The 50407-nt window shown below is 50.6% G+C and carries 45 protein-coding genes; 24 read left to right on the forward strand and 21 right to left on the reverse strand.

The window, feature by feature from the left end:
• Positions 1-175: 175 nt before the first annotated feature.
• Complete coding sequence (locus tag NGM62_RS15045) at positions 176-799, reverse strand: hypothetical protein (protein ID WP_262249080.1); 624 nt, start codon at positions 797-799, stop codon at positions 176-178.
• Between the two features lie 6 nt (positions 800-805).
• Entirely contained in the window at positions 806-1351 is a 546-nt protein-coding gene (locus NGM62_RS15050; RefSeq protein ID WP_262249081.1) for a hypothetical protein, read from the reverse strand.
• Positions 1352-1612: 261 nt separating this feature from the next.
• On the opposite strand from NGM62_RS15050, the gene NGM62_RS15055 reads away from it, so the two are divergent.
• Genes NGM62_RS15055 through mfd form a run of 4 tightly spaced genes read left to right on the forward strand, consistent with a single transcriptional unit; the run spans position 1613 to position 9399 of the window.
• Complete coding sequence (locus NGM62_RS15055; RefSeq protein WP_262249082.1) at positions 1613-3160, forward strand: histidine kinase; 1548 nt, start codon at positions 1613-1615, stop codon at positions 3158-3160.
• Between the two features lie 11 nt (positions 3161-3171).
• Positions 3172-3927: a LytR/AlgR family response regulator transcription factor gene (locus NGM62_RS15060; protein ID WP_262249083.1), complete on the forward strand. Its 756-nt coding sequence runs from the start codon at positions 3172-3174 to the stop codon at positions 3925-3927.
• 42 nt (positions 3928-3969) lie between these two features.
• The gene (locus NGM62_RS15065) at positions 3970-6024 is read left to right on the forward strand and encodes a tetratricopeptide repeat protein (RefSeq protein ID WP_262249084.1); all 2055 of its coding nucleotides are present in this window, start codon (positions 3970-3972) and stop codon (positions 6022-6024) included.
• Positions 6025-6066: 42 nt separating this feature from the next.
• Positions 6067-9399 (forward strand): transcription-repair coupling factor, encoded by a 3333-nt coding sequence (gene mfd, locus NGM62_RS15070; RefSeq protein WP_262249085.1) that lies wholly within the window; start codon positions 6067-6069, stop codon positions 9397-9399.
• 47 nt (positions 9400-9446) lie between these two features.
• On the opposite strand, the gene NGM62_RS15075 is transcribed toward mfd, so the two are convergent.
• Positions 9447-11594 carry a dipeptidyl peptidase 3 gene (locus tag NGM62_RS15075; protein ID WP_262249086.1) on the reverse strand — a complete coding sequence of 716 codons (2148 nt, stop codon included), beginning with the start codon at positions 11592-11594 and terminating at the stop codon, positions 9447-9449.
• 52 nt (positions 11595-11646) lie between these two features.
• Between NGM62_RS15075 and NGM62_RS15080 the strand changes: the two genes are divergently transcribed.
• Genes NGM62_RS15080 through NGM62_RS15090 form a run of 3 tightly spaced genes read left to right on the forward strand, consistent with a single transcriptional unit; the run spans position 11647 to position 14049 of the window.
• Entirely contained in the window at positions 11647-12540 is an 894-nt protein-coding gene (locus NGM62_RS15080) for a DMT family transporter (protein WP_262249087.1), read from the forward strand.
• Between the two features lie 17 nt (positions 12541-12557).
• Complete coding sequence (locus tag NGM62_RS15085; protein ID WP_262249088.1) at positions 12558-12809, forward strand: hypothetical protein; 252 nt, start codon at positions 12558-12560, stop codon at positions 12807-12809.
• Positions 12810-12864: 55 nt separating this feature from the next.
• On the forward strand, positions 12865-14049 hold the full coding sequence (locus NGM62_RS15090) for a trans-sulfuration enzyme family protein (protein ID WP_262249089.1): 1185 nt from the start codon (positions 12865-12867) through the stop codon (positions 14047-14049).
• 4 nt (positions 14050-14053) lie between these two features.
• Here NGM62_RS15090 and NGM62_RS15095 read toward each other — a convergent pair whose 3' ends face one another.
• The 3 genes from NGM62_RS15095 to NGM62_RS15105 are packed head-to-tail and all read right to left on the reverse strand — an operon-like array spanning position 14054 to position 18238.
• Complete coding sequence (locus tag NGM62_RS15095; protein ID WP_262249090.1) at positions 14054-14941, reverse strand: PorP/SprF family type IX secretion system membrane protein; 888 nt, start codon at positions 14939-14941, stop codon at positions 14054-14056.
• Positions 14942-14957: 16 nt separating this feature from the next.
• The gene (locus tag NGM62_RS15100; protein ID WP_262249091.1) at positions 14958-17039 is read right to left on the reverse strand and encodes an Ig-like domain-containing protein; all 2082 of its coding nucleotides are present in this window, start codon (positions 17037-17039) and stop codon (positions 14958-14960) included.
• A gap of 11 nt (positions 17040-17050) precedes the next feature.
• Entirely contained in the window at positions 17051-18238 is a 1188-nt protein-coding gene (locus NGM62_RS15105) for a hypothetical protein (RefSeq protein WP_262249092.1), read from the reverse strand.
• Positions 18239-18416: 178 nt separating this feature from the next.
• Between NGM62_RS15105 and NGM62_RS15110 the strand changes: the two genes are divergently transcribed.
• The 3 genes from NGM62_RS15110 (at position 18417) to NGM62_RS15120 (ending at position 23632) form a co-directional block, all read left to right on the forward strand.
• Positions 18417-20444: a histidine kinase gene (locus NGM62_RS15110; RefSeq protein WP_262249093.1), complete on the forward strand. Its 2028-nt coding sequence runs from the start codon at positions 18417-18419 to the stop codon at positions 20442-20444.
• The gene (locus NGM62_RS15115) at positions 20441-21205 is read left to right on the forward strand and encodes a LytR/AlgR family response regulator transcription factor (RefSeq protein ID WP_262249094.1); all 765 of its coding nucleotides are present in this window, start codon (positions 20441-20443) and stop codon (positions 21203-21205) included. The genes NGM62_RS15110 and NGM62_RS15115 overlap by 4 nt, the downstream gene beginning before the upstream one ends.
• A 186-nt stretch (positions 21206-21391) precedes the next feature.
• Positions 21392-23632: an inorganic phosphate transporter gene (locus NGM62_RS15120; RefSeq protein WP_262249095.1), complete on the forward strand. Its 2241-nt coding sequence runs from the start codon at positions 21392-21394 to the stop codon at positions 23630-23632.
• Between the two features lie 2 nt (positions 23633-23634).
• Here NGM62_RS15120 and NGM62_RS15125 read toward each other — a convergent pair whose 3' ends face one another.
• Positions 23635-23895: a hypothetical protein gene (locus NGM62_RS15125; protein WP_262249096.1), complete on the reverse strand. Its 261-nt coding sequence runs from the start codon at positions 23893-23895 to the stop codon at positions 23635-23637.
• A gap of 79 nt (positions 23896-23974) precedes the next feature.
• Here NGM62_RS15125 and NGM62_RS15130 point away from each other — a divergent pair, with 79 nt between their 5' ends.
• On the forward strand, positions 23975-26653 hold the full coding sequence (locus tag NGM62_RS15130) for a cation-translocating P-type ATPase (RefSeq protein ID WP_262249097.1): 2679 nt from the start codon (positions 23975-23977) through the stop codon (positions 26651-26653).
• Positions 26654-26690: 37 nt separating this feature from the next.
• On the opposite strand, the gene NGM62_RS15135 is transcribed toward NGM62_RS15130, so the two are convergent.
• Together NGM62_RS15135 and NGM62_RS15140 are read right to left on the reverse strand one after the other, a co-directional pair.
• Positions 26691-27434, reverse strand: a complete 744-nt coding sequence (locus tag NGM62_RS15135; RefSeq protein WP_262249098.1) for a carbonic anhydrase family protein — start codon at positions 27432-27434, stop codon at positions 26691-26693.
• A 648-nt stretch (positions 27435-28082) separates the two neighbouring features.
• The gene (locus NGM62_RS15140) at positions 28083-28289 is read right to left on the reverse strand and encodes a hypothetical protein (protein ID WP_262249099.1); all 207 of its coding nucleotides are present in this window, start codon (positions 28287-28289) and stop codon (positions 28083-28085) included.
• A gap of 179 nt (positions 28290-28468) precedes the next feature.
• Between NGM62_RS15140 and NGM62_RS15145 the strand changes: the two genes are divergently transcribed.
• Positions 28469-29095 carry an AlbA family DNA-binding domain-containing protein gene (locus tag NGM62_RS15145; protein WP_262249100.1) on the forward strand — a complete coding sequence of 209 codons (627 nt, stop codon included), beginning with the start codon at positions 28469-28471 and terminating at the stop codon, positions 29093-29095.
• 46 nt (positions 29096-29141) lie between these two features.
• Complete coding sequence (locus NGM62_RS15150; RefSeq protein ID WP_262249101.1) at positions 29142-29546, forward strand: ATP-binding protein; 405 nt, start codon at positions 29142-29144, stop codon at positions 29544-29546.
• 187 nt (positions 29547-29733) lie between these two features.
• On the opposite strand, the gene NGM62_RS15155 is transcribed toward NGM62_RS15150, so the two are convergent.
• A complete protein-coding gene (locus NGM62_RS15155) occupies positions 29734-30135 on the reverse strand; it encodes a type II toxin-antitoxin system HicB family antitoxin (protein ID WP_262249102.1) in 402 nt (133 codons plus the stop codon).
• Positions 30136-30175: 40 nt separating this feature from the next.
• The gene (locus tag NGM62_RS15160; protein WP_262249103.1) at positions 30176-30355 is read right to left on the reverse strand and encodes a type II toxin-antitoxin system HicA family toxin; all 180 of its coding nucleotides are present in this window, start codon (positions 30353-30355) and stop codon (positions 30176-30178) included.
• 575 nt (positions 30356-30930) lie between these two features.
• Here NGM62_RS15160 and NGM62_RS22265 point away from each other — a divergent pair.
• Both NGM62_RS22265 and NGM62_RS15170 read left to right on the forward strand, forming a co-directional pair.
• On the forward strand, positions 30931-31335 hold the full coding sequence (locus tag NGM62_RS22265; RefSeq protein ID WP_390937589.1) for a PD-(D/E)XK nuclease family transposase: 405 nt from the start codon (positions 30931-30933) through the stop codon (positions 31333-31335).
• 252 nt (positions 31336-31587) lie between these two features.
• Positions 31588-31782: a hypothetical protein gene (locus tag NGM62_RS15170; RefSeq protein ID WP_262249105.1), complete on the forward strand. Its 195-nt coding sequence runs from the start codon at positions 31588-31590 to the stop codon at positions 31780-31782.
• 606 nt (positions 31783-32388) lie between these two features.
• On the opposite strand, the gene NGM62_RS15175 is transcribed toward NGM62_RS15170, so the two are convergent.
• Positions 32389-33276, reverse strand: coding sequence for a nuclear transport factor 2 family protein (locus tag NGM62_RS15175; RefSeq protein ID WP_262249106.1), 888 nt, complete (start codon positions 33274-33276; stop codon positions 32389-32391).
• Between the two features lie 892 nt (positions 33277-34168).
• Between NGM62_RS15175 and NGM62_RS15180 the strand changes: the two genes are divergently transcribed.
• Genes NGM62_RS15180 through NGM62_RS15195 form a run of 4 tightly spaced genes read left to right on the forward strand, consistent with a single transcriptional unit; the run spans position 34169 to position 42602 of the window.
• Positions 34169-36541, forward strand: a complete 2373-nt coding sequence (locus NGM62_RS15180) for a zinc-dependent metalloprotease (RefSeq protein WP_449301317.1) — start codon at positions 34169-34171, stop codon at positions 36539-36541.
• Positions 36542-36545: 4 nt separating this feature from the next.
• On the forward strand, positions 36546-37967 hold the full coding sequence (locus tag NGM62_RS15185) for a TlpA family protein disulfide reductase (RefSeq protein ID WP_262249108.1): 1422 nt from the start codon (positions 36546-36548) through the stop codon (positions 37965-37967).
• A 17-nt stretch (positions 37968-37984) separates the two neighbouring features.
• Positions 37985-41188, forward strand: coding sequence for a SusC/RagA family TonB-linked outer membrane protein (locus NGM62_RS15190; RefSeq protein WP_262249109.1), 3204 nt, complete (start codon positions 37985-37987; stop codon positions 41186-41188).
• A 22-nt stretch (positions 41189-41210) separates the two neighbouring features.
• The gene (locus tag NGM62_RS15195) at positions 41211-42602 is read left to right on the forward strand and encodes a RagB/SusD family nutrient uptake outer membrane protein (protein ID WP_262249110.1); all 1392 of its coding nucleotides are present in this window, start codon (positions 41211-41213) and stop codon (positions 42600-42602) included.
• Positions 42603-42668: 66 nt separating this feature from the next.
• Here NGM62_RS15195 and NGM62_RS15200 read toward each other — a convergent pair whose 3' ends face one another.
• The 7 genes from NGM62_RS15200 to NGM62_RS15230 all read right to left on the reverse strand — a co-directional run bounded on the left by NGM62_RS15200 (position 42669) and on the right by NGM62_RS15230 (position 46298).
• The gene (locus NGM62_RS15200; RefSeq protein ID WP_262249111.1) at positions 42669-43127 is read right to left on the reverse strand and encodes a hypothetical protein; all 459 of its coding nucleotides are present in this window, start codon (positions 43125-43127) and stop codon (positions 42669-42671) included.
• A 64-nt stretch (positions 43128-43191) separates the two neighbouring features.
• Positions 43192-43449 carry a hypothetical protein gene (locus NGM62_RS15205; RefSeq protein WP_262249112.1) on the reverse strand — a complete coding sequence of 86 codons (258 nt, stop codon included), beginning with the start codon at positions 43447-43449 and terminating at the stop codon, positions 43192-43194.
• A gap of 130 nt (positions 43450-43579) precedes the next feature.
• Positions 43580-43912 carry a type II toxin-antitoxin system RelE/ParE family toxin gene (locus NGM62_RS15210; protein ID WP_262249113.1) on the reverse strand — a complete coding sequence of 111 codons (333 nt, stop codon included), beginning with the start codon at positions 43910-43912 and terminating at the stop codon, positions 43580-43582.
• The gene (locus NGM62_RS15215) at positions 43902-44150 is read right to left on the reverse strand and encodes a hypothetical protein (protein ID WP_262249114.1); all 249 of its coding nucleotides are present in this window, start codon (positions 44148-44150) and stop codon (positions 43902-43904) included. Before NGM62_RS15215 ends, NGM62_RS15210 begins: the two co-directional genes overlap by 11 nt.
• Before the next feature lie 118 nt (positions 44151-44268).
• The gene (locus tag NGM62_RS15220) at positions 44269-44865 is read right to left on the reverse strand and encodes a Crp/Fnr family transcriptional regulator (protein WP_262249115.1); all 597 of its coding nucleotides are present in this window, start codon (positions 44863-44865) and stop codon (positions 44269-44271) included.
• A gap of 3 nt (positions 44866-44868) precedes the next feature.
• Positions 44869-45816 carry an AraC family transcriptional regulator gene (locus NGM62_RS15225; protein WP_262249116.1) on the reverse strand — a complete coding sequence of 316 codons (948 nt, stop codon included), beginning with the start codon at positions 45814-45816 and terminating at the stop codon, positions 44869-44871.
• A 326-nt stretch (positions 45817-46142) separates the two neighbouring features.
• On the reverse strand, positions 46143-46298 hold the full coding sequence (locus tag NGM62_RS15230) for a hypothetical protein (protein WP_262249117.1): 156 nt from the start codon (positions 46296-46298) through the stop codon (positions 46143-46145).
• Between NGM62_RS15230 and NGM62_RS15235 the strand changes: the two genes are divergently transcribed.
• Genes NGM62_RS15235 through NGM62_RS15245 form a run of 3 tightly spaced genes read left to right on the forward strand, consistent with a single transcriptional unit; the run spans position 46297 to position 49063 of the window.
• Entirely contained in the window at positions 46297-47160 is an 864-nt protein-coding gene (locus NGM62_RS15235) for a hypothetical protein (protein WP_262249118.1), read from the forward strand. The two genes, NGM62_RS15230 and NGM62_RS15235, sit on opposite strands and share 2 nt — an antisense overlap.
• Before the next feature lie 32 nt (positions 47161-47192).
• On the forward strand, positions 47193-48305 hold the full coding sequence (locus NGM62_RS15240; RefSeq protein WP_262249119.1) for a hypothetical protein: 1113 nt from the start codon (positions 47193-47195) through the stop codon (positions 48303-48305).
• 11 nt (positions 48306-48316) lie between these two features.
• Positions 48317-49063 (forward strand): LytR/AlgR family response regulator transcription factor, encoded by a 747-nt coding sequence (locus NGM62_RS15245; protein WP_262249120.1) that lies wholly within the window; start codon positions 48317-48319, stop codon positions 49061-49063.
• Here the strand turns inward: NGM62_RS15245 and NGM62_RS15250 are convergent.
• Positions 49060-49302, reverse strand: coding sequence for a hypothetical protein (locus NGM62_RS15250; protein ID WP_262249121.1), 243 nt, complete (start codon positions 49300-49302; stop codon positions 49060-49062). The genes NGM62_RS15245 and NGM62_RS15250 overlap by 4 nt on opposite strands.
• Positions 49303-49560: 258 nt before the next feature.
• Here NGM62_RS15250 and NGM62_RS15255 point away from each other — a divergent pair, with 258 nt between their 5' ends.
• Entirely contained in the window at positions 49561-49905 is a 345-nt protein-coding gene (locus NGM62_RS15255) for a helix-turn-helix domain-containing protein (protein WP_262249122.1), read from the forward strand.
• On the opposite strand, the gene NGM62_RS15260 is transcribed toward NGM62_RS15255, so the two are convergent.
• Entirely contained in the window at positions 49902-50099 is a 198-nt protein-coding gene (locus NGM62_RS15260) for a hypothetical protein (RefSeq protein ID WP_262249123.1), read from the reverse strand. The genes NGM62_RS15255 and NGM62_RS15260 overlap by 4 nt on opposite strands.
• A 173-nt stretch (positions 50100-50272) precedes the next feature.
• Here NGM62_RS15260 and NGM62_RS15265 point away from each other — a divergent pair.
• The coding region (locus NGM62_RS15265; protein WP_262249124.1) for a DUF6266 family protein at positions 50273-50407 on the forward strand (135 nt) is incomplete at its 3' end.

Consider the following 50407-nt stretch of genomic DNA (forward strand, 5'->3'; position numbering starts at 1 on the left):
GCCCCTGAAACTAAAACCAATGCTGGTGGTGGTTTCATTCGAATAAATTGTTTTTTTAACGGATAGTAGCCATCTCGCTGGCCTGCCGTTTAGCAACTGAGCACGGCCTACAGGTGATTCGGCCATGCTCAGCACCATTTGAGTGACTTACGTGGTTGCTTGTCACATCATCTTGTTAAAACCCCAAGAAGGTGTTCGTCACATCGAACCTGCCCTCGGTAATGGCGAGTTCCGGACCGAGTCCGGTGCCGTCTGTCCGCACCTCGGTAAGGTCCATGTGAAACGTTCCAGCTAGTTTTGTATAACCCCTGCCGGTGACGCCTGGAATAACGGTTTGGTCACCGATGGTGAAGTCCGTAATGGTCAGCTTACCCACGGTCTTGTCTGCCTCAGCAATGCTATAAAGGTCCATCGTTTCACCGCCTACCCCTTCCTGATAAAGTGCATAGACCAGCGGCCTGCCCCCCGTCTCGCTGTCGATCGCAACCACATCCCATGTGCCTTTCGGGTTGTTGAATTGGGCTTCGGAGAACCTTATATATATGTGAAATGCATCGGTCACATCGTCGTTATTCTTAAGCCCCAACGGAGTGAAGAAAGCGGTAAGTGTGACGACATAATGTTCCTCGTCGTTAATGGTCATCACATAAGCCACGTCCGCCTCACGGAGCGTACCTTCCACTTTCATGCTAAGTTTGCCGGCGGTGAGATCTAATGGCTCAGGCCCCTTTGTTTTGCTGCACGATACCGCCGAGAAGATGAGTACGACAAACGAAATAAATAGATAGATCGGTCTCATGGGGAATTAATTAAGTTGGAAATTGTATGCAATTTTTGCACCTATAAAATCGAGGCTTCCACCTGTTCCGGATACGCCTTGGAAACGGAGGCCAAGGTCCCACGGGCCTATCAGATAGCCGCCGCCGATACCGTAGCCGAGGTGGGTCGCAGATGAACTGCCTGCTAAATTGCCGAGGCCGTAGTCGTTGTCTTCGAACTTGATGGAAGTTCGCAGCACGGTCAGCCCCACTTGCCCTTCGGCATAGAGATTACCAAACCGGTGCCTATAGCCAGGCAGAAAAGGAATGAGCGTCGTAGACCCGGAAACCAAATCACTGTCGTCTTTCATGCCAAAACGTAGAAACCCCAGCGTAAGTGTTACCTGGCCTGCTTCGCTAATCCCATATAATCCTTTGGCCGATGCGCCAAATCCGATACCGTAACCGTCGCCGAAGTTGCCGATGGGTAGTCCGATGTCAACACCGGCTCCGATATGGATGTCGCCTTTTTGTGCCGAAGCCGTAATGTACGTGCATGTTGTGAGTGCAATGATAAATACGAGTTTTTTCATGATGTTTTGATGTATCAGTTAATTAATTACCTTACAAAAAGACATTAAATGGCTTCATAACACAATAAAGAGTGAGTATACCTCAATTATGGAAGAGCAAAGCAAACTTCCGGGTTAGAATTCTTATCGGATAAGGGTAAATGCTCACTGTTTCGGGTGATTTGCTAATCGGTTCTTCCGCGATGGTTATTAAAGGCTATATTTATCGATTTAACTGACTAATCGTGTAGACACATGTTCAACTGGAAGGGTGTATAACAAATGCAGGGACTGACCGAAATGCCGTACCGGACGGATATCGCGCATCAATCTGACGTTACGGGCTTGTTTTATTGTGGTGCCGTTGCCGTGTTGTTCTTTTTTGTTTCCATACTATATTTAAAGAAGCGGGAACGCATTTATCTATTTTATACCCTGTTTTTGTTATGCTCGCTCGTATACGGGTTTATCAACATTAAATCGGCTACATGGATGGGCGACCTGTTCAGTGGTTTTTTCTCGGGGAATAGGCGCATTATTGAGCCCGTCACCTTGCTGGCATTTAGTGCTTATATCTTTTTTGCCGTCGAGCTGGTCGACCTTCGGACGCAGAGCCAGAAAGTGACTCGTATATTTCATATCTGGGGTATCGCTTGCATGCTTTATGCAATCACCTATTTCGTGTGTTATCCTGCTATTGTGGAATACAGCTCGTATATCTTTTTAGCTGTCCGGGTAATCATATTTTCACTAAGTGCGTATTTTCTTACGTGGATGCTTATTCACATCCAATCGCCCGTAAAAGGTCCGTTTGTTTTGGGTAGCCTGGCGTATTTTGTAGGTGCGGTGGTGGCCTCTTTGAGGTTTTCATTTAACGATTTGCCTGTACCGTGGCTATATAACGCTACGGCACCCACTTATTTTGAAGCAGGTATTCTCGTGGAAACACTTTTCTTCGCACTCGCATTGGGGCAGCGATTTGTCCATCTTATAGAAGAAAAGCAACTGGCACAAGAAAGGCATATCGAACAGCTTGATAGGAATAGGCGGTTGATAAATGAGATGAATAAGCAGCTGGAACAGAAAGTGAAAGAAAGGGAGGAGGAAATCATTTGGGCACAAGATGAACTCAATAAGGAGGAACAAAAGCGGCTGAAAGCGGAGTTTGCGATTGAAATGGCAAAATCCGAAATGCTGGCCCGCACCTTGCAGATCAATCCGCACTTCCTGTTCAACTGTCTCAATTCCATCACTTACTTGATTCAGAGCGGACAAAACAAAACGGCCATTGAGTACCTCGTCGTATTTAGCCGCTTCATCCGACTGGTTTTGGAGACATCACAAAAACAGGTAATACCGATTTTTGATGAGCTTACCCTTATCGAGAAATACCTCAAGCTCGAAAAAAACAGGTTTGATGATGGCTTTTCATACCGGATTAATGGCATGGAAAACCCTTCGCTGAAAGGCATCATGGTACCCCCCATGTTGTTCCACCCCGTTGTAGAGAATGCGGTTTGGCACGGACTGATGAATAGCCCCGCAAAAAATAAGGAAATTGCAGTAGATGTAGCGCTAAGCGGCCCCGTACTTACTATTACCATCATCGATAACGGCGTAGGGTGGGAGAGCAACGGACATGGCATGGTAGCAGGCAAGTCTGGCGAACGTTTGGGACTATCACTCACCAAAGAGCGTATCAAACTTTATAATTATAGCTTCAGTGACCGTATCGATTTTGATATCAATAAGCGCAGCCAAGAAGGCAGGGCAGGGACCAAAGCGACGTTCACCATTACTTTATCTCCCCCGGTTACTGAAATTAATTAGGGTTAGAAAACATGTTTAAAATTGCATTAATAGACGATGAGCAACATTGCGTGAAAAGCCTGCTCTTGCATATCAACAATCTTTTTCCGGATTTTGAGGTGGTATTTCACAGCACCAAACCCCGTGAGGCCATTAAGGTATTGCAGGAGGCTGTAATTGACCTTGTATTTTTGGATGTGGAGATGCCCGGCATTAGCGGCTTCGATTTACTGGACCATTTTGAACAGCCGCCGTTTGATGTGATTTTTACGACGGCCTATAGCCAATATGCTATTCAGGCATTTAAAGTGAAGGCGGTTGATTATTTGCTGAAGCCGGTTGATGAGCGGGAGCTTGTAGCGGCGGTAAACAGTTGGCGCGAGCGCCGCGATATGGAACGCGAAAACAAGCAGATCAGCGCATTGCTTGATAACCTCAAGAAAGACGGTCTGCTGGGCAACAAGGTGGCTGTTCCTGTTTTAGATGGTTTCGAGTTTATCGATGTGAAAACCATCTTATACTGCCAAAGTGAGAATAACTATACCAACATCCATTTTGAGTCGGGCAAGACGCTGTTGATCAGCAAAACGCTCAAGGAGTTTGAAAAGGTGATGGAAAAGTTCCTATTTATCCGTACCCACCAATCGTACTTGATAAACCCACAGTACATGCGTAAGTACGTGCGCAACGACGGCGGATATATTGTGTTGGTAAATGGCAAAGAAATTCCGGTTAGTAGCTCCCGTAAGCGATTGATTGTGGGTTTGTTTGAAGCAATAAAAAGATGATAAAAAAAATAAAATTGTATCTTCGTATGATAAACGCCAGTTATGAAAACACGTGGCCTATGGAAGCAGATAATCACGACAGTGGTTGGCTTCTGCATCTCCCTACCATTATCGGTATGGGGCAATCCACTGGATAGCCTGGAGCGGATACTGAAAAGTGCGCCCGTAGACTCGTCATACGTAGAAACGCAGTTAGCCGTTTCCCGGTTGTACCATCGCCAAGCACAGCATGGCGATCGTTGTATGGAACTTGCCACACGAGCAGTACAGCATGCGGTCGACCTGGGAGACACCTATCTGTACGCGAAGGCATTGGATAACCTAGGGCTGCTTTACCGCTATCATCAGTATTATGCACAGGCCATTCCGTTACATAAGAAAGCCTTCGATTTGACGGAGAATCTCGATGTTCCCCCGTTGAGTAAAATGATTTTTGCTAACAATACCGGGGTAGCAGCACGGCATAATGGCAATTTCGATGTTTCGGTGGAGTATTACCTCAAAGCACTCACCATTGCCGAAGTGGAAGCAGATAGCAAGAACCAGGAAATCGCCAATAACGGGCTTGGTATTGCATTGATGAACATTCCGGGCCGTGAACAAGAGGCATTGGCACACCTACACCGCGCGCTTGAAATTGCACAGGCTACTAACAACATGCTGGGGCAGGCGATGAACTACCTGTCTATAGGTAGCTATTACGACGAGATCGGCAATCACCAAACCGCACGCGAGTACTTCTTCGAATTGGAGCGGTTGAATGAGGAAATGGGCGATAAAAAAGGAATTGCGATTACTTTGGAGGCAATTGGCAACAGCTACTTGATGGAGAATGAAGACCTCCAAACGGCGAGGGCTTATTTTGAACGGTCGCTGCGGCTATATGAAGAGTTGGAAAACCCGCTAGGGCGGGCCACTGTACTGAGTAGCATTGGTGACATCTTCCTGCAAAATGGGCAGCTGAGCCAGGCCCTGTCGAGTTATTCAAGGGCGTATGAAGTGGGGAGTGAGCTGCAACACTACGCTATGATACAACAAAGCGCAATGTCAATTTCAGATACCTATGAGCGGCAGGGCAATGCTAAGCAGGCGTTGGCCTATTATAGGATTGCACAGCAATATAAAGATAGCCTAGCCATACATGAACAGCAGATAGCAATTTCGGCCATCAAACAGCAATATGATTTCGAAAGCAAAGAAGCACAGATTGAATTGCTGACCAAAGACAACCAGCTAGCCGAAGCCAAACTGCACCGCCGCAACCTGATTATTATTGTGATGACCGGTTTGCTGGCAACGGTGGCCGCGTTCGCATTGTTGAAAGTCCGTGTCAGGAGACTGAAAAGAAGGTCGGATGAATTGATAAAGCGGCAGAAAGATGCGCGGCTGAAAGCGCTGTATGAAAAGAACCTCATGGAGGCGGAGATCATTGCTACGCGGATGCAGATCAATCCGCATTTCATGTTTAACTGTTTGGGGTCTATCCGCTTTTTGGTACAGAAACAGGAGTACGACCGCGCACTCAATTATCTGACACAGTTCAGCTACTTTATCCGCAGGGTACTCGAAATCTCACACCGTCCTGTCCACCGTGTGTGCGATGAGTTTGCATTGCTGGACCAATACTTGAAACTGGAGAAGAATCGGTTCGACGGTGAGTTTACCTACCGTATTATTAATGAAATGGAACAATGGGATAGCCGTGATGTGATACCGGCGCTACTTTTACAGCCGTTTGTGGAGAATGCAATTTGCCATGGCCTCTCGCCGTCTGACCGGGCAGACAAACAGCTCCGGATCATTGCCAAATCATGCCCGATGGCAATACACCTTACGGTGGAAGATAACGGGGTGGGGCTGGACGAACCGAAGGTTGAGCGCACCGGGCATAAAAGTATGGGACATCGGATAACCAATAAACGGATTGAGCTTTTCAATAAGAGCTATCGCGACCATATCCAATGGAATATTGAAAACCGCATCGGTGCTGATGGTAAAGTGAACGGTACCCGTGCCCAAGTTTCTATCTTGATTGTCGACTCACCTGCTGCCGAGCAGAAAGGAGTTGTTTTTAAATCCGACTTGCAGGGGGCTTGAGCATCCCTTATTTTTTGCTTACCTTTGCCCCGTTTTACGATAGTGGGCATAAGTGACATTTTAGCGAAATTTCGGCAGCGCGGTGAGGTTACCGCACTGGCCGAGGCATTGCAGGGCAAAAACCCGAATATTCACCTCAAAGGATTAATCGGATCAGCTGATGCAATGGTGGCTGTGGCATGCTACCAACTCCAGGAACGCCCCCTTGTTTTCGTACTGCCCACACACGAGGACGCCGCCTATTTTCTGGCCGACCTCGAAGGGCTGCTCGACAAACAGGTGTTGTTTTTCCCGGCTTCATATCGTAAAGCGTTTGACTTTACGCAGACTGATAGTGCGCATGTATTGCAGCGGGCAGAAACATTGAGTACGCTCAACCGTGCTCCAGATCTACCCAAGATGGTGGTAACCTACCCCGAAGCGCTTGCCGAAAAAGTCATCAACCGCAACGATCTCGAGAAAAACACACTCGAGATAACCCAACAGGCCAATCTCGATATCGATTTCATCAACGAGTTTCTGCAGGAATATGAGTTTGAACGGGTAGATTTCGTATACGAGCCGGGCCAATATGCTATTAGGGGGGGCATCGTGGATATCTTTTCATTCTCGAACGACCTACCTTACCGCATCGAGTTCTTTGGCAATGACATCGAAAGCATCCGGACTTTCGACATCGAAAGCCAACTGTCCGTAAGCAATATCCACACGGTTACCATCGTTCCCAACGTGCAGGCCAAGTTCCTAACCGAGGGAAACATCTCGCTGCTGGAATATATCCCCGCAGATGCCGTGATCTGGTTTGAGGACGTACAGTTCACCATGGATATCATCTCCCGCGGCTATAAAAAAGCTGCTGAACTGTGGTGGGCGCTATCATCTGAGGATAAACAGCAAAACCCCGAGTGGGTGGATCCGAGATACAACTTCATAGATGAGAAGAACCTGACAGCTATCTTGCGGGATTTTGCCGTGGTGGAATTCGGGAAGCAATTCCTTTATAAAGCAGACGATACCATCGTATTTTCCCAGCGTCCGCAACCCTCTTTCAATAAAGATTTCAGCCTGCTAATCCACAACTTCAAAGAGAACGAAAAAGCAAACATCCAGAATTGCATTTTCAGCGATTCGCCGCGACAAATCGAGCGGCTGATTACCATTCTCGACGATATGGATAAGTCGGTCACTTTTACTCCCATTCATACCGCACTTCGTGAGGGATTTGCCGATACGACGTTGGGTGTGGCGTGTTATACCGACCACCAAATCTTTGATCGTTACTATAAATATAAACGGAAGAAAGGCTATGAACGCTCGCAAGCAATTACGCTGAAAGACCTACGTGAGCTGAAACCTGGCGACTATATTACCCACATAGACCACGGTATCGGGAAGTACGCCGGATTGGAAAAGGTGGAAGTGAATGGTAAGATCCAGGAATCTATCCGCTTGGTGTATGCCGACAATGACCTATTGTATGTAAACATCAACTCGTTGAACCGTATTTCGAAATATACAGGTAAAGACGGTGTAGCGCCGAAAATGAATAAACTGGGTACCGACGCGTGGGACAAACTCAAAAAAACCACCAAAAAAAAAGTTAAAGACATTGCGCGCGACCTGATTAAGCTTTATGCCAAACGGAAGGCACAGACGGGTAATGCCTTCAGCCCCGATACGTATTTGCAAACCGAGCTGGAGGCATCGTTTATCTATGAAGATACACCCGACCAGGAGAAAGCCACCCAGGATGTGAAACAAGATATGGAATCGCCCCATCCAATGGATCGCTTGGTGTGTGGCGATGTGGGTTTCGGTAAAACCGAGGTGGCCATCCGTGCAGCATTCAAGGCGGTGGCCGACAGCAAACAGGTGGCGGTGCTGGTGCCCACCACCATATTGGCCATGCAGCACCATCGTACCTTTACCGAGCGCCTGAAAGGTTTCCCCTGCAACATCGATTACATCAACAGGTTTAAAACGAATAAGGAAATTAAGGAGACCCTGGCGCGGCTGGCCGAGGGGAAGCTCGATATCATCATCGGTACGCATCGGCTGGTAAGCAAGGATGTGAAATTCAAGGATCTCGGCCTCATGATTGTGGATGAGGAACAAAAGTTTGGCGTGGGGGTGAAGGAAAAACTTAAACAGCTACGGGCCAATGTGGACGTGCTTACGCTCACAGCCACACCGATACCACGCACACTCCACTTTTCGCTGATGGGCGCACGCGACCTCAGTATCATCAACACGCCACCGCCGAACCGGCAGCCCGTACAAACGGAGTTGCACGTGTTTAACGAAACGTTGATCCAGGAGGCGGTGACGTATGAGGTCGACCGCGACGGGCAGGTCTTCTTCATCCACAACCGGGTGGCGGACCTACCGCAGTTGGGCAACCTCATTATGAAATTGGTACCCCACGCACGGGTAGGGGTGGCCCACGGTCAGCTGGAGGGCGATGCCCTCGAAGATGTGATGCTCAAGTTTGTAAACCACGAGTATGATGTGTTGGTGGCAACCACCATTATCGAGGCGGGGCTCGACATCCCCAACGCCAATACCATCATCATTAACCATGCACACATGTTCGGGTTGAGCGACCTCCACCAGATGCGGGGCCGCGTGGGGCGATCAAACAAAAAGGCATTTTGTTATCTGCTGAGTCCGCCCCTTTCCACGCTGACAGCCGAAGCATATAAGCGCCTCAACGCTATCGAGGAGTTTTCCGAGCTGGGTAGCGGATTCAACGTAGCAATGCGCGACCTCGATATCCGCGGGAGTGGTAACCTGCTGGGGGCCGAGCAGAGTGGCTTTATTGCCGAAATCGGCTTTGAGATGTACCATAAAATACTGGACGAGGCCATACAAGAGCTGAAAGACGATGAGTTCGCGTCGCTCTTTACCGATGTGAAGCCACGTGATTTCGTGTCGTTCACACAGATTGATACCGACTTGGAAGTACTCATTCCTGACGAATACGTAACCAATGTGGCCGAGCGCTACAATCTATACAATGATATTGCCAAACTGGAGGATGAGGAACAGCTCGATGGCTTCCGTCAGTCGTTGCGCGACCGTTTCGGCCCAATACCGGACCCTGTGGAAGAGCTATTGAGCACGCTTCGGCTGCAGTGGCTGGGCAAGGAGATCGGCTTCGAGAAGGTCTCTTTCAAGAAAAATGTACTCCGTGGTTATTTTGCTACCAACCCCGCTTATTTCGAGAGCGACCGTTTTGGCAAAATCCTGCAATTTGTGCAGCAAAACCCCACCATCTGCAACCTCAAAGAAGTGAAGGGGTCGCTGCGTATCGCCTTTGAACGCGTACCCGATATCGGACATGCCATTGCCATACTGAGCGATATGGCGGCCTAGGCCGTTCCTGAAGACACGTTAGCATACTGATGACAAGCCTTGTGCGGCTAGTTGACTGCTGGTAGCAGCGAATATTCTTTGCCGTATTCCAACATCTGGCTGTAGAAATCCGTGGCATACTCCAGCTTCACATCGGTAATCTCACCGTTCTCTTCGATGGCGGTAAGTCGTGGCTGCACAAAGCCTTTATAAGGCTTAAGCTCCAGTTTGGAATAACGTGCCAACACTTCATTATGTAGGCTACGGTCCACCTTCACGCCATAGGTCTCCACAAGGTGTTTACCGGCTTCGTAGTCGCCCTCCGATTTTATACGCTGAATTTCTCGGAGCAGCTCCCCGAATAGCGTGCGTAGCTTTTCGTAATCGTTTATCTGCACGTAGGTTTTGCCTTCGATTTTCTCAAACGATACCACATCGTCCGCTTTGCCTTGTTCATATACCCAATACGCGTTGAGCGCACGGTTTCGCATGTGAGCTTCTTCGATTTGGTCGCCAGGTTTGATACGTGTAAGCTGGGTCATCAAGCCGTTCATCATATAGCTGTCGTATTCGGCTTTGCCTACCTCCAGCGAAGGCATAACGCCTATTTCGACGAGCTTGGGGTCGAGGATGTAGTATAGTGCCACGAGGTCTGCTCTCGCCTCCTCCAGGCATGATGCGTAGCTCTTCAGTGTTTTATCTGTAGTGCCTACACCGGGATTGATCTGGCCGGATGCATGGCCGATACACTCGTGCATATCGGTATGGAGGTCGCTCGCCAGGTTGCCGTATTTTTTCATGCGGTTCAGCTTGGCGGTATCGGCCACGAATTCTTCGAGAAAGCCGCTGTTGGCGCTGCTTTCGTTATAGGCATGCACAATGTTGCTGAGCGACACCGACTTGGATCCGTACTCCTTGCGCAGCCAATCTGAATTGGGTAAGTTGATGCCGATTGGCGTGCTGGGAGCAGCATCGCCCGCCTCGGCGATAACGGTAATGGCCTTTGCGCTGATACCTTTCACTTCCTTTTTCTTATGCTCGGGCATGAGGGGCGAGTTGTCTTCAAACCACTGGGCCTCATCGGCGATGGCCTTGATACGCTTAGTGCTTTCGAAATCTTTTAATGACAATACCGCCTCATAACTGCCTTTGATGCCCATGGCATCGTTGTACACTTCGATGAATCCATTTGCGAAATCAATGGTGCCGGAGGTGTCTTGCACCCACACCTTATTATACTCATCCCATAAGTGTAAATCGCCGGTGCGGTAGTATTCGGTCAAGAGGTTGAGAGCCTGCTGCTGGACGGAGTTCTCAGCCAGGGGAATAGCCTTCTCGAGCCAGAAGATAATCTGGTCGACGGCGCTGCCATACATGCCGCCCGACTTCCACACTCGTTCCGCGACTTTGCCGTTTATCTTGACGACCTTGCTGTTGAGGCCCCATTCCGGGTCACGGCCCGTATCCGGGAAAGTACGGTAAAATGCTTCAACCTCCTGTTGGGTAACGCCCTCATAGAAATTGTTGGACGACTGCGCCACGTGGTCGATGCCTTCGGTGAGGTTGACCATCTTGGGGTCTATCGAAGGATCGAAGACAATTGGTTGGATACGGTCGATAAATGCGGCGACACTTTCGTCTTTGAGTAAGGGAAGCACTGCGGCGTCACATGCTTCCACTAGTCCAGCGAAGTATTCGGGGCTACACTCGGGTACAAATTTGTCGTTTGAATAATGATGGTGCGCACCGTTGCTAAACCAGAATCGACCTGCATAGGTTTTGAGTTTTTCCCATTCGTCGCCGTTCTTATCCGTTTTGGGATTGTTGAAGATGGCCTCAAGTGTTTTGCGGATGGTGAGGTTGTTTTTTCCACGCTGGTCGTAGATGATGTCTCGCCCCGATAAAGCTGCCTGATAGAGGTAGTAGGCGAGTTTCTTCTGCTGGATGGTGAGCACGTCGAATCCCGGGACTTCGTAGCGGAGTATTTCGAGGTCGGCAAATGTGTCGACCGTAACGGGCGATGTTTGCCCATTGGCCGCAGAGCCGCTCTTGGGTGATTGGCACGATTGTGATAAGGCAGCCAAAGCTACCGAACTAGCGATGAGCATAGCGAGTTTGTTCCTTACAGTTTTCATGATGGCATTATTCATTTGGTGCATGGTATCATAGCCGGATTGGTGCCCGGTATCCTTGCAAAGGAAATAAAATAAAAACATAAAACCATTCTTTTGTTTAGTTTCGCCATGAAATTTTAATGTTAGGAAACGAGTGAACAGTTCCATCCGGCAGGCAGGTTACGTGATTGCAGGCACCGTGTTTGCTATTTTGTGGGCATCGGCTTCAGCGGCCACAAAGATAGGCCTCCTGTCGGCCCAGCCCTTTGTCATTGCCATAGCGCGCTTCGGCGTGGCTTCTACCGTAATGCTAGTTATTGCACACCTTGTAATTGGGCAGCGGCTACCAACCGGTAAGGCTTTATGGAAGCGGCTAGCCATCTATGGGTTTTTAAACGTGGGGCTTTATTTGGGGCTATATGTGGTGGCCATGCAAGAGGTGTCGGCCGGGCTCGCGGCGTTGTTTGTGGCTACAAACCCGGTGCTTATCGCCGTGATGGGGGCATTGTGGTATAAGCAACCTGTGGGAAGGAGTATGGTGGTTAGCTTTTTGCTCTGTATTGCAGGCATGCTGTTGGCATCGTATCCGCTATTTGCTGACAGCTATGCTACCCCGCGGGGTTTGGTCGTTCTTTTCCTAAGCATGCTTTCTTATTCGGCAGGGTCGATTTACTTCGCTCAGCAAGACTGGGGCAAGTTGCATATCCTTACAATCAACGGTTGGCAAACGCTGATCGGCGGATTGTGCGTATTGCCGTTTGCCTGGTTTTTTTATGATAGCGGGGCCAACACGTTCGATGGTAAGTTTTGGGGTGCCGTGCTGTGGCTGGCCATAGCGGTATCCGTCATTGCGGTACTCCTGTGGCTATATTTGCTGCGTGACAACCCCATCAAGGCGTCGGCTTGGCTGTTTCTATGCCCCATTGCTGGCTTCGTCATTGCGGCGGCACTCATGGGCGAACCCTTATCATGGCATACTTGGGCGGGTGTGCTGCTGGTGATGGGGGGTCTGTATATCGTTCAGCGGCGACGCGCGATGGTCAAATGATTTATTAACTTTGATTTATGGACGCACCGCTGGTAAAATTCCGCATTTCAAAAGGGACAGCCTTTTTATTCGGGTTTATTACTCTGAAATTTTTACTGCAGTCGGTGCTGGTGAATCCTACGTATGCAAGCGAATCACCTAGTGTGGGGATACGTGCCTGTGCCGCAACTCAATTCGCGCGCGAACAAGGGACCGTGGTTTTCGTATTCGTGGGGGCTAAAATTGACATCAACCGGCGGATAGCGGAAGAATTAACCGCAAGGGAATGATTTTTTCCCTAAGTTTGTGTGGTTGTAATACAGCCCCTCTCAAATTTCACACAACATGAGTCATATAGAAACTGATTTAATCCATGCGGGAAAGTCGTTTAACGACACGAAGGCCGTGGTGCCACCCATTTACCAATCTTCAACATACTATGCCAGTGCAGATGCCGAGGCATACATGGCAGCGGCTACCGATGCCCGGTATCCGTATTTTTACCACCGCCACGGCAATCCGGTGAGCAGCCAAGCCGCCGAGGTGGTAGCCGGCTTGGAAGGCACCGAAGCGGCTTTGCTTACCGCAACGGGTATGGCGGCCATCAGTACAGCTATCCTAACGGTGATAGAAGCGGGCGACCATGTGGTTGCCCAACAGTCGCACTATTCCGCGGCCAGTATCCTGCTGAAAGAGCTGCTGCCTCAATTTGGTGTGGCGGTATCGTTCTTCGACCAGGGGGATAATGCCTCGCTTGATGCAGCCCTACGTGATAATACCACGCTGATTTATCTTGAAACCCCCTCCAATCCGAATTTGGCGGTAACGGACCTGGCCCATGTGGGGAATCTGGCTAGGCAGCGTGGCATCACCACCATCTGCGACAATACATTTGCCAGCCCCATCAACCAGCGACCCGGCGATTATGGCATCGACATCATTGTACATAGCGCCACCAAGTACCTGGGCGGCCACAGTGACCTCACCGCAGGGGTAATCTGCGGCACGGAGGATCTGGTGAACAAAGCTTGGAAAAAATTACTGTCGCTGGGTGGTTCGTTGGCACCTTTCGATGCGTGGCTGCTGCTACGCGGCCTGCGCACGCTTTCCCTCCGCGTGAACCAGATCAATGCGAATGCACTGGAGTTGGCCGTGTGGCTGGAAAAACACCCCACCATTGCCCGGGTAGGGTATTGCGGGCTGCCGTCGCACCCACAGCACGAACTGGCGAAAAAGCAGATGAAAGGGTTCACGGGAATGCTTTGCGTAGAGGTGGCCGGGGCCGACGAGCGGCAGCAGTTTACCCGGGCACAGACCGTGCTGAACCGGCTGAACATCTTTGCCAATGCGGCCAGCCTGGGCGGTGTAGAATCGCTGGCGGTACACCCGGCCAGCATGTGGGGAATGCACCACTCGCCCGAGCAGAAGCTGAAAGCCGGCATCAACGACGGGATGCTGCGCATCTCGGTAGGCATTGAACACATCGACGACCTCATCGGCGATTTTGAACAGGCGCTGGCCGGGCTTTAACCGGTCAGAGCAGGAGTGCAAGGCCGATTTCCATATCGCCGGTGGTCATGCGGTTGATGGCCGAGGTGGCCCAACTGTAGCTGACGAAAAACTGGAAGGAATTGCTGTGGGTGAGGCCGAACCCTGCGGTGGCGTGCTGCGAGCTGTGGTATAAACCAAACACATTGAACCGATTGGGCGTGGTGGAGCTGAAATCTACCTTCAGCCCGGCATCTACGAGGTCTCTATACGCTTTTACCCCCCGGTAGACGACCTTGGGCTCGGTGGTGCCCCAGCTGTGGTTAAACCGGTAGCCAGCACTGGCGACCATCCACACGTAGTCGGCCTGCTTCACCTCGGTGGCGAACTGGCTCACCATATTGGCCATCACGAATTGCAAAGAGACCCGGGGCGTGCGGAGCGCCAGTCCGAAGTCGCTGTCAAAGGCGGCCCTGCGGTCGTTGGCGGCCGTGATTTCCGGATCGGTGAGGTCGCCCGAAACCCGGTTGAGCGCCAGCCGATGGCTCACCAGCTTGCCAGCCAGTCCGAAGCCCAGCACAGCGTTTGTGCTGACAGGCAGGTGGAACGCATAGGCTACCGCTCCATTCGACTCGCTGATCAGGCCGGCGCGGTCGTGCTGGTATTGGATACCCACCCCCGATTTTTCGGTGAATCCGTAATCAAACGAAATGGCTTGCCCCTGCGGGAATCCATCGAACCTGGGGAATTGGGTACGGGTGCCGGCGGTGAGCTTTACCGCGCGTTGGGTTCCGGCCATGGCCGGGTTGAGCAGGTACTCGTTGAAATAGTACGTGGCGCCCATGGGGCGCAGCTGTGCCACGGTGGGTGCGCTGATGCACGTGAGCAATACCACGAGGCAGTACCGTAACCGATTATGTAGGCGAGTATTCATGGTGTCTCTTTCAGTTTCAATTGATGATAACGGTGATGTACGACCGGAGTATGGGCTGGCCATCGCCGGGGTCGAGTTGGTAATAATACGTGCCTTCGGCGGCGGGGACGCCGTTGATACGGCCGTTCCACTCATTTTGGTAAGGCGCAGCCGAGAAGATGACGCGACCGGCACGATCGAAGATGTGGATGCGGTTTTGGGGGTAGTATTCGATGTTTTCGAATTTGAGCACATCGTTTTTTCCATCGCCGTTGGGTGTCAGCACGTTGTTGGCGCTCAGGGTGCGGTCGATCGCCACGGTAAACACGAACGGACTGCTGGGCATGCCTTCGTTGCCGGCCCCGTCGGTAGCAGTCGCGGCGACGGTGTGTATCCGTTCATCGAGGTCGGAGGGTGTGGTGATCCGGAAGGCACCAGAACCATCGGCGGTGACCGTGCCGATACCGATGCCGTTGATGAAGATCTCAACGGTGGCGCCAGCCTCGGCATGCCCCCTGATTTCCGGCCTCGTATTGCTGGTGGTAAAGCCGGGGGAAGGCTGTCCGTCCACTTCCACGATTTCGGGCGCACCGGGGCTTTGGGTATCGATGCGGAAGGCAAACGGCTGCCCCATTTCGCTGCGGTTTCCGGCAGCATCCTCGGCCATCGCGGTCGCCTCATACGGCCCGTCGGCAAGCGCACCGTCCGGCGCCCATCGGAACAGCCCATCGGCGTCGGCCGTCAAGGTAGCCACCAGCTCGCCGTTGAGGTAGAGGTCTACCTGGCTATCCGCTTCGGCGGCACCCGTGATTTCGGGACGGCTGTTTGCGGTGGCGAATCCCGGCTCGCTACGGCCGTCGACGGCTGTGATGGCCGGGGGAGCGGGCGCCTCCGTATCGATGGTCACCTCGAAGGTGTTGCTGGCCTCACTTTCTTTACCCTGCGGGTTTGACGCGATGGCGGTAAGCAGGTAGGTGCCGTCGTCCAAGGGGCCGGGGGTGAGCACCCACGAGCCGTCGTTAGCGGACGTGGTTGCACCCAGCAGGTCGTCACCCGCAAACACCTGTACGGTGACGGCGCCTTCAGCGGTGCCCGCAATCGCAGGCGTCGCTTGGCGGGTCAGCACCGGCGACGGTTGCTGGCCATCGACCGATTGGATGGCGGGTGCGTCTGGTATGGGGTCTGCTATCGTAAATTCGCGGGCTTCAAGAAGCCCCCATCCGAATGCATTTTTTGCGCGCACATGGATGGTATGCGTACCCACTTCCAAGCCATCGGTGGCCACCTCGAAGGCCAATGTAATGGAAGAGGCGGTTGACGTGAACGGGAGCGGGGTACCGTCGCCCTGGCCGGGGTCTTCATCGATAAAGTATTCGATGGCGGTGATATCCGGCACATGAAACGGCTCTGAAATCAGAAATACGCGGCTTTCGTAAAGCCCCCAGCGGCCGGCGGCATCCCGGGCGCGGACGTGCAGGTTGTGGATGCCCGGCGAAAGCCCCTCGGTGGGGATGGTGGCGGTGAACGAGCCATTGCCGATGGCCAACGGCATCCCCTTACCCACCCCCGGATCGTTATCGATGAAGTATTCTGCTGCTACCGGTTCCGTGCCCCCGGGACCTATGCCGGTATAAAGGAACACCCTGCTTTCATAAAACCCCCAGCGGCCGGCGGCATCCCGGGCGCGGACATGCAGGTTGTGGATACCCGATGACAACCCATCAGTGGGGATGGCCGCAGAAAACGAACCGCTACCGATGGCCATGGGCGTCCCTTTACCCACACCGGGGTCGTTATCGATGAAATATTCCGCAGCCGCGGGTTCGGAAGCGCCCGGGCCCACGGCGGTATAGAGGAATACGCGGCTTTCGTAAAGCCCCCAACGCCCCTCGTCATCCATCACCCGCACGTGCAGGTTGTGGATGCCGGTTTGGAGGCCATCCAGTGGCACGTTGAACTGCGCGCGATAGCCGCCCCCAGGATCCGATTGGAAGCCGGAAACGGATGTGGCCTTCCCCACGCCGGGGTCGGTGTTGATAAAATATTCTGCTTTCGGGGCGACCTGGGCACCTGCCGGGCCCGTCAGCAAAAGCAGCAATCCAATGAACAGCCTTTTCATTTGCGCGGGGGTTAGTCCTGCTTAGCGGCAGTGATTTCCACGTTCAGCTCATCGCCCATACCCAACGTGGGGTTGAGGATGTTCATGGTGGTGATGATCGGTAATCGGGAGGCCAGCGCGTTTTCCCAGTTCAATGCACCCGGCCCGCCGAATAGCAGGCCTATATCGGCGCCATCGGATGCCGCATCTTTGGCAGGACCTGCGGATACGGCAAAGTTCATTGCCACGTCGTCCTTCCCGTCGTTGACCTCGGCCTGTGCGTAGAGCTGGGGGTCTACATCGAACAGGTTATTGCCGCCGTCGATGTTGCTATTGATGCTCCAGGGCTCCGGCGTAGCCGTTGATGTGGGAAAATAGAGCAGGTTGCTGTTGAACGTGCTTTGTGCGATATGGGCTCCCGGGTCTGTATTGACAAAGATATTGTTGCTGAGCATGAGGTTGGCATGGGCGGGATTTGGATTGGTGCCACCGGGAGCACCGAATACCGGCTTCGCACCGCCGCTGCCCGCCGTGCGATAGAACAGGTTATGGTCAAAAATGAAGTTGGTCTTGTTATTGTCAACCGGCCCCAGGTAAATGGCAAATTCTTTGAATAGGAACACGTTGTTTTGGAAGAGAAAATTGTTGAATACGTAGTTGTAGGCGAATTTGATGCCGTTGCTGTTGGAGGCGGCGTGCTCATAGAAGAAGAAGTTTTCTTGGATGATGTAGTTGCTGCAGTCGCCCCCCACACCGATTTCAAGGTCAGCCCCTGTTCCGCGGAATTCGCACCGTGCAATCCGGATGTTGTTGACACCGCCGCGTCCGCCCGAAATGTTGCGGGAGCCAAATTGCAGGCTTCGCAAAAAGACGAGGCCCTCGTAAGCGCTGCCCGAACAGGTGGCGTCGGCCGTGGCACCGGCGTTATCGATATGGCATTGGCCGTTGATGACTGCGCGCCCGGCGTTGTCCTTTTCGGGAGCCATGCCGGGGCCCACGATATACAAGCGTTTGTTTTCCTGCCTAAAGCCGTCATAATTTTTACCACTGGCCTGGATATAAATGGTATCGCCGTGCTTAGCCGCATTCACGGCTGCCTGTATGGTGGTGTATTGCGCACCGCCATTGGGCATGTTATTTACAGTAAGGACATCGGCGCGCGTAGCGAAGGCGACGAACAGGAAGCCGAACGGAACCAGGAGGAATTGCAGGGTTTTCATAATACGTTGATCATTTATGATGTGAATTGGTGATCCAAAAGTACCTGCAATCGGCCATCCGTGAAACGGCCATCCAGTGAGCGGCCGTGTTGAGGCAGTAAACGACCGCTTTTCGTCAGGATTGGGCGATTGCTCTCCCGCTGAAAAACAGTATCTTGCGAACGTAAATCTATGTGCCATGATGATTCGTTGGGTATTGTTGTGCAGCCTGCTGTGGACGGCCGGGTATGGCCGGGAGTCCGGTGGGGTGCAGCTGCTGTCTGAACTGCCGCAGGAGACCTCCATCCGGCAGCTGGCAGGCGTATACCTGGCGAAGACGGCGAAGACGCCGCATCCAGCAGATTGGGTGCCACCCGCCGCCAGCAGGTACAAGCCAATCCAGACCGAAAGCAGACACCAAGGCATAGACACGGTGTGCTGGGTACGTATGCGGCTGGCCAATGATTTCGACGTGGACACGACCGTTTACTTCCTGGACCGGTATAACCCCGAAACCCATGCCTACCGGCTGTCTGCCGATGGTGAACCCATCCCCATCGCGTCTAGTGGCTACTTGGTGTCGAGCCGGTTGCGCAACGTCAAGCACAGCACGTCGGTCATTGCACTGCGGATGGCGGCCGGTGAGCACGCAACGGTGCTACTGCGTATCGTGCCCTTTGCCGGCTCATCGGTGTATGTAGACCCCCAGTTGCTGCAGGAGACCGGGTTCCTGGCCTATATGCTGGAAAGTTATGTGAGCAACCAGACCAACACCATCATCACCAATGGGTTTATCTGGGCGGTGACCTGCTTGGCACTCTTCATGCTTTTTGCCTACATCCGTAACCGGCAGCACATCTACTTGTTTTATAGCGCCTACCTGCTCTGCAACGTCGTCTATGCGACCATGCATGCCGGACCCCAGACGTTGGTGGGTCTGTGGTGGGAACAGCTCCCGGGGTATTACTACAGCATCAACTACGCCATCCAGTTTGTCGGTTTTGCCCTGTACAACTATTTCGCGCGTGAGCTGCTCGACGTGAAGAAGCACGACCCCTGGATATACCGGGCCCTTAATTTTTTGGCACCTATCTACTTGGTTTTCGCAGCTATACAGGCCTCGCTCATCATGTTGCCCTTCGAGGCCGGTGCGGTAAACCTGCTGTTTCTCCTCATCCGCCTCATCTTTATCCCCTTCAATATTTACATGGTGGTGCGCGGATTGCGGACCGTACGCACCCCGGTAATGACTTATTTTGCCATAGGGGTATCGGTATTCCTCATTGGTGGCGGGATAGCCACCTACATGGTATACCGCCAGGTAACGCTGGACGGCGTCATGGCGGCCAGTATTTTCCAGCTGGGGATCTTGCTCGAAGTGATTTGCTTTGCATTTGCGCTCGGGTACCGCATCAAATTGGCCGACGAGGAGCGCGCAGCCATACGCCAGCAGTACATCGGGCAGCTGAAACGTAACCACGAGCTGGAGCAAGCATATAGCAACGACCTGAAAATCGAGGTGGCAAACCGTACCCGCGAACTGCTGGACTACCGGAAGCAACTGGAAGAGCAGAAGGCCGCCGAGCTGAAGCTGCAGTATGAAAAAAAGCTGTACGAGGTGGAGAATGTGGCGCTCCGGGCGCAGATGAATCCACACTTCCTGTTTAATAGTTTAAATGCGATCAAGTATTTCATCTTGAGTAGGCGCATCGAAGAGGCGGCCAGCTACTTGAACCGCTTTTCAAAGCTGCTCCGCATGATCCTCGAGTATTCGAAGCAGGAGCTCATCACCCTGGAAGAAGAACTGGAAGCCCTGCGGATATACCTTGAGATCGAATCGACGCGTTTCGACAGCTCCTTTTCGTATCGGCTGGAGGTGGAGAGTAACGTGCGGGCGGACCAGCTGACGGTTCCGCCGCTACTGCTCCAACCCTTTGCCGAGAACGCCATTTGGCATGGGCTCTTGCCCAAAACGGAGGGGCCGAAGACACTCGACATCCACATCAGCGAAGTAGATAAAGGCTTCTTGTTTGTGGTGGGCGACAATGGCATCGGGCGCCACCGTGCTGCGGCCATGGAGCGGAAAACATCGCGGTCTTTCGGTCGGCAAATCACACAGGAGCGCGTGGATATTTTCAATCGGACCTCGCACGCCAAGATTTACATAGACACCATAGACCTGCCCAACCATGGTGGCACGCGGGTGGAAATTACTTATGAAGTATGAAGAAGATAAAGGTTATACTGGTTGACGACGAGCGGTACTGCACGGAAACGCTGGCCATGCAAATCAACGGGCTGGGTATGGATGTGGAGATCCTTGCCAAATTCAACGATAGCGTGGACGCACTGGCGTTTATTTCGACTACCGCTTTTGACTTGCTTTTTCTGGATATCGAGATGCCCAAGATGAGCGGGTTTGACCTCCTCTCGCGGCTGGGGGAGTTTCATTTCGACGTGGTATTCACTACGGCTTACGACCGGTATGCCATCAAGGCGTTTCGGTACAGCGCACTGAACTACCTGTTGAAGCCAATTGATGACCTGGAGCTGCGGAAGAGCTTTGAATTGCATGCACGAAACAAGGAGAAGCACCTGAACCGGGAGTTGTTTTCGCATTTCCTCGGCCTGCTGTCGGGCGATGCGAACGTCAGTGGCAGGGTAGCCATCCCCGTTGATGACGGCTACGAGTTTATCAAGGTGGACGATATCATCCGGTGCGAGGCGGATAACTATTATACTCACCTGATTACCACGGATGGGAGCGATAAACTCGTATGCCGCACGTTAAAAGAAGTGACCAACTTGCTTAAAAATTCGGGTTTTGTACGCATCCATCAGTCGCATTTGGTCAACCCGGCACACATCCGGCGCATATCACGCCGTGATGGCGGTACGGTAATCACCATCGACAACCAAGCCTTGCGCGTATCGAAGGTCTACCGGCCGGCATTCCTCCAGCTGGTGGCACGGATAAGCAAGCTCTAGCAAGCGCTTGTACGCAACGTTTGCAATTGCAGCATATCTTCCCGACCTTAGTTGCCTGTCTCTTGACAAACGAAAACGGAGAAGTATGAATACGCATCTGTTGTTAACATTAACTTAACATCATGGAAACTATTAATACACATTAACTTCACACCTTTGTGCCGTTAATGCCGTAATTTGGTTGCTATGGACTATATGTTATTTATCGTTGCCGTATTGCTGGTTTTGGCCATCGCCGATCTGATTGTAGGCGTAAGCAACGACGCGGTCAATTTTTTGAATTCAGCGATCGGGAGCAAGGTGACGACCTACCGCAACATCATCCTTATTGCCTCTGCAGGGATTTTGGCTGGGTGTTTTTTTTCAAGTGGGATGATGGAAATAGCGCGGAAAGGGATTTTCCATCCGCAACATTTCACGTTCGATAAGGTGATGTGGATATTCCTGGCGGTGATGTTGGCCGACATTGTACTGCTCGATATTTACAATACATTGGGGCTACCTACCTCAACCACGGTTTCCATTGTTTTCGAACTGCTCGGAGCTTCGATGATCATGGGTTTCCTTTTCGCAGCCGAGAAAGGGGAGTCGATCGGTGAAGTGATGAAATACATCAATGTGGATAGTACTTTCTCCATTGTTTCGGGGATATTCCTTTCCATACTGATAGCTTTTACAGCGGGGGTTATTGTGCAGTTCGTGATGCGGGCCGCGTTTACGTTTCAATACAAAAGGCGGTTGAAAAGCTTGGGCGTGCCGTTTTCGGGTATCGGTATTGCTGTAATTATCTATTTCCTGCTTATCAAAGGGTTGAAAGGCACCACATTGGCTGAAACAGAATGGGTGGTTGCGATTCATGATAATGTGGTTATGGTGATGCTTGCCGTGCTGGTGGTGTCCGTTGGTCTTTGCTACTGGCTTCAGCGCCAGTTTGGGATGAACCCGTTGAAAATCGTGGTGCTGGCCGGTACATTTTCGCTGGCGATGGCTTTTGCGGGGAATGACTTGGTGAATTTCATCGGTGTGCCGATTACCGGATTGCTGGCCTATCAAAACTGGGTGGGAAGCGGTGTGCCGGCCGATACGCTGTACCAGGATTACCTTGCTAGGAGCGACATCATCGTGCCCACCTACATGCTGGGAATTGCCGGGGTGGTGATGGCGCTCACCCTCTGGCTGAGTGCTAAGGCAAAAAAGGTGACCGAGACCGAAATCAACCTCGGCAAACAGGGCGACGATGGAAGCGACGACCGGTTTAAGCCGAACAATATCTCCCGAAGAGTTGTGAAGACCGCGATGATGCTGGGGAATGTGTTTGATACGATAGTGCCGCGTAATGTGAAACGGCGTTACAACCTGAGTTTCCAACGGGATAAATTGCATAAAGCGACATTAGTTGGTGAACATGCGCCGGCGTTTGACCTGGTAAGGGCGGGGACCAACTTGATTTTATCCAGTATACTGATTGCTTGGGCCACCTCCCAGAAGCTGCCGCTGTCCACTACGTATGTAACCTTTATGGTGGCAATGGGCACTTCGCTGGCCGATAAAGCCTGGGGCCGTGAGTCTGCCGTTTACCGTGTGGCGGGTGTATTGAGTGTGATTGGGGGGTGGTTTATTACGGCATTCATTGCATTTTCGGTGGCTGGCTTGTTTGTCTTTATCATCTACCAAGGTGTAGTAGCTACCGCTGTGCTGATGGGGGTGGTGCTGGTTTACATCATCGTATCGCACGTTACGTTTGCCAAGAACGAGCAGAAATCAAAGACGGAGAAAAGCCGGCTCAGCTCATTGGAAGAGTCCGATCTCGATGTTTACATCCGCAGCAAGAATATGCTCGTAACGATGGTTATCGAAATATCGGGCCACTATGGGACTATTCTGAACGGGATACGCAGCGGTGACGCGTCGGCAGTGCGGAAAACCGACAAGGAGCTGATGGACCTGATTAAATACTCGTACAAACTGAAGCGGAATAGCCTGCGGGCTATCCGGAAGCTTGGCGCTGCCGACCGGCGCTCGGCCGAGGTTATTGTGCATGGAGCCGACCTGATACAGGATATGCTCCAGTCGGCAAAGTTCTTAAGCGCAGAGAGCTTGCAGTACATTGAGAATCTACATGAGTCGTTGGCGAGCGGGTTTATCGACACGTTAGAGGAGCTGGCGAGCAAGATGGATAAATTTTTCAGATTAGCCACCCATGAGCTTAACGAGGAAGATGGGCCCGACGTGCCGTTGCTGCGCTTGAGCCGCAATGAAATCCGTGAGTTTATCAATACCAGGTTTGGCAACGAGCTGGACATCATCCGCCGTAAGGATATTGGCAGCAAGCAGGCACTGCTCCAAACCAGTATATTCTTGCAAAGCCGCGACATACAAGCCGTGCTCTTCCGGATTTGCAAACTCTACGGCCGGTTTGAGAATTAGGGCTACGTATTCAACGATCCATCGTTTTCATCTACACGTATGCTGTACTCCTGCTGTACTTCGAGGGGTTCCCTTTTGCTTGTTTTTACTACTACGATCAAGTAAATAATACCGAATAATACCATCAGTGTGCCGTCCCACGTGCTTACCTGGCCGTCTAACGAGAGGGCGAACAGTAATATGGCTGCAAAAACCATCGTAAAGACGTCTTTTTTTATACTGTTGAGCTGTAAGGGCAGCGGGCGGATAGCGCTGAAAGTCATACTCCAAAATGTAGAAAATGTAGGTTAAAAACAAATACTATTCATAACTTTATAGTATCGAAAAAGTTTTTCAGCCCGTATGAGTGTTCCAAAAACTGGCAATCCGTTATTTCATGCCCAATCTATTGAACAGGTAATCAGTGAACTGAATGTAGATACCGATACAGGGCTTTCGCAAAATGAGGTCCAAAAAAGGTTAGACCAATATGGGCCCAACAAACTACAAACCCAAAAGCGGAAATCCATTTTTGTATTATTCGTTTCACAATTGCAAGATGCACTGATTTATGTGCTGATAGGGGCGGTTGTCGTTACCATGTTGATGGGAGAATATATAGACGGTATTATTATCATCGCTGTGATTCTCATCAATGCCATATTGGGCGTGGTACAGGAGGTAAAGGCCGGAAATGCCATCGATGCATTGTGGGACTTAGCCACGCCAAAAGCCGTGGTAAAGCGAGATGGCCAAACAAAGGAGATCGATTCGGAAGCGATTGTACCTGGTGATGTTGTCGTCTTAGACGCAGGCCGTTATATCCCCGCCGATTTGCGGCTAATCGAGAGTGCCAACCTACAGATAGACGAGTCTGCGTTGACCGGCGAGTCTGTTGCCACGACCAAAGATGCGGATGTCGTATTTTCGGAAGAATATATTCCGCTTGGCGACCGCACCAATTTGGCGTACATGACCACCTTAGTCACCTACGGCAGGGGGGAGGGTGTTGTTGTTGGTACGGGAAACCACACCGAGGTAGGCAATATTGCCCGGATTCTGAGTGAGGATGAAGAAACCAGGACGCCGCTGGAGATCCGTTTGGATAAACTCGGGAAAGCCCTTGGCATCGCCGCAATCGTCGTTTGTGTGGTTATTTTCTGCGTTTCATTCCTCCAAGGGCGAGATTTGGCCGAGATGTTCCTCACTTCGGTATCGTTGGCTGTTGCGGCTATCCCCGAAGGTCTGGCGGCAATCGTGGCGGTGGTACTTTCTATTGGGGTAACAAAAATGGCAAGGCAAAATGCGATTATCAAGAGGCTCCCAGCTGTCGAGACCCTAGGGTCGGTCAACATTGTGTGTTCCGATAAGACTGGCACACTCACCCAAAACAAAATGACGGTGCAAGAGCTGTATAGCTTTACCGACAAAGCCCAGCGCGTTGGCGAGGCGCTGTCTTCTGACGGTATCTTACTCGCGGAAGCCATGGTGCTGGCTTCAGATGCGACCCTTGAAAATGGGGAAGGTACGGGCGACCCAACCGAGATCGCGTTGTTGCAGATGGCGGACGACTTGGATATAAACCGAAAGAAACTACACCGAAATCAGCCCCGTATTGACGAGCTGGCATTTGACTCCGACCGGAAAATGATGTCCACCCTGAACCAAAAAGACGGAAAATACGTTGTGTATGCCAAAGGTGCAATAGACAACCTCATTCTGAAATGCTCGTCTGTTGTTGAAAATGGTAACATCATTCCGATTACCGAGGCCCACAAAGCCGCACTGTTGGCGGCTTCGGACATCATGACTGAAAAGGCACTCCGCACGTTGGCCGCGGCTTTTAAGCCGTTAGACAGCCCGATACCATCCGGTGATTTCGAAGAGGGCCTGGTGATGATCGGAGTGGTAGGCATGGTCGATCCGCCGCGGGCGGAGGTCAGAGATTCGATTGCTGTGGCTAAAGAAGCAGGTATCACCACTGTGATGATTACCGGGGACCACAAAAACACCGCATTTGCCATTGCCAAAGACCTAGGCATCGCGGAAGATGCCTCGGAGGCGACCACCGGTGCGGCGATTAACCATATGTCGCGATCCGAATTGCAATCCCATATCGCGGATTATCGCGTTTTCGCCCGGGTTTCACCCGAACACAAGGTCAATATTGTACGGGCGTTCAAATCAAAGGGTAATATCGTTTCGATGACAGGCGATGGCGTGAATGATGCGCCGTCGCTCAAAGCGGCCGACATTGGGGTGGCCATGGGAATAGAGGGCACCGATGTGGCCAAAAATGCATCAGATATGATTCTGGCTGATGATAACTTCGCCACGATTATCAATGCCATTGAGCAGGGTAGGAATATTTACAACAACATTAAAAAATCGGTGGTTTTCCTGCTCTCGTGTAATGTGGGCGAAGTTGTCACGATGTTTGTCGCCATAGTTGCAGGGTTGCCCGTACCTCTTATTGCCACCCAGCTTTTGTGGATTAATCTAGTGACAGACACCCTTCCGGCGGTGGCGCTCGGCATGGATCCCGGCGATGAGGACGTGATGAGGGAAAGGCCCCGGACGGTGAATGAGAATTTCTTTTCGCATGGCGCCGGACGACGCGTTATATTGGCCGGAACACTGATTGGGCTCTTAACACTTACGGCGTTTCTTTTAGGGTATTATATCCAGGGGTACAACCCGCTGAAAAGCGGTATCCCTGAAGTTGTCCACGAGTATGCCTGCACGCTTTCCTTTTTAACCATCATTGCCTGCCAGTTGTTCTATTCGTTCAGTTTCAGGCACGAACACAAGTCCATTTTCAAAGTCGGGTTTCTCTCAAATAAATACCTTGTGGGTGCAGTTGTCCTGGGGATAGCCTTGCAATTGCTGGTGCTTTATATCCCGTTTATGCGGACGGCCTTCAAACTCCAGCCCATTGGGCTAAGCGACTGGTTGTTGGTGCTGGGACTTGGAGTAGTGCCGCTCCTGGCCAATGAAGTGGTCAAGCTTTTCGGGAGGATGAAAACGGCCCGGCCCTCATGAGGTGAGCTAACGGGCCCCAAGCGTTGTTATCAGGTTTCTATTCCAAGAAAGTCACTTTACCGGTGCTCATTTCATAAATCCCGCCGATTATTTCTATTTCTTTATTGTCTTCCATCTCTTTGAGGATGGGACTGTTCAGGCGGATTTGCTCAATGGTGTGTTTTACATTGCTTTCACATACTTCATGAACAAACTCAGGGTTGCCGGATGTCCGTTCTCCTTCATAGTTGGCTTTCTCTACAGCAGGTGTTATCTTCGAAAGCATCGCGGTAATATTACCCAGCTTTACATTGTCGATAGCCGACTTTATGGCGCCGCAATGTTCATGGCCAAGTACTAAAATCACTTTTGCTCCAGATACTTTGCACCCGAATTCCATGCTGCCGAGCAAATCTTCGTTTACAAAATTCCCGGCTATCCGCCCTACAAAAATATCTCCGATACCCCTGTCAAAAACATCTTCTACTGGTACGCGGCTGTCTAAACAGGATAAAATCAGTGCTTTTGGATACTGACCATCGGCACTGTTTCTCACTTGTGCGGAGTGATCCCTGGCAGTTAGGTCATTGTTGACGAAGCGTTCATTACCTTCCTTAAAGGATTGTATAATTTGATTCGGCGTTAGTGCATCCCGCTGTTCTTTCGTTAAAACATTTTGAATTAATGCCTTAGGCTGTTCAGCAATTGGCTGGCTTTCTTTGATTCTGTTCTGCTGCGGGTTGTTGCAAGCCACCAGTGAGGCAATAACAATTGAGGCAACGATAGCGTTTTTTTTGTGCATTTTACTCTTTTTGTTTGCCTACTTTGAAAAACGGTGTTCGGCTTGTCCGTATGTTTGAAAATTCATGAATGTCATCAGGTACTTTCCCCATTTCGCCGCCTGAAGCAATTTCCAATAACACAAAACATAAATGCACTATTGGTGTCTGTTGTTAATTGCGTGTAACATTTCACCTCAGATATTCAGGCAATACATCATCGTTTTGTACCAGTAAGATATACTTAATTGCCATATATAAAACTCGTTTGGAAATAAGATATTTATTGGCATTAAACGGTTTGGTCATGTCCACAAAATTATATAATATGTGTTGATCTGATAGCTCGGTCCTTTGGAGTGCGAAATCAATATACCTTAAATACTGATCTGGTTTACTTTTAATCATATTGCATTGGGCAATGTATGCAGAGTATGCAGAATCTCTACTCTTTGAATACCGTTCCGGATCTAATTCGGCATCCCTCCTGAACTTTTCGTAATCAATCTTATACGACACCAATTGGCTGAAAGTCATTGACATTGTATCATTCTCATATATTTGTGAAAACCCTGTGTGGCAGATTGATAATAATATTATTATTACTATACTTTTCATGACTATTAAGATTTTAGTGAACTTCGTCCATTTCATAATTGACTTATAGATAATTACATCAGACTCCCAACGTTCAGCAATAACGGCAACGTAAATGCTTTGCCTTTTTTCCTGAAATGTTGGAGCAACAGCCTCATCTGTTCTGGCAATAAGTCAATCGGGGGGTATTGGTATCCCAGCAGATCCGATTTAGGGTCATAAGGCCCTACCCTGCGTAATAAATCTTCCACATTGAGCGGTTCATCATTATGTTCTTCCATCGTTCAGGTTATTCGTTTCTCTAATTGATATTGACCAGACTTCAATATTACAAAATATATTTATATCTTGCACACAATCAATTAAATAGTTGCCCAAATCTTAAACCCGACAAGCATATGCCAAGGAACCTACCGCATTTATTTTTAAAAATTCGCAAAGGCTTTCACGTAAATTCAATATGTCTCGGAAAATCGATGAAGATAAAGTTGAAGCCCAACCAGCAGAAGTCTGCCACACTTTTAATTCAGAATTAACTATCTTTGGCCATTCTACGAAAGGCGTGGGAGGCCAGACGGAAATGCCAAAAACCAGATTACGCGAAGACCAACACACAGAATTCAAAAGCTCGTTTACCGATGGGGTTATTGAGTCGCTGACGGCTTTTGCCAATAGCAGTGGCGGCAGGGTACTGGTGGGTGTCGATGATAACGGCAAGCCTGTAAAAGGGTTTACGTTGGGTAGCGAGTCTTTGCAGAAGTGGGTAAATGAAATCAAGAACAAAACCCAACCCAGTATCATCCCGGATGTGGATGAAATAGACTTGGTCGGAACCAAAGTCGGCGTTCTATCGGTAAAGGAATTTCCGGTCAAACCCGTTGCCTTCAAAGGCCGGTATTACAAGCGGGTAAACAATGCCAACCACCAACTATCGTTGACAGAAATCGCCGACCTGTATCTCCGCTCTTTCAATACCAGTTGGGATAGCTATATCAATCCGGATCGGGCACTCGATGACCTGTCACTGGATAAGGTCGTGAAGTTTATCGAAAAGAACAACCAGGGCAAGGAGACGCCGCTATATTGAGTTTTTCAATCCCGGCCATCTGCCGGATACGATTACGATCGAGCAATTGCTTACTGACGAGTATTCGTCGTACTCCCGTAACCGGAAAGTTGCCGCCACCTTTAAGGAGGCTCAATTGATAGAAAAGTACGGTTCTGGGATTCGTCGAATCCGGGAGGCGTTTGAACAGTACGGGCTGAAGGCACCGAAGTTTGAAAATTTCCAGCATGGATTCCGTGTTATAGTGTATGCTGAAAGATTAGCCGACGCAGGGAAAACGTCGGGGAAAACGTCGGGGAAAATTATAGCGTATATTCACGATAATCCTGATATAACGATACCTGAACTTGCGCGACTACTGGGAATTACTGAACGTTCGGTAGAGCGCAATATCAGCCAATTGCAAAAGCACAAAAAATTACGTCGTATCGGGCCTGCCAACGGCGGCCATTGGGAAGTAATCGGCAACTAAGTTTCTACTCACTACCGCAGCTAATTTTCGGGGAGATTACAACCGGACTTTATCTTTTGTAAATCAGTCATGAGTTTTGTCTTAAATGAGTCATCAGGAAGTTTATTCAACAGATCAATCATCTTATCAATTATGGGGTTTCTATCCTCGGCGGCTTTCTTGTTTTCTACAGCATGACTAAAGAAGTTCAAACCAACTCCACCGACTGTAATTCAGCCGCCAGTTTATGAAGGCCATTTTCGATTTTTCTCAGCTGGGGCTGTCGAGGCTTTTTTAGACCAGTAGAATAATGCTGTAACTGTCGCTGGTTAATTCCTGTTATTTTTTCCAAGGCCGCATTGGTAAATATACCTTTGTAATAATTCAAGAAACTTTCGGCATCGAAATGATAAATGATACCGTAATCCCCTTTAAGAAGCGAGGGAATATTATCTGGGGTATTATATTCTTTTAATAATGCGATGCTATCCAATATGGATTGTTTTGCTTCCTCCACAGTACCCCCACCACCGTAAATACCTGGAACATTCTCTGCATAAGCACTGAACATATCAGTACTCCGCTCAATGATAATTTTCAGTGTTTTCATAATATAAAAATGCGACGTGCGACAAATAAGAATTTGGGGATTATTTCAGCCCCAAATCCTTGATGATTTTTCTACGGAGACCTTCTCCCATTTCCTTGTTACCATGATACGGAACGGGATAAGTCCTCCCATCCTTTTCATAAATGTAATGACTACCACTGGTACGGATATGAATCCAGCCATTCTTCCGCAGAAACCGATGGAACTCGCTCGATTTCATAAGGAACCAATTTTAGTGTGAACGATTATTTTAAGCCGTAAATAATAGACCTCACACCTACAGAGTCCATCAACGACACAAAGGTAGTAATAATACTACTATTAAGCAAGTGCATATTCCGAGGAAAGTGTGGCAGTCGCCGTTATCCATAGGTCATTCTTCCCCATACACTGCGTAATGCTCTTTGATGTGTTTTCACGGAGGAAGGGAATGGAGAAAAAAGAAAGCGCCTCAACTATATGGGAAGTGCCTACTGCACTTCGGGCAATAAAATAAACAGATTGATACGTTTACATGCTTTAATCTCGCAGTTTCTGATGGTTTTGAAATTATGGATGTTGACGTATTTGATAAAATTACACATACTGGTCGGTTAAAGCTAATTGGCTAATGAATTATCGGACACAGTTCGGCTAAAATTTTTATCTTTGCGTATGACCAATGCAAAAGAACCTAAAATAGGGAAATTTATAGACCCTTTAACCGACTGGGGCTTCCGCCATCTTTTCGGGTAGGAGCCCAACAAGGAGATTTTAAAAGAGTTCTTAAACGACCTCTTCCGGGGGGAGAAGCACATTGCAGAACTCGAATATGCACCCAATGAGCACGATGGCGATGACGGTGAGGATAAGCGCGTTGTTTTCGACCTGCATTGCCGTGGCGACAATGGCGAATATTTCATCGTCGAGATGCAGCGGGTCCGGCAGGACTTCTTCAAGGATAGGGCACTTTATTATGTATCGCGGCTCATCCAACGGTTGCTGAAAAAGGGCAAGGCGTCCAATGACTATCAATTGCCGGAAGTTTATCTGATTGGCATTCTAGAATTCAGTATGGATGCGGACGAACAGGACCGTTACTTCCACGATATAGCCTTGATGGAAAAGACGTCGGGAGAAGTTTTTTACAATAAGTTGGGTTTTAAGTTATTGGAACCCCGAAGGGCTCTATCAGGCCAAAATGAACTTATTGTCAACTGATAAATTACCTAATTTTGTAAAGGAAGAAGGTGATTTGCTGACAGATACAGACAAATGGATGTATCTGTTGAAGCATATGAGTACGCTGGATAAGGTTCCAACATTTTTGGATAAGCGGATTTTTCAGCTTATCTTTAACATATCGGAAGTAGCAAACTAAGATAAGCCTGGCGCGTGGAAGACTGGCTTATCGATCTCTCATCTGCCTTAGAAAATAGACAAGACAGATGAAAATTAAGAAAGGAGGAACGTATGGCATACGAAGCAAGTTTAAAAGCCAAATGGGATACGCAGAATGCGTTTGATTCGGTAAGAAGGGAGACCACGGCCCAAATTGTAAAAAATTTATTGCTTAGCACAAATTTCTCTGTAGAAAAAATCGCATCGCTTGCAATTGTTCCCGTGGATTTTGTCTTAAAAGTCAAAGCCGAGTTGAAAGTCAAGTAGGCCTATTGCATTATTTATCACCGATAGAACTGGCCCTGACTTCCAAATCTTTGGAACAGCGAGTCGCTTCTAATTCATAAAATTCTCCCTTCAAACAAAATAATCCGCTAGCTTGTTCGTTTTAGGCATAGGTTTAGGTTGATAGCCCCTAACCCCATTGGGGCGGGGACCCGTTACTTTCAAAGTGACGGGTTTCTCTCAAAGTGACGGGTTTCTCTTTTTTAGGCGGCCTTTTGTCATCGAGAGGTCCATTTAACATTTCTCAACAAATTAATTGCAACAAAATGGACATGCCATGCGTTATAGAGTCAGTTAGTGAAATTTATAAGATTGTCTTTTCATAATTTAGGTTTATAATTGGTTAGTTTGAAAGCCCCGATTCTCCCCGTTTCGGGGCTTTCTTTTTTTGCGACCTTTATCGTGCCGGAATACTGCGGACAACCTGCACGGTAATCGTCTGCCTGTTATAATCATCGATTATGTTCAGTGCCCTGAAGTTCCGTTTATTGGTCAGAACATCGCTCATAAAATCCAACGACCACGTTTTAAGGGGCAACTCAGTTATTACCAGCGGTTCTAGTTAGTCTTTAGGCTGAATATATGATTTTAGCTGTAATCAGTCAACTTGGAAATCTTGCCGGTTGGCGAAAACTCAAAAACGGACCTGCCTGTTAGTTGTATCTTATCGCCCTCTTTAATGCCATCCGGTAAATCCACCCCCACTATTGCTTCATAGGCAACGGTGATTTCCGTAGCATTGGGTTTGTGAGTTAGGGATAGGATTCTTTGTCGCCGCTCAGTAAAATAGGTAAGTGCGTCAATAGCTTGCTTCCTAAACTCATCGATCCCTTCCAAATGCAAGGTTACTAGGTTGTTTTCGCAATTATCAAAAACTACCGCATCAGCCATGTGAGCCAACATACCGGGTACATCCTGTTCGTTGTAAGCTTTTACGTATTGGTAGATTATTGTAGCCCTTTCATTTAAAATGTCAAGGCTTGGAAGCATTTCGTCTTCACCGATTGGCCCGTATATTTCTTTGAAGGTAGTTAGTAAATCATATCCCATCCCTTCAATAAAGCAGATCATTTCGATCGCTATTATACGTTTTTTATGGTCACCAAAATATTTGCTAAGCTTATTTTCGGGCATTTCAAGCTTTTTCTCCAAGCCGGCCTGCTGCTGAGCATGCTTCTTGAAAAATAATGATTCTGGGGAATAGTCTTTAAACTCCTCTAATAAATTTGTTTTACTTCTATTTGGGAAAATCTCATCTACAGCGGTTACGAAAGCTTGGTCTGTAAGGCCTGCTTGTTTGTTTGCCACCATAACGATTTTGTAGAAATCTTCGGCATAAATTGTTCTACTACTGTCCGTCGCAAGCAAAGAAATGGTCTTTGGTTTTATGCTGATCATCGGAGCAATCTTAGAAGGACGTGCCCCTATCTTTTTTAAATACCTACCAAAACGTGTTAATTTTTTATTTTCTTCCATTTTTGGTTAAAATATTTCCATATATGGATTATTTGTTTTATATTTGTCTCGTTGATATGCGAAATTGAATGAGGGAAGTACTCTCATTTACGATGTCACTCATGCAAGAAAACCGCTAATTTTCCCCATGAGCAGACCGTGAGCTCGCCCATTTATTGAATAATGCTATTTTTGCAATATCATATTCAGTAGGGTGAGCTTCATGTAATCCTTTGGGGGAACCAAGCTTCGGCTTGGCGGTTCTTAGCGGTACCACTTGCCAAAGCATTGAGGCTCACCCTATTGGTTTATTCCAGTTCGGTTTTCTCATAGCTTATTGAGTTGATATCGTTTACATAACCGAAAAGATTATGGAAACGACATCTGCCAAACCGCCAAAGTACCCGTATCGCAAGCCACTTGCGTATGATATCGCAATTTGCGACACTAAATGGGTACAGCCCCAATCCCTACAATCACTTTTAAAGAACGTAAAAAGAGGCCCTGTGTAGGTCCACCGAAAAATAACGCAGTCGTAGGAAGCGCGTAGGAGGGAGGTACATTAAAAAGGCCTACCCCCAAAAGCACGGCCATAAAAAAGCCCACTTCCTTGGTTGCTACCGACCCCAATGCTGATAGAAAAACCCGCTTTTAGATCAGGTTGGAGAAGGTGTCCATTTTCGGCAATAATTCGCAATGCTAAAAGTAGGCGCTTTTTCTTATACCTGCAAATAAAATAGCGGAAAAACTCAGCATTGGTGCGTCGGTTCTAGGAATAAATTTTTCTTAAACCGTTAAAAGCCAATGCACAATGAAGAGAACTTTACGCTTAGGGGATGGCTATGCCCTAGCCAAACATAAGCCGAAATGCCTAAAAATACGATACATCAGCCTCCTGGCTGTATCAATGAGCATGTGTTTGTATGCCGTGAAGCAGGTCTCCGCCCAACAGGCGGAGCCTGCGGCTACGGCAGTTGCAGACGTTATCGGCTCCAATGCCAAATCTCAATACGGCATGCTTGGTGTGCACGAAGTACGTGGAAAGCTATACCTCGAAATCCCAGATTCGCTCCTTGGCCGCGATATCCTTGCGGTAAACCGTATTGCNGACGTTATCGGCTCCAATGCCAAATCTCAATACGGCATGCTTGGTGTGCACGAAGTACGTGGAAAGCTATACCTCGAAATCCCAGATTCGCTCCTTGGCCGCGATATCCTTGCGGTAAACCGTATTGCGAAAGGGTGGGCTGGCGATAAACCATTCGATCCCTTCCTCAATTTCCTCGGCTACAGCGGCGACCTGATGGGGGAAACGCTGTTCCGTTTCGATAAGGAATCCGATGGCACACTTAATCTATATATCGTCGACTATTCGGACCGCATCCAAACAAACGATGGGTCGCCAATGTTGCCGCCAAATGCGGACCTACTCTCCGCTTTACACAGCTTCCCTATACTTTGCCGTAATAAAGCAGGCGATGCTTCCATGGTAGATGGAACAGATTTTCTATCGGGCGACAACGCGGTAATGACCTTTTCCTCCACACTCCGGAAGAAATTTGGGGTCAGTAGCATGAACGCGCAAAAATCTTCCTTGCAAAGCATTGAAGTGACGGATACCCATACTGTGGTAAGCAGCGTAAAGACCTACGCCTACCGCAACGGCGAAACAGTCCGGATGGCGATACGGTCCACTTGGTTTCTCCTACCGAAGATACCATACGAAATCCGTAAGCCCGACCATCGCGTAGGGTATTATACACAAGCAGTGCGGGATTACAGCGACCCATTCAAACCAGAGCAAAGCCTGCGTATGGTGAAGCGATGGCGGATAGAGCCGCGGCCCGAAGACCGCGAAGCGTATTTCCGGGGTGAACTAGTGGAACCTCGTAGGCCCATCGTCATCTACATCGACCCCGCAATGCCAAAAGAATGGGTACCTTACATGATACAGGGCGTCAATGACTGGCAGCAAGCTTTTGAACAAGCCGGATTCAAAAATGCCATCCGAGGGGAACAGGTGCCGTTCGGGATGGAAAGCCAGATGGTGGGTGATGCGCGCTATCCGATGGTGTGCTACAAGCCCAGTCCTATTGCTAACGCCACGGCCGAACTGGTGACCGATCCGCGTAGCGGCGAGATACTGAATGCGCATATCGCTTGGCATCATGGCCATATGCAAAACATCTTGAAATGGGGGCGTGTAATGGGTTCAGTACACAGGCCCATGCTGCGACGCAATAAAATGGATACGGCCTTTATGGGCGCCATGGTCCGTAAAATCATTGCCCACGAGGTGGGCCACGTGCTTGGGCTAATGCACAATTTCGGGGCATCGTCTACAGTGCCAGTAGAAAACCTCCGTAACCCCGAGTGGCTTGCTGCACATCCCATTAGTCCATCTATTATGGACTATATCCGTGTGAATTATGTGGCCCAACCCGAAGATGATGTATCGCTGTCGGGATTGATTCCCCGCATTGGCGTCTATGACCGGTGGGCTGTTGAATGGGGGTATCGGCTGCGTGCGCCTACGGGCGACGTGGAGAAGGACCGGGAAATCCTGAATGATTGGACTAAGGAATCGGTGAGCCGTGGGGAACTATGGTATGGCGCAGAGGGGCGGCAGTCGTTCGATCCGCGTTGCCAAGCTGAAGACTTGGGCGACGATCCCGTTCTTGCGGCTGGATATGGTGTCGATAACCTGAAACGGATGATGGACAGCCTGACCGTATGGTACCCGAATCAGGCTAATGAGGTTTGCCGTGAAATCATCGGGCAGTACGGAAATTACTTAAACCATGTTGCCGCGAGCATTGATACAGATGCAGGACGGCCGGAACTGGCGTTTATGATGGATCATTTTATCGGCGAGCCGTATTGGTTGGTCGGCCGTCTTCCGAACGCTTCGGGCGGAGGCAGCGCCGCAGCCCACTTAGCCAAATGCCAGCAGCAGGTGTTGGCCGGACTACTTGGCGCATTGGCAGCAAATGGATCACACGATATCCTGAAGTTGCTTCAGAGCCGTATTTTCCGCGACCCCTATGGTCAGAGCGAATACGAACAGCGGATGCAGTTGCTATACGTCACGGAAATCGCTAGGCTGGCCGATGCATCCGGAAAGGTCAATCCAGCCACGATAGCAGGGGCCCGCTATCATGCAGGGCTGCACAAGCGGGAGTTGTCGGCCGGAATCTCAGAAAGGATTCGCAAAGCTGCATCAAACGACGTACGCTTTCATCTGGAAAGCCTGTTGTCCATTTTATCAGCCATTCCAACTAACTAATCATATGAAGAAAACTATATTACTATGTATCGTGGCCCCGGCATTGCTATTTCCGATGGCCGCCAAGTCTCAACAGTTTTTCGAGCCATCGGAGGTAACCATACGGATGGGTGAACGGCTACCGGAATCATTTTTTGACACCGTACACGATGCGGTGGATTTGAAAACGGGAACGCCTACGCAGGTGCGGTTGGGCGACCACCGCGATAAACTGATTATCCTCGATTTCTGGGCCACATGGTGCGGCCCGTGCATCGCTTCGCTCAACAAGCTGGATACCCTCAGGCGTGAGTTGCAGGATCCGAGGTTTGTCGTCATACCCGTCACCGGGCAGTCCGCCAGAGAGATCGAACCGGTGATCAAACGGTTTGCCTGGGACACACCTTCCATTGTGGGCGACCGTACCTTAGCCCGGATTTTTCCACACAACGGCTTGCCCCACATGGTGTGGATCAAAGACGATAGGGTGATGGCGATTCCCTTTCCGTCTTATGCAACCAAGGCCAATATCACTACAGCCATTGAAGGCGGGCAGCCCCGCATGGTGATGAAAATCAGGGATCAAATGCTGGACCCGTTAAGACCGCTGTTCGTGGAGGATAACGGCGCTACCGGGTTGTGGTACAGGAGTGAGAATTCGAAGATAGCTCGCCATGTGCGTAACTACCGCAGTGAACCCACACAGGTGGTCTATAAGGGCGATAGTACCATTGTGTATTGCGTGAACCAACCGCTGCTTGCCTTGTTCTACCAGGCGTACGAACGGGAAGTCTTTCAGCACTTCCACGTCAGCAACGGAGGTGTGTCGCTGAATGTAATCCCCGAGATCGAGCGGAAGCTGCGGGAAGGACCGCCGCCGGTAGGCCCCGAGAATACCGCGGAGCAGGATTCAGCTTACCTAACCTGGCACGACCGCAATGCATTCGGCTACGAACTGCGGGTGAAGGGGCACCTGTCTGACCGCGATGCCCGCAAGATCATGCAGTTGGACATCGGGAAGTTTTTCGGCGTGTACCGGGGTATCTCGGCGCGAATTGTACCCGGGCCAAAACACCGGTATGGCGTATTGAAGCTGCGCGGCACGAAAGAGGAAACCCTGCGGCTGCTGACAGACGGCAATCTGCCGGAAAGCCTGGATGTAGATAAATACTATCACTTTCCGAAAGGGCAGTACTACTCTCAGCTTTATATGCTGATGGCCGACCGATCGTTGCGGACATCGCCGGGGCTAGGTCTTACCACCCGGGTGGTCGACAGCACCGGAATAGCCCGGGATACACCGATCAGCATCTATTTTCCGCGGATACTGAAAGAAGGGCAATCGCTCCAGCGGATAAACCGTGAACTCGAACGCTATGGGCTGTATATCGAACTGGAAGAAAAACAGGTGCCGATACTGGAATTGAGAGAAACAGCTAACTTTTAAACTAAATTATTGCATCCATGAAACCAATCATTTACTTAATCACCCTACTGATTATTGGAAACAGTACCACAGCCGTCGCACAGGAGGTATTGCGCGGTAGAGTCATCGGCCCATCGGGCGAACCACTGGCTGGTACCTCCGTACTGCTAATCGGAAGCCGCCGCTCGGTCGCCACGGATGGGGCCGGCAATTTTTCATTCGCCGCCGCAAACCTGCCGGATAGCCTGCTGTTCTCCCATGTAGGATACCTCCCTGAAAAGGTGTTTGTAGCAAAAACATCCAGCAAATCCCTTGACGTGCGGCTCTACCCCGATAAAAATGTTCTACAGGAGGTGGAGATCAATACCGGCTATTATACCGTGCCCAAGGAGCGGGCTACGGGTTCGTTTACTCACGTAGACCAGGCTTTGCTGAACCGGAGTACCAGCCCGAACCTGTTGGACAGGCTGGAGGGAATTGCCAGTGGTGTGCTTTTCGACCGGCGAAACCTCACGGGAGCGGACGTCGGCGGGCAGCCTGAAATCCGGGTCAGGGGGATCAATACCATTGAGTCCAATTCGGAGCCATTAATCGTGATCGATAACTTTCCCTTCGAGGGAGATATCAACTCCATCAATCCCAATGACATCGAAAGCATTACGGTATTGAAAGATGCAGCGGCATCTAGCATCTGGGGGGCACGGGCAGGTAATGGGGTCATCGTCATCACAACCAAACAGGCGCGCTACGGCCAGCGCATCCAGCTGTCCATCAACGCCAACACAGGCGTTTCAGAGCGCCCGGATCTCTTTTACAGCCAGCAGTATCTGCCTTCGCCAACGGTGATGGCCATTCAGAAAGAATTGTTCGAGCGGGGAGCATACAGCGAAAATGACCTGACTCGTATACCGCATTACGTGGAGCTGCTGATCAAGCGGCGCGATGGCTTAATAAGCGATGAAACATTCCAGACGGAAGAAGACTACATGAGGCAGACGGACCTGCGCCAGCAGTTTCTCGATCAAATGTATGACCGAGCGGTAAACCAGCAGTACTCAGTAAACGTAAGGGGGGGAGGCGACAGGCATAATTATTTCATATCGGCCAACCATATGCAGGATCGGGGAACCGTGAAATTGAGCCGGGAAAGCCGCACCAACATCGGCGTGCAGAATGGATTCAAATTGACGGATTGGCTTGAGTCTGGCGGGGCGCTTTGGTATTCGAACCAGCGCCGCCACGAAGGCGGAGGGATCCAGTACGACAGGGCGTACGATATCTATGACGGACTGCTAGGCCGCGATGGGAACCCGGCAAGTATTTCTAGCATGTTCCGCATCAACTATCACGAGGAGGCCGAATCAACCGGATTGCTGGACTGGGTAAACCGTCCGTTGGACGAGTTAGGTTTGAACGAACGTAGCCATGAGGATCAGGCATTGCGACTCAATGGATTCGCAAATGCATCGATTGGCAACATGTTCCGGGTTTCAGCCACGTACCAATATACCCGGTCTACCGGAGGCAATGAGACGTATTACGACAAGGACTCCTATTACGTTCGCGATATGGTCAACAAATTTACCCAGCCGGATGGTAGGCGCATCATCCCCCACAACGCAATCATGGACTACGGTGCACAGCAGCTGGGGTATACCCATGCAGGGCGCTTGCAGGTGAATTTCCGGAACACGTTCGGCACCGGGCACGAACTGACGGCGCTGTCGGGAGCGGAGATCCGGCAGGCGACCCTGGTAAGCAAAGTCGGCAACATTGTTTATAACTTCGATACGGAGACCTGGTTGGGAAGTACTTTATTCGATCATAGCCAGTTTTATCCATTACGGCCAGCGGGTTCAGGTTCGATGCTTATTCCTGCGGGTGACTACGTTCCCAACCGGACGCTTAACCGCAACCTGTCATATTTCCTGAACGGGAGTTATGTATACAGCGGGCGATATACCCTAAGCGGCAGTATCCGGTGGGATGGGAGCAACTTGCTCGGTGTGAAAACCAACCAAAAAGGAACGGCGCTTTGGTCGGTCGGCGGCAGTTGGGACATTGCCAGGGAGCCGTTCTACAAAGTAACGGCACTGCCTCACCTCCGCTTGCGTGCCACCTATGGCAGCGCAGGGAATATCGACAAGTCGCAAAGTCACTATCCCACCATCAACGTGCAGACAAACGGGATTACCAACCTCAGGCAATCAACACTTTCCAGTCCCGGTAATCCGTCGCTGGGTTGGGAACAGGTGAACACGGCAAACCTGGGCATTGATTGGGCAATCAAGAACCAGCGGATATCCGGATCTTTTGAAGGGTATCATAAACGGGCAACCAACCTGTTGGGGGCTATGCTGACGGATCCTACATTGGGTATACCATCCAACTCCACCTTCAAAACCAACTATGGGAATATGGAAGTGGTTGGATACGATTTGCAGGTGACCTCCCGGAACCTGACCGGCCGCTTCGGGTGGAATACGACGCTGCTGATCAGCGGTAGCCGGAACCGCATTACCTACCTGGACCGATCTGTCCAACGGAATGCTATGCGCTATGTCACCAACTATGTGCCCGTGGAAGGGATGTCACGGGATATAGTCTATGCGATGCCTTGGCATGGACTGGATGGCTCGAATGGGTTGCCCGTCGTTGTCGTCGATGGGCAACGTACTACGGAAGCCCCCGCCTACCGCGCATTTGCAGATAACCTGCCGTATGATGGGCTGGTGAAAGCCGGTGTGGACGTCCCGCCGGTGTTTGGCTCGCTCCGCAATGGATTCGAATGGCGTGGCTTTTCCGCAGACTTCCTACTGACGTTCAAGTTCGGCCATGTGTTCCGGCGCAAATCCATCGCTTCAGGGCAGGAGTACGTCACGTTTGCCCCGCAATACCATATGGATTATTTCAAACGCTGGCAGAAAGCGGGCGATGAAGCCCGAACCGTTGTGCCCGCCTGGCAGGAAAACTACGACTTCTACCTGTGGCAATACTATACGTATTCCGAAGCGCTGGTAACCAAGGGAGATATCATAAAACTCCAGGATGTAAGCCTGAGGTACCGATTTAACCAGCGCAACGACAAACGGGTGTGGCTTGAAGACTGGAGCGTATATGCGTACTTCCGTAACTTCGGTACGGTATGGCGGGCCAATAAACAGGGGATAGACTCCGACTATCCGAATACGGATTATCCCGCACCTTTGCATATCAGTTTCGGAATTCAGGCAACTTTTTGATCGACATATATTTTGAATAACGATGAGAGTTTTGATTTTTTTATTGGCAGCCGCGGTCTGCGGTTCCTGCGGACGCGAATTTTTAGATGAAAAGCCGGTAGCCCGGCAACGGGTGCCGAGCACGTTGGCAGATTACCTGGGGTTAATGGACAATACCGGAGTCATGAATGCGACCTCGCACGCGTTGGGTATGATGGGAAGCGACGAGTATTTTGTTGCCGATGGGGTCTATGGGACATTTCCTGTCGGGGTAAATTATAACTACCAGAAACGCGCTTATACGTGGGAACGTGAAATATTTGAAGGTAATGAGGTTCAGCTATTGGATTGGAACGAAGGGTATAAGCGCATCCTTTGGGCGAACTTGGCGTTGGAAGGTGCAGAAAAACTCAAGGGCCAGGAGTCCGAAGGTGAAGTCGACCTGCTCAGGGGAATTGCCCTGTTTCACCGCGCATGGAATTATTATAACCTGGCTCAACTGTTCTGCGCGGTGTATGATGCGGCAACGGCAGGATCGGAAGATGGTCTCCCTTTGCGGCTTGAGTCTGACCTAACCCTTAGTGTGCAGCGGTCGAGTCTGGAAGCTACGTATACCCAAATCCTCAAAGATCTGGAGGACGCACTGCCTTTGCTTCCCGATAGGACGGAGACAAATTTCAGGCCGGGGAAAGCCGCTGTACATGCGTTGTTGTCGCGCGTTTACCTTCAGATGGGCGTATATGACAAGGCGGTTGCTGAAACCAACGAAGCCCTTCGGTTGCATGATGAACTCCTCGATTTTAATGCAATTGAACAGAAGCCGGGTCTGACGTTTCCACCCCATGGACAGGGGAATGCGGAGGTGGTTTTCATGGCTTCCTTCAACGTCAACAATACGTATACGCGTATGATCTCCTATATCGTGGTGAATCCGGACACGCTGTTGCTTGATAGCTACGAAGAAGGGGATCTGCGCTTCCCGTTGTTTTTTAAACCTTCGGGCGTGAGGTACCAATATAGCGGGAGTTATAACGGTGCTGCGCTGACGAATTATTTTACCGGGCTCGCCGTGGACGAGCTGTATCTCACCCGCGCCGAATGTGCGGTTCGGTTAGGTAGACTCGAACAGGGATTGGCAGACCTCAATTGGCTGCGGAAGCATCGCTTCGAAAGCGGATCGTATACAGAACGCTCTTCAACGGATGCCGATGAACTCCTTAGTTGGATAATCGATGAACGACGGAAGGAGCTGGTATGGAGGGGAACGCGATGGGAAGATTTGCGTCGCTTAAACAAGGAACCCAGGTTTGCCTTGACCCTCACCAGAGTCATTGCCGGTGAAACGTATACATTGCCTCCAGGAGACAATCGGTACGTATGGCCGATACCGGTTGAAGCCATCGAGGTCGGAGGGTACAAACAGAATCCAAGGTAACAAAACCGGGTGTCGAATCATCGGTTCGACACCCGGTTGCTATATCAGGTATACGGGATAACCGATTTATTCGGGATCACCCGACATACGCTGCTTGGCTGCTTCAAGATACGTCGCACCTAGGTCGATGAACTCTTCAACGGTAGGTTTGTTCGACGTCGTAGATATGCGCGCCAATAGTGCATTATACGCGATTGGGTCAGTGATACCGGAAATATCTAACTGTACTGAACAAACATTCCCCGAGTTGGGCGGTGCGCAATCGCCCGAAGGACTGGTTTCCGTAGGTTGTTGCTGCACCGTCTGGTTTTCGTGGTCATTTTCATCGTTGTTTGGCGAAGTAACCTGAAACCAAAGACTGTCTGACTCCAAGAGATTGGCAGCCGAGGGGCTCTTCTTATTTGAAGAATTCTCCTTATGTGCAAAGGTATCATTAGCCTTTTGATTTGCCAAAGTTACCTGCACGGCCATAAAGAATACCGCACTCGACAGTATTCCAGTGATTATGCTTTTTAAATTTTTCATAATCGTATAGGCATTTATTATACGGAAATGCGTACCGTTTTAAGTTTAAAAAAAAATGTTTTGCTTAGTCGGTCATCGGCCGAACTCGCCGCCGTTCCCCAAGCAACTGGCCCGGGAGAATCGGTGTTACCACCGACTCACGGAAATTAGCTCGCACGGCCCTGCGCCGGAACAGGGCAAACCGGCGATCGTGTACAACCTGCGTAGGCACTCCATGGGGCACCCCGCCCGAGCGGCCATCGCTTGCTTGCAGGGAAACCACAGTATGAATTCCGGTGCTCCCCGCGCCGTATCGTTTGCTTATGTATAGTGCTTTTACCATATAGGCAAAAGACGGGCTTTCGCACTGCCCCTACAATCTCATATGAGACAAAGTGATTTTTATAGAAGTTATTAATAAAAACAACGGAATGCCTGGCTATCTCGCTGAGTGCAAATTGAGGTATAGGTGATTATAATAAGTTATCGCTCTTCAACCGATTAATAACCGTATCCACTGTGACGGTGTCGTATTCGTTTTTCAAATATATTTCAGCCAATATCACCGCTTCATTGGTAAACTTAACATAAGTGATAACCCTTGCACCGCCGGATTTTCCTTTTGACGTACCCGATATGGCCACTCGTATTTTGTAAACATTTTGCCCTAAATCTGTGCCAAGGGTCGGGTCCTCAGCAAGGTCGTCAATCAGTTGGTGGATGTCTTTAAAGATTTGCCGATGTTTTTTAGCAATTCGCTTCAACTCCTTTTTGAAGGCAGTAGAAAAAAGTACGTCAAATGCCATTGTCTAATTCGGCCTCGATTTCTGCTAACGCCTCTTTTGCAGGTTGTAATTTCGTTTTCCCTGCTTCCCAATCTTTAATTTCTTTAAAGGTTTTCTTAAATCGCTTATAAAGGACTTCGCCTTCCGGGTTCAGTTCTGCTTGCTGATCTATTTTATATTTCAAACCAAAGCGATTAAGGATTTCTTTCAATATAGGAAGATCCTTTTCGTTATCGATATTTACCGTCAGCGTTGCCATAATCTTATTCTTTCCTTTTGTTACCCGTTACTTACTGTCCGAGCTGTCATCTATTACCAACTTATCGCTAGTGGTAATGATACACACAAAAATACGAAAAGTATTGGATATATTTTGTTTAGATACTTTTCCCCCTCCGCCGTTCATCCAGATACCGTTTCAGCACCCGGTAATACGTGGGCCGCGCGATATTGATGAAATCCATCGTCTGGTCGGGCGTCATCCGATCGGCCAGTGCCGGAAAAGCAGCCAAAAACTTGGTGTATCGTTTATAGGCCGATTCCTGCTGCAGCACCTCCACCAGCTTATCCTGCCGGTCGATGTATTGCTGCTTCATTACGTGCAGCAGCTCGCTCAACTCGGGGAAACGCTCCTTGCCTTCGCGCATCTTCAGCGCGGGGATGCGCAAAATACGCGATACTTCCGCAAACTGCACGTAATGCAAGCCTGGATTGGGGGTGTATAGGTGCCGCACCCCTGTAAATCCCTGCATCTCCATGGCAAACCAATGGATGTAACGCTGGCCGTCTTTGTCCAGCGTATAGCCATAGGCCATGCCCTCAAGTACTACGCACCAGTACGGGGCCCGTACTTGGGGCGTCAGAAAATGGTTCAGCCGGTCGTAGGCCATCACACGGCCATGCTGCCACAGAAAAGCCTCGGCTTCCGCGGGGAGCGGAATGCGATGGCGGATATAACTGATAAATCGGTTCATGGTTTATGTGTATTCCATGTTTCCGAACGCACGGTCCAAGCTTTTGGCATTGGCAAATCCCACCCTTTCGGCAATGGTGGCCAGCGGCAGTTCGGTGTCAGCGAGTAGCGCTTCGGCCGCCGCAACGCGGCAAGCCGAGACCAGGTCTGCCATGGAGCGGCCATAGCGGGCGATAAAAGCCTTCCGTAAACCGGGAGCGCCGTGGCCGAAATGCGCGGCAACGGTGGCCAACTTTACCGCCTGTGGATCGGCATAGTGTCGCTCAATGTAAGCCCGTACCGCGGCTAGCAGCGTCCCATCCCGTACGGCGCCCGGCCTAGCGCTCAGCTGCGCTTGGTACCGTGCAACGAACTCAACCACATACGCCTTAACACCGGCCGTCCCATCGTCATCGCCGGTAAGCCGTGCCAGCTGTGCAAGCAACCTTCTGTCGTCCGGCCGGATGGTGATTTTGGGCAAGCACACGGCCCGGCCGGGATGGTCTTTCCATGCCTCCGCGAGCGACCGTAAAAACGCATATCGCTGAGATAGCCATATGAGATAGCCATAGGGAAACCCGAAAAGGAAGAGCTCGTGTTTGCCGGGCGGCAGGTTCACGGGGTAGTCGCCCCGGGGCAGGTAGCAGCCGCAATACTGCGGCGCCCGCAGCCTGAACGGTGTGCCGCCACCCAGCAGGTGGTTTAGCTGGCCCGCAAATAAATAGCTAAAATACACCCCGTTGTCATGGAGGCGGATGGTCAACTGCTGGCCCCGTTTGGCATCCAGCGTGAAAAGCCGGACAGTGAAGGGCCAACGGTCTACCTCCTGCTGGTACAGGACGGCATCGGTATGCTCAAGCACGCTGCACCGGGCGTGCTTCATCGGGAAATGGGTGGCGTTCGGCGCCCCTTCCAATTCCCTGGGGTGTAGGTCCGGCGCCTGCGTAAAGTGGATGGTCAGTTGTCTTTCCATGGTGTTTCGGCATTTTCGCGAACCTAGCTGTTCGGTGGCATCTGCAGGCCGATGAATGCGTGAAAGTGTATAATAATGGCGTGAACAGCCCGTTTCACGGCGTGACCGTGCTTGCGATACGATAGGCATGTTTCACGCTTGCCAGGCCTATCTTCACGAATTTTATGCCTTTCCGTCCGCCAATCCCCCCATCTTAGCCCTGTCGACGATCAGCCGGTGGCGCCACCGGTCACAGGGGAATCCGAAAACCTGGGCAATAGAGTAGGAACAGAACCGATAACATAAAGATGATGGCACCTATAGTCAGTACTTCGATGTTATGTCAGTCAACCGGTTTGGTAAACCGGCCGGTATGGGAAAGTGAGCCCCTGTTGCTCTTTCCCATCATTGACGACGACGACAAATGCGATAATTTCATTATCTAACCGGATGGCGGGCCCAATGCCCGCCTTTTTCCAATAAACCAAATCACGCAACAACATGGAAAATCACGCATATTTACAGGAGAAGGAGGCCCTCGTGGCCGAAATACACCACCTCGATACCACCGCATCGCCTATGTGGCACCAACGCTATATGCGCTTTGCCGGCAACGTCCGTGTGGCGCTGCCCCACCTTACCGATGAGCAGCTGCAGGAGCAATTCAAACACGCCGTGCTGAACCGGCAATTGAGCTTCCTTGATGAACGCTTTCCGCTGGATGTACCGCGCAGTTGGAAAGGGGGGAGCAAGGCGGCCGTGGCCGGGCTCCGCCAGCGGCCCGCCATCGTAGGCACCTTCCACACCGGCTCCTACCGCCTGCTGGTGCACGAATTGGTCCGGCAGCAGGTATCGGTGGCTTTGCTGGTGAGCCGTTCTGTGCGGCAGAAACAAGAGGGGGTCTACCGCGATGCGCTGGCCGGTGCCGGTTACCCCGCTGATGCGCTTACCCTGATTGAGGCAGAACATCCCGCAGCGGGTATCCAGCTGATCCGGGCATTGCGGCAAGGGCGCAGCGTAGTAGGCTACCTCGATGGCAACCTGGGCAGTGGCATGCAACCCCAGCTGCCTGCCGTATCGTTCCTTGCCGCCCGCATCTCGGTGCGTATCGGGCTGGCCTGGCTGGCCGGCTGTGCCGGCGTGCCGTTCATCGGCATCCTATGCCGCCGTACCCGCCACGGTGCCGTGGAATGGCAATCCCATAACGTAACCGGGGGCATGGCCGCCCACCCACGGGCAATGGCCGAAAAGGCAACCGCACAGCTATACGGTGGGTTGGCCGAAATGGTTGCCGGCGAACCCTGGCAATGGGATAATTGGTTTTATGTGCACGAAAATTACTGTGATTTCAGCAGAAATAACTAGTTTTGGCTCTTTTAACCAATTCGAACAAGCCCATGGCAACGACATTTACCAGTCTTTCCATGCGTTGGAAAAAACATGCGCTTATCTGGATCTGCTATTTCCTGGCGACCTACTTGCTCAATTTCATCGGGGGAGCCACTATTTCACCGCTGCCGATATTGCTCGCGTTTGCGTGCTACGTCGGTACGTTTTACCTGCTCAATGCCATCGCATACCACTATTTTACCTACCAGCACCTTTGGAAAACCCTGCTTCAGCTCGCGCTGGCTATCACGGCGTTGTACATCGCCGCTTACGCGCTGATTTATATCCTGTTACCGATGGTTGATGTTTACCTGTATGATGTGGGTAAGCCCTTTCACCTCGGTAAGTATATCCGCAACATGACACACCATCTGGAGCCAGCTTTGCTCACCAGCAGTACGTACCAATTGATGCGGGTGGCCCAGCAGCACAAGGAGCGCATCTACAAACAGCAACAAACCCTACTGGAGCAAGAGCGCGAGTTATCCAATGCTTTAAACCTGAAGCTCGAAGCCGAGCGCATACAATCCCAGCTGAAGGAGGAAAACGAGCGATTGCGGATCGCCGCCCTCCAAAGCCGGCTGAAATCGCATTGGACCCACGGCGTATGGATGACCATACGTTCGGGAATCCTAAGCGGCGACCGAAGCGCTGAATTGTTCGACGCGATGACCGATCTGGAACGTACTTATTATCAATATATCGGGACCGATCACATGTGGATTACATTAGCTGACGAGATGGACATCATGGAAAAACTGGCTCGGATAAACGGATTGGCCAAACCGCATGAAACGGAGATAACCTTCCGGCGCGGGCCGCACATGCTCATGCGCCAGGTACCCGCGCTTTCATTGAGCACTACCTTGGAGAACGCACTCAAATACGGCGATTTTACCGATCCGGAACACCCCGTACAGGTAGCCGTATCGAGTGATAAAGACAAGATGGTATTCACCTGCCGCAATAAGATCGACCCTGCCAAAGCCCAGACGCGATCCACCGGCCTGGGGCTGCGGGCGTTGCAAAAGCAGCTCGACCTGTTTTATCCCAACCGGAACCGGATACATATTGAAGACGACGGGACTTTTTACACCATTACCATAACCATCCACTTTTAAATCTTTCAGCTATGATACAACAGAAAATCCGGTATGCTATTGTCGACGATAATTCCGCCGATGCGGAATCGCTCGTTACCCACCTGAGTAAAATCAACTATTTGCAGCAGGTGGCCATTTTCCATAAATCGCTCCAGGCTTCCTCGGAAATCCCCAAGCTGGATATCGATTTACTCTTCCTGGATATCGATATGCCCGGCATGAGCGGCGTGGACCTGCTGCGCTTGCTGGATAAACCGCCCATGGCCATCTTTTATACGGCATTCGATGAGTTCTGGCAAGATGGCTACGCCCTCAACGTGGCAGACTACCTCCGCAAGCCCGTCGATTTCCCGTCGGTACTCAACGGCGTGAAGAAGGCTATGGTACGATTGGGCGAATTGCAGGTAAGTGACGCCGAGCTTACCCGGGGTAGCAGCCGAATCGCACTGCCTATGGGCGACGGCGTACACCGGTTTGAAAAATTAGCCGACATCAATTACATCAAAGCCAATGATAAAAAAAGTTTGGTGTCGCTGGTGCATGGGGGAGCCCAGGGCGAGCGCATCATCGAGGTGAATATGGGGTTCGGCCGGTTGGTCAAACAGCTGCCGCCCGATCGCTTTTTCGAGCTGGACCGAAGTACGGTGGTTGCGCTGGACCGGATACGGGAGACCCTGAGCGTAGGGCGGGTGGTGCTGAGCATCCCCGATGGCAAGGGTCTGAATGTTACCGAGGCAAACCTGAAAAAGCTATTGAGAATCAGCTACTACCGCTAATAAGAGGTGTCCAATAGGTGCAGCCGGTGGTGGTTGCCTAAAAAACGGACCAGCTCCTGGTGGCATTGTGGCAGGTAACCCGGGGTTTGCAGCAGTTGGATAAGCGGTAGCCGCACGATGTCGCCCAGGGTTCGCCAACCTTGACGGTGGCAGGTTTCGGTAAATGATTCGCTGAACCCAGCGGCCGGAATCGGCGTCTGTAGGAGTTGATGGGTCGGTATGAATGCAAGTGTGGCCATAAAAAAACGCGGGCCGTTACATTAGGTATCCAGGCAACGCTAATCGCCCTTACTCCATAACCAACTGCACCCGCGCATAACGCGGGCGAGCAGTCTGTCTAGCTTTGGAGTAATGTTAAATTTAGCGTTTTTGGATACCCAGTTAAACAACTGTCGCTTTAGCTCAATATGTATATTATCTATTCTACAACAATATCCGTAGTCGTTTAATTAATCAATTATCAATTCAATCAAAACAAAGGTACATCAAAATCCCCTATGGAAAAAGACATCTATTTAATCCGTGAAACGCTCACGGATATACACCGCCTAATGGAAGAATTTGTGATGCTACAGTCTGCCGACCGGAACTGCTGTCGCGCGGTAACCATGCCCGATGCGGCACTACTGCCACAAAAACCGGAAGAACCGACCGAATCCATACCCGAAACCCTATCCAACCGTAAAGAAGCCGCCGATTTCCTGCTGGTAGACCCCCGTACGGTGACCCGCTACCGGATCAACGGTAAACTCCGTTTCGTGCTCAACGACGACGGCCAGATCCGCTACCGCAGGGAAGACCTCCAGGCCTGTTACTTCTGGAAGTGGGGCAAAAACCCCTAACGGCTGTACAACTGCTCCGTAACCGCTGCCAGACTGCTGCGGGTGGCTTGGCTGCCCGCCTGTTTTTGCCGTGCTATCCGCCTGCTGTACACAGCCGCGTGGCAGCAGGAAGACTGCCGTTTGGTACGCGGCAGGTGCGTCCGTGACGCACAGTGTCCGGGCAACAGCCCGGGAACAGGTGACAACCGTGTCACCAAAAGGGCGTATCGGTGACAACATTCCTCGGATCCGGTGACAGGTGGGTGACAGCGCTAGGATGCTGGTGTTCAGTGACCTATGTTTGCCTCTGTCAGTCAACGTACCGGTACATCGAAACACTGGCAAGGCGTATAAATTGAAGTAGTAACTTTTTAAATCATTAGAAAAGATGGCAAAATTTATCAACGGTGCCAACGGCACCTTTTCCGGAAAAGTGGGTAGCGTGATCGGCGCAAGCTGGCGCGGCATCCACTACCTCCGTGGCCTGGCGAAAAAGAGCAACGTGCCGGCCACGGAAGCACAG

It is taken from the genome of Parapedobacter soli (assembly GCF_025460835.1).
Classification (GTDB): domain Bacteria; phylum Bacteroidota; class Bacteroidia; order Sphingobacteriales; family Sphingobacteriaceae; genus Parapedobacter; species Parapedobacter soli.

Excerpts from the sequence above, each read along its gene's own strand:
- NGM62_RS15170 (WP_262249105.1), top strand. The coding sequence starts at position 31,588 with ATGGCATACGAAGCAAGTTTAAAAGCCAAATGGGATACGCAGAATGCG.
- NGM62_RS15255 (WP_262249122.1), top strand. The coding sequence starts at position 49,561 with ATGGAAAAAGACATCTATTTAATCCGTGAAACGCTCACGGATATACAC.
- NGM62_RS15205 (WP_262249112.1), bottom strand. The coding sequence starts at position 43,449 with ATGGTAAAAGCACTATACATAAGCAAACGATACGGCGCGGGGAGCACC.
- NGM62_RS15195 (WP_262249110.1), top strand. The coding sequence starts at position 41,211 with ATGAGAGTTTTGATTTTTTTATTGGCAGCCGCGGTCTGCGGTTCCTGC.
- NGM62_RS15240 (WP_262249119.1), top strand. The coding sequence starts at position 47,193 with ATGGCAACGACATTTACCAGTCTTTCCATGCGTTGGAAAAAACATGCG.
- NGM62_RS15140 (WP_262249099.1), bottom strand. The coding sequence starts at position 28,289 with ATGGAAGAACATAATGATGAACCGCTCAATGTGGAAGATTTATTACGC.
- NGM62_RS15045 (WP_262249080.1), bottom strand. The coding sequence starts at position 799 with ATGAGACCGATCTATCTATTTATTTCGTTTGTCGTACTCATCTTCTCG.
- NGM62_RS15100 (WP_262249091.1), bottom strand. The coding sequence starts at position 17,039 with ATGAAAAGGCTGTTCATTGGATTGCTGCTTTTGCTGACGGGCCCGGCA.
- NGM62_RS15220 (WP_262249115.1), bottom strand. The coding sequence starts at position 44,865 with ATGAACCGATTTATCAGTTATATCCGCCATCGCATTCCGCTCCCCGCG.
- NGM62_RS15055 (WP_262249082.1), top strand. The coding sequence starts at position 1,613 with ATGCAGGGACTGACCGAAATGCCGTACCGGACGGATATCGCGCATCAA.
- NGM62_RS15130 (WP_262249097.1), top strand. The coding sequence starts at position 23,975 with ATGAGTGTTCCAAAAACTGGCAATCCGTTATTTCATGCCCAATCTATT.
- NGM62_RS15085 (WP_262249088.1), top strand. The coding sequence starts at position 12,558 with ATGGACGCACCGCTGGTAAAATTCCGCATTTCAAAAGGGACAGCCTTT.
- NGM62_RS15115 (WP_262249094.1), top strand. The coding sequence starts at position 20,441 with ATGAAGAAGATAAAGGTTATACTGGTTGACGACGAGCGGTACTGCACG.
- NGM62_RS15075 (WP_262249086.1), bottom strand. The coding sequence starts at position 11,594 with ATGTTTTTATTTTATTTCCTTTGCAAGGATACCGGGCACCAATCCGGC.
- NGM62_RS15225 (WP_262249116.1), bottom strand. The coding sequence starts at position 45,816 with ATGGAAAGACAACTGACCATCCACTTTACGCAGGCGCCGGACCTACAC.
- NGM62_RS15135 (WP_262249098.1), bottom strand. The coding sequence starts at position 27,434 with ATGCACAAAAAAAACGCTATCGTTGCCTCAATTGTTATTGCCTCACTG.
- NGM62_RS15155 (WP_262249102.1), bottom strand. The coding sequence starts at position 30,135 with ATGAAAACACTGAAAATTATCATTGAGCGGAGTACTGATATGTTCAGT.
- NGM62_RS15185 (WP_262249108.1), top strand. The coding sequence starts at position 36,546 with ATGAAGAAAACTATATTACTATGTATCGTGGCCCCGGCATTGCTATTT.
- NGM62_RS15060 (WP_262249083.1), top strand. The coding sequence starts at position 3,172 with ATGTTTAAAATTGCATTAATAGACGATGAGCAACATTGCGTGAAAAGC.
- NGM62_RS15235 (WP_262249118.1), top strand. The coding sequence starts at position 46,297 with ATGGAAAATCACGCATATTTACAGGAGAAGGAGGCCCTCGTGGCCGAA.
- NGM62_RS15230 (WP_262249117.1), bottom strand. The coding sequence starts at position 46,298 with ATGTTGTTGCGTGATTTGGTTTATTGGAAAAAGGCGGGCATTGGGCCC.
- NGM62_RS15200 (WP_262249111.1), bottom strand. The coding sequence starts at position 43,127 with ATGAAAAATTTAAAAAGCATAATCACTGGAATACTGTCGAGTGCGGTA.
- NGM62_RS15050 (WP_262249081.1), bottom strand. The coding sequence starts at position 1,351 with ATGAAAAAACTCGTATTTATCATTGCACTCACAACATGCACGTACATT.
- NGM62_RS15215 (WP_262249114.1), bottom strand. The coding sequence starts at position 44,150 with ATGGCAACGCTGACGGTAAATATCGATAACGAAAAGGATCTTCCTATA.
- NGM62_RS15250 (WP_262249121.1), bottom strand. The coding sequence starts at position 49,302 with ATGGCCACACTTGCATTCATACCGACCCATCAACTCCTACAGACGCCG.
- NGM62_RS15065 (WP_262249084.1), top strand. The coding sequence starts at position 3,970 with ATGAAAACACGTGGCCTATGGAAGCAGATAATCACGACAGTGGTTGGC.
- NGM62_RS15105 (WP_262249092.1), bottom strand. The coding sequence starts at position 18,238 with ATGAAAACCCTGCAATTCCTCCTGGTTCCGTTCGGCTTCCTGTTCGTC.
- NGM62_RS15090 (WP_262249089.1), top strand. The coding sequence starts at position 12,865 with ATGAGTCATATAGAAACTGATTTAATCCATGCGGGAAAGTCGTTTAAC.
- NGM62_RS15175 (WP_262249106.1), bottom strand. The coding sequence starts at position 33,276 with ATGGAAGAAAATAAAAAATTAACACGTTTTGGTAGGTATTTAAAAAAG.
- NGM62_RS15110 (WP_262249093.1), top strand. The coding sequence starts at position 18,417 with ATGATGATTCGTTGGGTATTGTTGTGCAGCCTGCTGTGGACGGCCGGG.
- NGM62_RS15245 (WP_262249120.1), top strand. The coding sequence starts at position 48,317 with ATGATACAACAGAAAATCCGGTATGCTATTGTCGACGATAATTCCGCC.
- NGM62_RS15160 (WP_262249103.1), bottom strand. The coding sequence starts at position 30,355 with ATGAAATCGAGCGAGTTCCATCGGTTTCTGCGGAAGAATGGCTGGATT.
- NGM62_RS15120 (WP_262249095.1), top strand. The coding sequence starts at position 21,392 with ATGGACTATATGTTATTTATCGTTGCCGTATTGCTGGTTTTGGCCATC.
- NGM62_RS15145 (WP_262249100.1), top strand. The coding sequence starts at position 28,469 with ATGTCTCGGAAAATCGATGAAGATAAAGTTGAAGCCCAACCAGCAGAA.
- NGM62_RS15210 (WP_262249113.1), bottom strand. The coding sequence starts at position 43,912 with ATGGCATTTGACGTACTTTTTTCTACTGCCTTCAAAAAGGAGTTGAAG.
- NGM62_RS15190 (WP_262249109.1), top strand. The coding sequence starts at position 37,985 with ATGAAACCAATCATTTACTTAATCACCCTACTGATTATTGGAAACAGT.
- NGM62_RS15125 (WP_262249096.1), bottom strand. The coding sequence starts at position 23,895 with ATGACTTTCAGCGCTATCCGCCCGCTGCCCTTACAGCTCAACAGTATA.
- NGM62_RS15095 (WP_262249090.1), bottom strand. The coding sequence starts at position 14,941 with ATGAATACTCGCCTACATAATCGGTTACGGTACTGCCTCGTGGTATTG.